The following is a 56,936-nucleotide window of genomic DNA, read 5'->3' as shown; positions in this document are numbered from 1 at the left end:
CCTAAACTGACCGCTCAATTCTGGCAAGAAGATCGTGGCACTCTGCTTTTGTGGGGCGGTGATCTCAATACGCCAGCCGACAATATCTGGTTGACTGCTCTACGCAAACTGCGCCGCCGCCCGGTGGATGGTCTGGTGTGGGTCACCTCGGCTTTCGACCAGTTGTCTGTTCCTGGTCTGGAACAGCCGTTGCCCGTGCCTTCTGAAAGCGCAATGGACTCTCTTTCTCATGCCATAAGCAGCCGCATGGAGGCGCTGGGCTGGAAGATTCCCCTGTATATCTGGTCATTGCATCCGCGAGCGGGTAAGCCTGAAGGACGTGTTGTGCAGGCTGCTGGCTGCCAACTGCCCGCCGGGTGTTGTACCGAAGGGTTAGCTAAACAATTGGCTATCCTGACGCCGGAACTGACTTTACAGGGGCTACAACAGACCTGCGGTGAGGTGAAACATAACTTTTTGCTGAGGCTTGCCGACCAGCTTATCCGTAAACCGGAGAGCGTGACCGCACCGCTGTCGGCGATGCTTAATCCATACCGTCCGCTGCCTCTGGCTGGGCTGGTGTTCAGTCAACCCTCTGCCAGCGGTGAACGTGCCGTGCCGCATCAATGGGGAATGGACAAATGCTGGGATGCTCTGCCTGAATCTGTTCGGATGCTTCCTGCCGCACTGCGTCCCGTCAGGCCGGGCATTCCATGGCAGAAGGTTATAGCGTCTGTTATTGCCCTGGTGATGGTGGGGTGGGGGGGCTGGATGGGCGTCTCCTGGAGGGCTAATCGTGGTCAGATTAATACTGCAAATACCCAGGCAGCGATGGCTTCCCGACAAAACCAGCCACTGGAGCAACGCTTGTACGCACTGTTTGAGCTGCAAAAAACGTTGGCTCGTCTGCAGTATCGCTCTGAACATGGTGTGCCCTGGTATGAAAAGGCGGGATTAAGTCAGAACAATGCGTTGCTGACGACACTCTGGCCTCGTTATCAGGAAAGTGCACTGCCGCTGCTGCGGGATGCGGCTGCAGATCACCTACAAAAGCAGGTCAGTGCCTTTAATGCGCTGCCGCCAGGTAGCCCGCTGAGGGAGCAAAGGGCAAAAAGCACCTGGGAACAGCTCAAACTCTACCTGATGCTGGCGCGTCCTGAGCATATGGACGCCGCCTGGTTCAGATCTGCTTTGCTGAACAACTGGCCGAAACGTCACGGTGTGAAAGACGGTGTCTGGCAAGGAATGGCTCCATCATTGTTGTCGTTCTATGCTGCGCAGTTGATCACGCATCCTGAGTGGAAGATCCATGCTGATGAAAGCATGGTCAGCCAGGCTCGCTCGCTGTTGGTTCGGTTGATGGGGGTACGTAACAGTGAGTCGAGCCTCTATCAGAAGATGCTTTCGCAGGTGGCGCACTTGTATGTCGATATGCGCTTGGAGGATATGACTGGTGATACCGATGCTGCCCGCCTGTTCAGTACTACCGAAATTGTGCCGGGGATGTTCACCCGTCAGGCATGGGAGCAGGCGGTGCAGCCTGCCATCGAGAAAGTAGTGAAGTCGCGGCGGGACGAGCTCGATTGGGTACTCACGGACAGTAAGCGTCAGGCGAATAAATCGGACGGGACCTTCCCTGAGGCGCTGAAAAATCGCCTGACGGATCGCTATTTCGCAGACTTTGGCGGAGCCTGGCTGGAGTTCCTTAATAGCCTGAGCTGGAACCAGGCCGCTACGCTGTCGGACTCCATTGACCAGTTGACCCTGATGGCTGACGTGCGTCAGTCACCTCTGGTGGCGTTGATGAACACCCTGAACGTGCAGGGGCGCACCGGGCAGACTGGTGAAGCAATTTCAGATTCATTGGTGAAATCAGCCAAAAATCTGCTGGGCGATGCCAACAAGGATGCTATTGACCAGAGCGTAGGTGTACATGGACCGCTGGATGCAACATTCGGCCCGGTGCTGGAGTTGATGGACAAGAACCGCACGGGGGCACAGGAGCAGAGTCTGCAGTCGTACCTGACTCGTGTGACGCAGGTGCGCCTGCGCCTGCAACAGGTGACTAATGCCGCCGATCCGCAGGCGATGACCCAAACGATTGCTCAGACGGTATTCCAGGGCAAAGCTGTAGATCTAACTGAAACTCGTGACTACGGCAGCCTGATTGCCGCCGGGCTTGGCCAGGAGTGGAGTGGCTTTGGGCGCGCGGTGTTTGTAAATCCGATGGAGCAGGCCTGGCAGTTGGTTCTGACCCCTGCGGCGGACAGTCTTAATGCCCAGTGGCAGCAAGCGGTGGTTGCCGAGTGGAACTCCGCCTTTGGCGGGCGTTATCCGTTCAACAACGCCAGCAGCGATGTATCTTTGCCGCTGCTTGCCAAATACCTCAATGTCGATTCCGGTCGTATTTCGCAGTTTTTGCAGACACGCCTGAAAGGCGTACTGCACAAGAATGGGAATAACTGGGTGCCGGACAGTATCAATTCGCAAGGGCTGACCTTTAACCCGGCGTTTCTCAACGCTATCAACACATTGAGCTATATCTCGGATGTCGCCTTTACCGAAGGTAATGCCGGGATGAAGTTCGAACTGCGCCCAGGCACTTCTGATGGCGTGATGCAAACCGACATGATTATCGACAGCCAAAAACTGACCTATGTGAATCAGATGCCGGCGTGGAGGAGCTTCACCTGGCCTGCGGACACAGAAGCGCCTGGCGTGAGCCTGAGCTGGATAAGTACCCAGGCTGGCACCCGTCAGTATGCGGATATTCCCGGAACGTGGGGCTGGATACGCCTGCTTGATAAGGCTGAGATCAGTGCTTATCCAGGCGTCGGCAGTAGCTACACACTGAGCTGGAAAGCTCAGGATGGACGCCTGCTCAATTATACCTTGCGTTCCGAGGTGGGAGAGGGGCCGCTGGCACTGTTGAAACTGCGTAATTTCCGTCTGCCGGGAACCATCTTCAACACGGTCAGAGTGGCAGCGTCAAACCAGCTTGCCAGCGCGACCAGTAATGCAGAGGCGGTTTACTGATGAGTACGCTGGATACTTTACTTAGAGCTTGCCAGACAGAGCAGGCGATACTGCTTGGCGCTACCGGTGAGCGCGTGGCGCAGTGGAACAACTGGTTGCTGCCGTTATCAGGGACATCATCTGTAGGGGAAGACCCGGGGTATGACGATGACTTCCAGCAAATGCGCGAGGAGGTCAATAAACTCTCCGGGGCAGATACCGAACTCATTTGCCGAGTGGCGGAGAAGTTGCTCACCACCACCGCCAAAGATATCCGTGTGGCGACGTATTACTGCTGGGCCAGGCTGCATCGTGAAGGCGAGCAGGGGCTGGCAGAAGGTCTTGAGCTGCTGGCCGGTCTGATAGACCGCTTCGGCACGCAGCTGCATCCGCAGCGTGACCGCAGCCGTAAGGCAGCACTGGAGTGGCTGGCTGGTTCACGTATGACTGATTCCCTTTCACTGTATCCGGAAGTGGTCAGGGAAGATGCGTTGCGTACCACCGGCGCGCTGCTTCTGATAGCTCAGCTAACCGAAAACGAATCGGATGAAACCCGTCCTGAACTGAATGCGCTGTACGGCGCACTGGAAAACCGCCTGCAGAAAGCGGGTGGTGTGGATGCGGTTGTACCACAGAATGCCAGCGCCACTGAGATACCGTCCACGGCGAGCCACAGCGATGCTCCGGCTATCGGGCGGATCACTTCTGGTCAGGATTTGCTGGCGCAGGCACGCACACTCAGTGAATACCTGCGAGAACAACCTGACGGTTGGTTGTCAGCGCACCATCTGATGAAAAGTCTGCGTCACGACACCCTGCGGGCTATTCCGGCTCCGGATGCGCAGGGACGCACACGTATCGAGCCTCCCAGGGCTGACCAGCGAGCACTGCTCAAGCGCCTTTACCTGCAACAAAACTGGGCGGAAATGCTGGAAACGGCAGACAGCACTTTTTCCCGAGGTGCCAATCATTTATGGCTGGATCTGCAGTGGTATATCCATCAGGCACTGACGAAGTCCGGTAAAGACACTCTGGCTGCCATCATCGCCGCTGACCTGAAAGGGCTGCTGAAGCGGCTATCCGGGCTGGAGACGCTGGCGTTCAGTGACGGAACGCCGTTTGCCGATGAAGTAACGCTGAACTGGCTCCAACAGAGTGTGCTGGATACGACGAGCGGATGGAGCAATGACACATCATCTGCCCCGCTAATAGCCAGTAACGATGACATTCTTGCGTTGGAGCCTGAAGCTGTGGCACTGGCTGATAATGAAGGCCCGGATGCTGCATTGGGATGGCTACAGACCCAGCCCGGCATAACGACAGTTCGCCAGAAGTGGCTGTTGCGCCTGCTGATGGGGCGCATTGCTGAACAGTACGGTAAAAATGATCTGGCGGCGCACCTGTTTGCCGAGCTGGGTGAGCGTGCCAGAGAAGTGGTTCTTAGCGACTGGGAGCCTGAATTGTTGTTTGAAGTTCAGGCGCGCCATCTGAAACTCCTGCGGCTTAAAGCCGGTCGCAGTGAGGCAGACAAGGTTCGGCTCGGGCCAGCCATGGAAAAATTGCTCGGCGGGCTGATTCAGCTCGATCCGGCGCGGGCCGCAGTGTTGTGTGGTTAGAGAATGTTATTAACTGGATAAAAATTTATTTATCAGGAGGATGAACAGGAATGGCTCATAAAAAATAAGAAACATTAGGGATGTTAATTTTGGGTGAAAATTTCACTGGCCAGTGCAATATTTATGTCAATCACCCCATATAACAAAATATGAGTTCATTGCGGCAGTTGTCTTCCCTTTAATTTACAGGGCGAATAAAAATTTCTGGCTTATACATCTTTTATTGATATCTGTTTATTCATCCTTACGGGGTGTCCTGGTTCTGGAGATGGAATCATGCCAGAAGAGGAGGTTAAGGTTAGTTCATCTGATGGAATTGTCTGTTTTTGTGCTCTCAATACTGAAGGTTATCGATTGTCAGATATCGCTATTTATCCCATGAATATGCCAGGTAGTCGGCGGAAATATATATTTTTATCTGACTTCAAGGTAATGGGGGAATTATGTTCAGAAAAATATCTGCCGGATTTGAAATTTCAAATGAGAAGGTAAAACCCATTTCTCTCACTTCCCTCGACGTAGTGAGATAGTTTTCCCTTTTTAGGAAAAAGAACATTCTTTTCTATATTTTGAGTAATTCTTTTATGAAAGATCTAACACTACGCTATTTCGATGCGGAAATGCGCTACCTTCGTGAGGCGGCGAAAGAGTTCGCCCAAACCCATCCGGATCGTGCCGCGATGTTGGACATGGATAAAGCCGGTACACCAGACCCGTATGTCGAACGCCTGTTTGAAGGCTTTGCATTTTCGATGGGGCGGCTGCGTGAAAAAATTGACGACGACCTGCCGGAGCTTACCGAAGGGCTGGTCAGTATGCTCTGGCCACACTATCTGCGCACTATTCCTTCACTTTCAGTAGTGGCACTTACCCCGGCGCTACACGCCATGAAAATGGCGGAAGTGGTGCCTGCAGGGCTTGAAGTGTATTCCCGACCAATAGGACCGAAGAACACCGTTTGTCGTTACCGTACCACGCAGGATGTGATGCTCAATCCCCTCAGTGTTTCGGGCATCACTATGACCACCGAATCTGACGGTCGCTCGCTGCTACGGATACGCTTTGCCTGTAGCAGTCAGGCGGACTGGTCGAATGCTGATCTTAGTTGCCTGAGCCTGTATCTTGGGGCTGATGCTCCAGTCAGTAGCCAGTTGCATCTGATGCTAACGAAACGCCAGGCGGCGTTGTATATGCGCCTGCCCGGTCAGACTGAGCGCATCCGTCTTGACGGGTATTTCTCGCCGGGCGGGTTTGCCGAAGAAGACCGCCTGTGGCCGAAAGGCGATAGTGCTTTCAGCGGCTATCAGTTGCTACTGGAATACTTTACCTTCCGGGACAAGTTTATGTTCGTCCATCTCAACGGCCTGGAGGGGATCACACCTCCTGCCGGGGCGGAGTATTTCGACATTGAAGTGGTGCTCAGTACACCGTGGCCGCCTGATCTGCCAGTCACCGATGATGCCATTCGCCTCCACTGCGTACCGGTGATTAACCTATTCACCCTGGAGGCTGATCCGCTCATCATCACCGGACTTGAAAGTGAATATCTGCTGCGTCCTAAACGGCTGCAGGACGGGCATACCGAGATTTATGCTGTGGATTCGGTTACCGGTTCAAACCGAACCAATGACGCAGAGTATGTTCCGTTCAGCAGCTTCCGCCATAAAGGGGGGATGATGCGTCGCCATGCACCTCCGCGCTATTACCATACGCGCGTTAAGCGCAGCGTGAGCGGACTGTATGACACCTGGTTAATTCTTGGGGGGCATCAGTGGGAAGATGATCGACTTGTCGAGCGTGAAGTTGTGTCGCTGCAAATCACCGGTACGAACGGTCAACTGCCGCGCCGGGCGCTGCAGAGTACACTGCTTGACCGCTGTGAGCAGGTCGTGGATACGCAGCTTTCAGTGCGCAACCTTTGCAAGCCAACGCTGCCGGTTTACCCGCCTGCTGAAGACCGTTTCCACTGGCGAGTACTGAGCCACCTGGGAGCCGGGTTCCTCAACATGATGAGTACCGCAGAAGTGCTGCGTGGAACGCTTGCGCTGTACAACTGGCAAGACGATGAACTGAACATCCGGCGTCTGGAGGCGATTCAGCATGTGGCTCATCATCGTCTGCAGCGGTTCGAACAGGGCTTCCTGTTACGAGGGCTGGATATTGAAGTGACGCTCGACAACAACGGGTTTACGGGCGAGGGCGACATTCATTTGTTTGGTGAGATGCTTAACCGTTTCTTTGCGCTCTATGCCGATATGAACCAATTTAACCAGCTTACCCTCATTATCCAGCCAGAAGGAAAATGCATCCGGTGGAAAGAGAACCACAGCCCGCGCCTGCCCGGTTAATCGCACAGTGGGGTGACCGGCTGCCGTATATGAATTTTTACCGCTTCTGCCAGTTGCTGGAGCAAAGCCAACCGGATCAACCGGTCACCGGTAGTACCTGGCAGGTACGGCATGAACCGGTGCGCTTTCGCCCGCATCCGGGGATGGGGTTTCCGGCCTCTGAAATCAAAGGCGTGGAATTACCTGAGTATCCGCACTTACCCCCAACGGTACGCATTACATTTATGGGGCTCTACGGCGTGGAATCTCCATTGCCGACGCACTATATCGATGACATCACCCAGCGCCGCGAAGGGTACGAAGCCACCAGCGATTTCCTCGATATCTTCAACCATCGGCTGATTGCCCAATACTACCGCATCTGGCGTAAATACTCGTACCCGGCCACGTTTGAAGAAGGTGGTAAGGACAAAATCTCGCAGTATCTGCTGGGGTTGGCTGGGCTTGGGATTGACGGTTGCACCGACAGTATCGCCGCTCCCGCCTCACGCTTTCTGGCGCTACTGCCAGTCATGTTGCTGCCGGGGCGTACTGCGGAAGGTATGGCCTCTCTGGTGCGTTTGTTGGCACCCAATACACAGGCGAAAATCTGGCATCACGACAAACACTGGGTGCCACTGAAAAAAACGCTGACCATGAGCGTGAGTAATCCCTCCACTCTGATAAATCGCCCAGTGATGGGCAACTATGCCACCGACGTTAACAGCCGGGTGTTGATGCGCCTTACCACGACGGACCCGGCTGAAGTGCAGGGCTGGTTACCCGGTAGTGAGCTTCATACAGATTTAATGGCTCTGCTGCATGTCTATCTTGGCTCACGCCTTGATGTCCGCCTGCAGTTGTGTGTCGACCGTAGCCTGCTACCGGATGCCACAATGAACAGCAAGCCTAAAGTCGGTGCAGTGCAATTAGGGCGTACAGCCGTAATGCGTCCACTGAGTGTGGCGGACACAGCTACATACAGCAAAACAATAACCATCAATCTTGGCCGCTATGAGCGGGTACAGGAAAATATTCACCGCAGGGAGACCGATGAAGATGGCGATTATCGCTGGTAAATTTCCCCTGGTTGCGCTGACTACGGGCATCACACTGATGCTGGCTGGGTGTGGCCTGACCCAGAGCATTACGGACGGCACTGTCGCCGTGACAAAAGCGATTTTTTATAAACAGGTGAAAACCCTGCATCTGGATATTCGGGCACGCGAGGCGCTGAACCTCAATGCCAGTGAAGTGGCGCTGTCTATAGTGGTGCGCATTTACCAGCTCAAGGATCGCAAAACCTTCGATAGCACGGATTATCCTTCGCTGTTTAAGTCTGACAGTCAGGCTGTTAAGGCTGACCTGGTGGCGGAGAAAGATATCCGCCTGCAGCCGGGTGGGGCAGTGATGGTTGATATGCCGATGGAGGAAAGTGCGCAGTATGTGGCGGTGGCGGGCATGTTTATGTCGCCGGATCAGGTGAGTAACACCTGGCGGGTGGTGTTAAGCCGTGACGATCTTGACCCGGATAAAGCCCGAATCATTGAAGCAGGAAGCAACCAACTGACTCTGAAGGCGCTGAAAGATGAATGACACTCCCCATCCGTCATTGTATGAGATCCTGTTTGGGAATTTTACCGGAGGGCTGGATCTGCATCAGGTTAGCGAGCAGAACCAGACGATCCTCTCAGTGCTGGACAATATGCAGCGCATTCTTAACTGTCGTGCCGGTACGCTGGCGCATTTACCTGACTACGGTCTGCCGGATATGACCAAAATCCTTCAGGGGATGCCGGGTATGGCGCATGAACTTATGGGGGCATTATCTGCTGTACTGCTCAAATATGAGCCACGCCTGCAAAAAATAACCGTTGTTCTGCTGGAACAAGAGGTTCCCGGTGAGCTGTGCTATGCCATTGATGCTGAACTTAAAGGTATTGGCCTGGTACGTTATAGCACCGAATTTGTACCCGAAGGTCGGGTTCTGTTGAGGCATTTGAAGCAACAACAGTATCTCGACACGACAACTCGTATGTAATGTTTCTTCCTTAATTCGGCAACGCTCTGAATATGCCGCAGAAACGATAGTCTTCTATAACCGCAAGCACGTCAGATGGACAACAGGTCATGAATGACATAACCCCACGTAAAATCAAAACCGGCGGTGACCCGCGCACGCTACCGGATTATGCCGCCCTGCGCGATGAACTGAATAAGCTTACACATCCGGCGCGTCCGGATGTGAACTGGCATTATGTCGAGAAACTTTGTCTCTCACTGTTTGATCAAAATGGTGTAGAGCTGCAGACGGCAGCCTGGTATACGCTGGCTCGTACGCAACTGGCTGGATTATTCGGTCTTAATGAAGGTCTGGCAATACTGGAGGCTCTGATAAGTCATGAGTGGGGTGTGCTCTGGCCGCAGCCTGTTCACGTTCGAATGGAGATCCTGAGTAATCTGAGTCAGCGTTTGCAGCAACGTATACGCTCGCTGCCGCTGATATACAGCGATCTTGGTCAATTGTATCGGGCAGAACAACTGCTTACCCGTCTGGGGGAAGTATTACAGCGTCTGGAGCTTAGGCATCTCAGCCAACTGGATACTTTGCGTGCCCTGATACACAACAACGCTGTCAGCCTGGAAAGCAGCGATGGTACAACCAGCACAGGGACGACAATTCAGTCTGGTATCGTGTCGCCTGCCACAGTAATAAATAGATCCGATATATCAATAGGTTCCCATGCTGAAAGTCTGTTTGAAGATCCCCGAAGGCCAGGCGGTACGGTGAAATGGGTGTATGTTACACAACCGAACGTAGAGGTGCTTCCGGCAATACCCGCGCCAGTAAAAAGGTGGAAATCTTTTGTTGCTGGGATGTGTTCCATGCTGATGATAAGTGCAGCAATGGTATGGGGCTGGCAATATTTTCACCGGTCAGATCCATTACAAGCCCAGCTTACTGCCTCTTTAACTCCATTACCCGCAATACTCACGCCTGAACAACTGGATATATTGCGGCAGCAATCTCCCTTGCCACAAACTTTAATAACGCAAACACAGCAGCAGCTTGCACTTCTGGACAAGCTACCACCGGACTGGCTCATTACCCGAGAACGGCAGCTTGTCGAACAAGCCCGGGCGATTTGGCCGGAGCGGGCAAAACCTCTGATGCAACAGTGGCAGCAACAACTTAATGTTGCCGCATTGCCGACAGGAAACCTGAATGGCTGGCATCAGGGAATGATGACGCTACAGAAACTGAGTGAACGACTGAACGGGCTGGATGAGCATAAGGGGAAATATATGACGGTCAGTGAACTGAAATCAGTGGTGTATTCCGCTATGCAGCTATTTAACCAATCCATACCGGCTGAAGAACAACTGCGGATACTGGCGCAATCGCCGGTAGGGCAGCCACTCCCTCCTGCCGCAGGGGCTCAGGCAGAGATGCGCCTGAAACAACTTATCGCCAGGTATGCCGACATTAAACAGAATGCTTCGAAGCTAAAAGGTGTGAATGGTTATGAATGATCTGTAACAACGACCAGAAATTTATCGTAGCCAGAAAAAGAAAAAGCCCCGCTTTTCAGCGAGGCCTTATGAATAGTGGTGCCCGGACTCGGAATCGAACCAAGGACACGGGGATTTTCAATCCCCTGCTCTACCGACTGAGCTATCCGGGCAACGGGGCGCATTAAACCTGATTCGCCTCGTCTCGTCAATCAAATTTCTTCAAATTACTGCAGACTGCACAATCTATCATCACTTTGCCGCTATTGCACGCATTGTCAGGCAAACCAGGCGGTCCAGGCGGCGGAAAGCGGCATTGCCAGAAGGAGTGCTGGAAGCATGTTGACCACCGGGAACATTTTAATGCCACAGATGCGTAATCCGGTTGCCAGCAGCAATAAACCGCCTACGGCGCTGAAGTCTGCCATCATCGACGGTGTGGTCAGCGGTAATATCAGCGCGGCAGCCCACGCCAGCGTTAACTGGATGATCAGTAATGGGATACTAATTACCGACACCGCAATACCCAGCGAGCAGGCGAAGATCATCGCCGTAAAGAAATCGAGAAATGACTTGGCGATTAAAATACTCGGATCGCCGGTCATCCCTTCGTTCATCGCCCCGAAGATCCCGGTGCCGCTGGCGCAAAACAAGACAATAATCGCGACATAATTCTGAATAAAAGATTCATGCGCTGGCTTCTTACGTGAGTGGCGAAACAGATTTTGTGCTTTGGTGACCGCGGTATTGACGCCTTTTTCCAGCAGACAAATTTCGCCGATTAATGCACCGAGTAAGGTTGCTAAAACCATCGCCGGAAGGTTGGCGCATTTCACCACCAGTAAAATACCAATCCCCAGCGATGCCAGACCAAAAATCGATGTCATTGAGACGCGGATACGTTCCGGTAAACGTTGGCTAAGCAGTGCGCCGAGAACGCCACCCAGTAATACTGCACTAGCGTTGATAAAAGGGCCGATGACCACGAGAGTTCCTGTTAACTGTATTGTTTGATTTTTTTATTATGAACTTTTTGCCCTGTTTATGGCTTGTCTGGCCGCAAAGTCCTGGCTTGCACGCTTTAGCGAAAGGTGCCATTATTGCGCGAATTTTCTCCTCTCTGTACGGAGTTTGCCTGATGCATGCCATCTCCTTACATTCTCTCGCTTCTCGCCGTTTTGCGCGAAAATCTTCCCTTTCCATGTTACTGCTCATGCGGTGAAGTTAACGCACGCTTACTGCAGGACAACAGTAAAATCAGAGCGTTTCTGCTTTTACTGATGTCTGGCGGTCGGAGCTGGTGACCAGTTTGACCCACATCTCATGGGGCAAGGTTTTTCATCTTGTCCGATATTCTTACCTCCCCGAAACGGGTCTTGCGCTTATGAAATCAATGAGTATTGCCGCCAGTTATGAACTGGTTTCCCGACTTTCTACCCATCGTCGCGTGGTGGCGCTGGAAGATACTGATTTTACGGACGTCGCGGCAGTCGTCATTACCGCTGCGGATAGTCGTAGTGGCATTCTTGCGTTACTTAAGCGAACCGGGTTTCATCTACCGGTGTTTTTGTATTCTGAAGATGCTGTTGAAGTGCCTGCGGGCATTACGGCGATTATCAACGGTAACGAGCAGCAGTGGCTGGAGCTGGAGTCTGCTGCTTGTCAGTATGAAGAGAATTTGCTGCCACCGTTTTATGACACGTTGACGCAGTACGTTGAGATGGGCAACAGCACCTTTGCTTGTCCTGGGCATCAACATGGCGCGTTCTTTAAGAAGCATCCAGCCGGACGCCATTTTTACGATTTCTTCGGTGAGAACGTCTTTCGCGCCGATATGTGTAATGCCGATGTGAAACTGGGCGATCTGCTTATCCATGAAGGCTCGGCGAAAGATGCGCAGAAATTCGCAGCCAAAGTTTTTCATGCCGATAAAACCTATTTTGTTCTTAACGGTACTTCAGCAGCGAATAAGGTCGTGACCAATGCGTTGCTAACACGTGGCGATCTGGTGCTGTTTGACCGCAATAATCATAAGTCGAACCATCACGGCGCGTTGATTCAGGCCGGTGCGACGCCGGTGTATCTGGAGGCCGCGCGTAACCCGTTCGGTTTTATCGGCGGTATTGATGCGCGCTGTTTTAATGAAGATTATTTGCGCGAGCAAATTCGCGACGTTGCGCCAGAAAAAGCTGAGCAATCGCGCCCGTTTCGCCTGGCGATCATTCAGTTAGGAACCTATGACGGCACTGTCTATAACGCCCGTCAGGTGATCGATACCATTGGGCATCTGTGCGATTACATTCTGTTTGATTCCGCATGGGTCGGTTATGAACAGTTTATCCCGATGATGGCGGATAGCTCGCCGCTGCTGTTGGAACTTAACGAAAACGATCCGGGGATCTTTGTTACCCAGTCGGTGCATAAACAGCAGGCGGGATTCTCGCAGACGTCGCAGATCCATAAAAAAGATAACCATATTCGCGGGCAGGCGCGTTTTTGCCCGCATAAGCGGTTGAATAATGCCTTTATGCTCCATGCTTCCACCAGCCCGTTCTATCCGCTATTTGCCGCGCTGGACGTCAATGCCAAAATCCATGAAGGGGAGAGTGGTCGTCGGCTGTGGGCTGAGTGCGTTGAGACGGGAATTGAAGCGCGCAAGGCGATTCTTGCACGCTGTAAGCTGTTCCGTCCGTTTATCCCACCCGTTGTCGATGGCAAATTGTGGCAGGATTATCCGACGTCAGCGTTGGCCAGTGACCGCCGTTTCTTCAGCTTTGAACCAGGAGCAAAGTGGCACGGCTTTGAGGGATATGCCGCAGAGCAGTATTTTGTTGATCCGTGCAAGCTGTTACTGACCACGCCAGGTATCGATGCCGAAACCGGTGAATATAGCGATTTTGGCGTACCGGCGACGATTCTGGCGCATTATCTGCGTGAGAACGGCATCGTACCGGAAAAGTGCGATCTCAACTCCATTTTGTTCTTATTAACACCGGCGGAAAGTCACGAGAAGCTGGCACAACTGGTGTCGATGCTGGCGCAGTTTGAACAGCATATTGAGGATGATTCGCCGCTGGCTGAGGTGCTGCCGAGTGTTTATAACAAATATCCGGTGCGCTACCGCGACTACACTTTGCGCCAGTTGTGTCAGGAGATGCACGATTTGTATGTCAGCTTCGACGTCAAAGACCTGCAAAAAGCGATGTTCCGCCAGCAGAGCTTCCCGTCAGTGGTGATGAATCCACAGGATGCGCATAGCGCTTATATTCGCGGCGAAGTAGAGTTGGTGCGGATACGTGATGCCGAAGGGCGAATTGCGGCTGAAGGGGCGCTGCCGTATCCGCCGGGGGTACTTTGCGTAGTGCCGGGGGAAGTCTGGGGAGGCGCGGTACAGCGTTATTTCCTCGCACTGGAAGAAGGCGTGAATTTGCTGCCGGGGTTTTCGCCGGAGCTACAAGGTGTCTATAGCGAAACTGATGCGGACGGCATGAAACGGTTGTACGGTTATGTATTGAAGTGAGAATAAAAAAACGGGTCACCTTCTGGCGACCCGTTTCTCTTTGCGTAATTAGTGGCTAACAGTCTGTGTGCCCGCAGGGACACGAACGTGTTTGTATTTAAACATCGCCATGAATGCGAAGGCCAGAACCACGGAGTAACCTGCGAAAATCAGCCATACGGTCTGCCAGTCGGTAATGCCGTTTTGGGTGTACATCTCAACCACTTTACCGCTCACAATACCGCCGAGGATACAGCCGAAGCCGTTGGTCATCATCAGGAACATCCCCTGCGCACTGGCGCGAATTGCCGGGCTAACTTCTTTTTCAACAAACACCGAACCAGAGATGTTGAAGAAGTCGAATGCGCAACCGTAGACAATCATTGACAGCACCAGCAGTACAGTACCGAACGGAGTCGGGTCGCCATAAGCAAACAGCGCAAAACGCAGGATCCACGCCACAATACTGATCATCATTACGTTCTTAATACCGTAGCGGCTTAAGAAGAACGGGATGGTCAGAATGAACAGGGTTTCAGAGATCTGCGAAATCGACATGATGATTGACGCATGTTGCACGATGAAGCTGCTGGCAAACATCGGGTCTTTGTCGAAGCTGTGCAGGAAGGTATTACCGAACATGTTGGTAATCTGCAGTTCCGCACCCAGCAACATCGAGAAGATGAAGAAAATCGCCATACGCTTGTTTTTAAACAACGCGAACGCATCAAGCCCCAGCAAAGTCGTCCAGCTCTGATTCGCTTGCTGTTTAGCAACCGGAATATGCGGCAGCGTAAAGGTAAACAGCACCAGAACGGCGGAGAGAGCTGCGCCAATATACAGCTGCATGTGGCTTAATTCGAAGCCAGACAGGCTCACCACCCACATCGCCATAATAAAGCCGATGGTGCCCCAGATACGGATTGGCGGGAAATCCGTCACAATATCCAGCCCGGCATTTTGCAGGCGATAGTAGGAGATTGTGTTGATTAACCCAAGCGTTGGCATATAAGCAAACGAGTTAATCAATATCACAAGGAACATCGCCTCCGGCGTGGTGACTTTCGCCGCCATGAAGAGAGTGATCGCACCAATAGTATGACAAATGGCGTAAACCCATTTTGCACTTAACCATTTGTCGGCCACAATCCCCAGCAACGCAGGCATAAAGACAGCGGCGATACCCAATGAACTATAAACTGCGCCGATAGAGGCACCGTCGAACTTCAGGGTAACAAACATATATGAGCCGAGGGTCGTCAGCCAACTACCCCACAGGCAGAACTGCAGAAAAGAGAGAATTTTCAGCTGCAGCTTAAGATTCATGTTAATTTCCTCACATCATGATGCGGATGAGTGTTTCAAAAAGCACATTTGACCGTGCAAGATGATGCGATTCTATCAACTTCACTGACTGTTTTTTTGTTACCCGTGGCAAATAATTGCAAATAATATCGTTTTGCAAAACATAATTGTGATGTAGATAACACTTTTGCCCCACGACATCGTCAAGGGGCGATAGGTGCAATTATCGGCGGCGATAAGATTTCTGTGCCATGTTCACTTTATAGAGATAGCGGCGAGATTCCGCAGACGGATGACGTGTGGTCAGTGTCTGATAAACATCGCCCGGCGTCATAGTATTAATGATGTTGGCAGCCTTAATTTTATCATTTGAGAAGACGCGTAATACGCTGCCTGCGCCGCCGTTATAGGCGGTGATGACGGCATAACGCCGCGACGTTGGGTTATCAATGCCGCCAAGATAAACATTGTTCAGCATTGCCAGATACGCAGTGCCGGTATCAATATTGCTGGCAGGATCAAACAAGAAACTTCGGCTCGGCGTGCCGGATTTCCCCTGCGAGCGGAATACATCTTTCCCGGCGGTGTGTTGTACCACCTGCATTAATCCCAGCGCGTCGGAACGGCTGACCGCATATGGGTTGAAGGAGGATTCGGTCTGCATAATCGCCAGAATCAGCGACTCATCGACGCCATATTTCCGTGACGCCTGGCGGACCATGCCGAGATACTTATGCGCACGTTTATCAAGGTGATTCGGCACCATATTAATGGTGACGCTGTAGATGATACGTAGCCCGTTGCTGCGGCTTTTCAGACGGTTTTTCAGCAGATAATCCGCGAAGTTGCTCGCACGGCCTTCCCAGCGAATCGGCTGCCCGGTGTTATCCACCACCTGACCGTAAAGGAAAGGTTCTTTCGAAATCGTAATATCATCAACGTCGGAATAGAGATCGACCGAACCTGGATCATCCCCCATCAATAACGTTTTGATTATTGCCCGGCGCAAGTGCGCAGCAGGCTCTGTCCCGGCGATGGTTTCGATAGTGATCGTACCGTCGTCAAAGTTGATGTGGCTGCGGGTTTGATATTGATCGGTGTATTTCACGTAGTCCTTAGGACCGGCGATCACCACCTCTTTGAAGCCCCAGATGTTCTCAATATTGTGGGCAAACTGCCCCATCAGAATATCAAAGCCGTTGGTATCTTTGACCCAGGCTTCATTATAGGTATCGCCTTTTTTGGTCGTCGAACAGGAGATGAGCAACGGCGCAATCAAAGCCAGCGCGAGATATTTTTTCATCATTCCGGGTGCGTGTTGTGTTTGTTTTTATGCAAGTTGCCGGAGGCGTACTCCGGCTCTGTTTTTATTTTTTATCTTCCGGCGTATAGCCCTCGATATGCACTTCTTTACCCTCGAACAGGAAGTTGACCATCTCCTGTTCCAGCAGCTTGCGGTGCTCGGCATTCATCATGTTGAGTTTCTTTTCATTAATCAGCATGGTTTGTTTGTGCTGCCACTGCGCCCAGGCTTCTTTGGAAATCTCGTTGTAGATGCGTTTTCCCAGTTCGCCGGGGTATAGCTGAAAATCCTGACCTTCTGCTTCACGCTGCAGGAAAGTACAAAAAATCGTTCTGCTCATAAATCATCCTCTTTATCGACTCACGCGCTAAACCGGCGCGCCAGTGCGTAACTGCTGTAACAAACGCTCCACGGGAGCCGCCAGACCAACTGACGGCGGTTGCGCTAAGTTATACCAGAGCGCATTGCCTTCATCCATGCAACCGGTGAATGACGACACGGGAAGCCACATAGGCACAATATCTAAATGGAAATGGCTGAAGGTATGCCGAAACGCGGTGAGTTGCGTCAGGTTATCAGTAGCAATCTGCCGTTGCGCCAGCCATTCTCGCAAACTTTCTTCATCGGCAAACTGCGGGAAACAGTATAAGCCACCCCACAATCCGCTTGGCGGACGCTGCGCCAGCAACACTTCATCTTCGTGCTGTAACAGCAGAAAGTAACCTGTGCGTTCCGGCAGTGTTTGTTTTGGTTTTTTGCCCGGATAAAGCGACCAGCTGTTATTGGCGGCAGCAATACAACCGTTTTGTAGCGGGCAGAGCGAACACTTCGGCTTCGAGCGCGTACAAATCATCGCGCCTAAATCCATCATCGCCTGATTAAACCGCTCCACGCCGACAGCGGGCGTAACCTGCTCGCTTAAACTCCACAGTTTATTTTCGACCTCTTTTTTCCCTGGCCAGCCGCTTACAGCATAGCAGCGCGCCAGTACGCGTTTGACATTACCGTCGAGAATCGGAAAGTGCTTACCCAGAGAAAGCGAGAGGATTGCGCCTGCGGTGGAGCGTCCGACGCCCGGCAGCGCGGCGACTTCCTCAAAGGTTTCCGGGAATTTACCGCCGTGTAAGGTGGCAACTTGCTGTGCCGCTTTATGCAGATTGCGCGCGCGGGCGTAATAGCCAAGCCCGGTCCACAAGTGGAGAACTTCGTCCAACGGCGCATTGGCGAGATCGGTCACCGTCGGGAAACGCGCCATAAAGCGTTCAAAATAGGGGATAACGGTCGCAACCTGAGTTTGTTGCAACATCACTTCTGAGAGCCATACTTTGTAGGGCGTCTTGTCAATTTGCCAGGGCAGAGTTTTTCGCCCGTATTTATCGTACCAGTCCAGAACCTGGGCTGAAAATTGCGACGCTTGCATGGTCACCGAATTCATTGTTGTTGGGGGCAAGATTGCAGCACAGCGACGGCAGGGTGTAAACCGGAACTTTCCGCAGCCACGGCCTTATCATGCTTGCATCCGGCAACTAACTTTGGATAATGCCCGTTTTCAGAACACTTTCACAAGCGACTAAATCTTTATGAAAAACGACGTCATCTCACCGGAATTTGATGAAAACGGCCGCCCACTGCGCCGTATCCGTAGTTTTGTGCGCCGCCAGGGGCGACTGACCAAAGGCCAGGAACATGCGCTGGAAAACTACTGGCCGGTGATGGGCGTTGAATTCAGCGAAGATATGCTGGATTTCCCTGCGCTTTTTGGCCGTGAAGCGCCAGTAACGCTTGAGATTGGTTTCGGTATGGGCGCTTCGCTGGTAGCAATGGCTAAAGAGCGCCCGGAGCAGGACTTCCTCGGCATTGAAGTGCATTCGCCGGGCGTTGGCGCTTGTCTGGCTTCTGCGCATGAAGAAGGGTTAGATAACCTGCGTGTGATGTGCCATGACGCAGTCGAAGTGCTGCATAAAATGATTCCTGACAATTCATTGAGCATGGTTCAGCTCTTTTTCCCTGACCCGTGGCACAAAGCGCGCCATAATAAACGCCGTATCGTTCAGGTGCCGTTTGCTGAGCTGGTAAAAAGCAAACTGAAACTGGGGGGCGTATTCCATATGGCGACCGACTGGGAACCTTATGCGGAACATATGCTTGAAGTGATGTCTTCCATTGACGGTTATAAAAACCTGTCAGAGAGCAACGATTACGTACCGCGTCCGGCATCACGTCCGGTGACGAAATTTGAACAACGTGGTCATCGTCTTGGTCACGGAGTATGGGACTTAATGTTCGAGAGGGTGAAATAATGGCAAAGAACCGTAGCCGTCGTCTGCGTAAAAAAATGCACATCGACGAATTCCAGGAATTAGGATTTTCGGTGGCATGGCGATTCCCGGAAGGTACATCGGAAGAACAAATTGATAAAACCGTTGATGACTTTATTAACGAGGTTATCGAACCGAACAAACTGGCCTTTGACGGCAGCGGCTATCTGGCCTGGGAAGGTCTGATCTGTATGCAGGAAATCGGCAAATGCACCGAAGAACATCAGGCGATTGTGCGTAAGTGGCTGGAAGAGCGCAAACTGGATGAGGTACGCACCAGCGAACTTTTCGACGTTTGGTGGGACTAAGAAAACATACGGGCGATGACAAATGCAAAACTGCCTGATGCGCTACGCTTATCAGGTCTACAAAGATGTACGATCGAGTAGGCCGGATAAGGCGTTTACGCCGCATCCGGCATGGACAGCGCGCACTTTGTTATCAATCTGGGCCAGCAAATGCTGGCCTGATTTGTTCTTGAGGGAAGATTATGATGCGCAAAATGCTGCTGGCGGCAGCACTTTCAGTGACGGCAATGACCGCTCACGCCGACTACCAGTGCAGCGTCACGCCGCGTGACGATGTGATTGTCAGCCCGCAAACCGTGCAGGTGAAGGGCGAAAACGGCAATCTGGTGATCACGCCAGACGGCAACGTGATGTACAACGGCAAACAATATTCTCTGAACGCTGCCCAACGCGAGCAGGCGAAGGATTATCAGGCAGAATTGCGCAGTACGTTACCGTGGATTGATGAAGGCGCGAAAAGTCGCGTCGAGAAAGCTCGCGTCGCGCTGGATAAAATTATCGTTCAGGAGATGGGCGAAAGCAGCAAAATGCGCAGCCGTCTGACCAAACTGGATGCGCAGCTGAAAGAACAGATGAACCGCATTATCGAAACGCGCAGCGATGGCCTGACGTTCCACTATAAAGCTATCGATCAGGTTCGCGCCGAAGGCCAGCAGTTAGTGAATCAGGCAATGGGCGGTATTTTGCAGGACAGCATTAATGAAATGGGCGCGAAAGCGGTGCTGAAAAGCGGCGGTAACCCATTACAGAATGTGCTGGGAAGCCTGGGGGGGCTGCAATCCTCAATCCAAACCGAGTGGAAAAAGCAGGAAAAAGATTTCCAGCAGTTTGGCAAAGATGTCTGTAGCCGTGTCGTGACACTGGAAGACAGCCGCAAAGCCCTGGTCGGGAATTTGAAATAATCCTCTATTCTAAGACGGCATAATACTTTTTTATGCCGTTTAATTCTTCGTTTTGTTACCTGCCTCTAACTTTATAGATCTCCAAAATTCATTCACGTTGTAAATTGTTTAACGTCAAATTTCCCATACAAAGCTAAGGGATAATACGTAGCGTTCACGTAACTGGAGGAATGAAATGGAGTTTTTCAAAAAGACGGCACTTGCCGCACTGGTTATGGGTTTTAGTGGTGCAGCATTAGCATTACCGAATATCACCATTCTAGCGACCGGCGGGACGATTGCCGGCGGTGGTGACTCCGCAACCAAATCTAACTACACAGCGGGTAAAGTTGGCGTAGAAAATCTGGTCAATGCGGTGCCGCAACTGAAGGACATTGCGAACGTTAAAGGCGAGCAGGTAGTTAATATCGGCTCCCAGGACATGAATGACAATGTCTGGCTGACGCTGGCGAAAAAAATTAACACCGACTGCGATAAAACTGATGGCTTCGTTATTACCCACGGTACTGACACGATGGAAGAAACCGCTTACTTCCTCGACCTGACCGTGAAATGTGACAAGCCAGTGGTGATGGTAGGCGCAATGCGCCCGTCCACTTCCATGAGCGCAGACGGTCCATTTAATCTGTATAACGCGGTAGTGACCGCAGCCGATAAAGCCTCCGCCAACCGTGGTGTGCTGGTGGTGATGAACGACACCGTGCTTGATGGTCGTGACGTCACCAAAACTAATACCACCGATGTAGCGACCTTCAAGTCTGTTAACTACGGTCCGTTGGGTTACATTCACAACGGTAAGATTGACTACCAGCGTACTCCGGCACGTAAGCACACCAGCGACACGCCGTTCGATGTCTCTAAGCTAAATGAACTGCCGAAAGTCGGCATCGTTTATAACTACGCCAACGCATCCGATCTTCCGGCAAAAGCACTGGTAGATGCAGGCTACGACGGTATCGTTAGCGCCGGTGTGGGTAACGGCAATCTGTATAAAACCGTGTTCGACACCCTGGCGACCGCTGCGAAAAACGGCACTGCGGTAGTTCGTTCTTCCCGCGTACCGACGGGCGCAACCACTCAGGATGCCGAAGTGGATGATGCAAAATACGGTTTCGTCGCTTCTGGCACGCTGAACCCGCAAAAAGCGCGCGTTCTGCTGCAACTGGCACTGACGCAAACTAAAGATCCACAGCAGATCCAGCAGATTTTCAATCAGTACTAATCGCCTCGCCCCGGTATCGTGCCGGGGCTTTTTCACTTCAGACTCACGTCCATTGCCAATTGTTATTACCCTGATGATAATCACTGGAATAAATTATTCCTCGCGAGGGTTTTCTGGTGAAAAAGCAATGGATTGTAGGCACGGCGCTGTTTGTGTTGATGTCTGGTAATGGCTGGGCCGATGGCGAACCGCCAACTGAAAATGTCTTAAAAGAACAATTCAACAAGCAGTATCACGGTATTCTCAAGCTTGATGCCATCAGTTTAAAAAACCTTGATGCGAAAGGTAATCAGGCCACCTGGTCAGCGGAAGGCGATGTTTCTTCCAGTGATGATCTCTATACCTGGGTTGGTCAACTGGCAGACTACCAACTACTGGAACAGACCTGGACGAAAGATAAGCCCGTAAAATTTTCGGCGATGTTAACCAGTAAAGGAACACCTGCGTCTGGCTGGACGGTGAGCTTTTACTCTTTTCAGGCAGCAGCCAGCGATCGTGGGCGGGTGGTCGACGATATCAAAACGAATAATAAGTATCTGATCGTGAATAGCGAAGATTTCAATTATCGCTTTAGTCAGCTTGAGTCAGCGTTGAATACCCAGAAGAGCTCGATTCCTGCGCTGGAAAAGGAAGTGAAAGAGCTTGATAAGCAAATGGCGGCGGCGCAGAAAGCAGCGGATGCATATTGGGGAAAAGATGCAAACGGCAAGCAAATGACCCGCGAAGACGCCTTCAAAAAAATACACCAACAGCGTGATGAGTTTAATAAACAGAATGATAGCGAGGCGTTCGCGGTTAAATATGACAAAGAGGTTTATCAACCGGCGATTGCGGCATGTCATAAACAAAGCGAAGAGTGTTATGAAGTGCCGATTCAGCAGAAACGGGATTTCGATATCAACGAACAGCGGCGACAGACCTTTCTGCAATCACAAAAACTTAGCCGTAAATTGCAGGATGACTGGATAACGCTCGAGAAAGGGCAATATCCGTTAACGATGAAGGTTTCAGAAATAAACAGTAAAAAAGTCGCGATATTAATGAAGATTGACGATATCAACCAGGCGAGCGATTGCTGGAAAAAAGATACCGAAGAATTACGGCGTAATGGGGTGATTAAGTAATTTCTGCGATGACGCATGACTTGTAGCCGGATGCTGCATTCACGCCGCATCCGGCAATACAAGTTTACTCCGCCAGAAAAAGCTCCAGCAGCGAATTTAAAAATAACTTCCCATGTTCCGTTATCTGCCAGTAATCCGCACACTCAGTGAGATAACCCTGAGCGATAGCCTCGTCTAACTGTGGGCGAATAACTTCTTCGCAAATCCCCGTGTACTGGCTAAACTCCACGCGCGGTGCGGCTTCCAGCAAACGGAAGCGATTCATAAAGAACTCGAATGGCTTATCTGCGGTTTCAACATCGCGCTGGCTTTCCAGATATCTTCCCTGCATAAAACCACGCGGATGACGCGTTTTGGTGGTACGCAGAATGCGCCCGTCCGGGAAGGTGACTTTGCCGTGCGCACCGCAGCCGATGCCAATATAGTCACCAAATCGCCAGTAGTTGAGATTGTGCTGGCATTGATAACCCGGTTTGGCGTAAGCGGAGGTTTCATATTGCTGATAACCCGCTGCGGTTAATAACAGATGCCCCTGTTCGAAAATATCCCACAGCGCGTCGTCGTCCGGCAGTACCGGCGGGCGTGAACCAAACAGCGTATTAGGTTCGATGGTCAGTTGATACCAGGAAAGATGCGGCGGATTCAATTCAATAGCCTGGCGCAGATCGTCAAGCGCCTCTTCCAGCGATTGATCCGGCAGCCCATGCATTAAATCAAGGTTAAAGCTACGAAGCCCCAGCTCGCTTGCCAGTTTTGCAGCACGCTTCGCTTCTTGCGGGCCATGAATACGTCCCAGCCGTTTCAGCTTTTCTTCGCTAAAGCTCTGTACACCAATGGAAATGCGGTTCACGCCAGCACGCTGGTAATCGACAAAGCGATCGGCTTCTACCGTGCCGGGGTTCGCTTCCATAGTAATTTCTGCATCCGCTGCCAGCGGCAAACGCGAACGCACGCCGTCCAGCAGCGTTTGCATCGCCGGGCCGGAAAGCAGGCTCGGCGTACCGCCGCCAATAAAGATTGTCTTTACCTCACGAGCCTGGGCGTAAGCGACATCGTTGTCCAGATCGCTAAGCAAATGCTGAACATAATCGTCGTGCGGCACTTCCCCTTTCAACGCGTGAGAGTTGAAATCGCAGTACGGGCATTTCTGCACGCACCACGGGATGTGAATGTAGAGACTCAGCGGCGGTAATTTAACCATTACGTAAAGCGTCCAGCAGCAGTTTCAACGCCTGACCACGATGGGAAATGGCGCTTTTCTCTTCGCGAGTCAGTTCGGCAGCGGTTTTGCCTTCGGAAGGCACGAAGAAAATCGGATCATAACCAAAGCCACCAGTGCCCGCCGGTTCGCGAGTAATCACACCCGGCCAGCTGCCGTGGCACACCAGCGGAGTGGGATCTTCCGCATGACGCAGATACACCAGCACACAGTGGAAGCGAGCCTGACGTTGGTTGTCCGGTACGTCTTTCAGTGTTTCCAGCAGTTTTTGCAGATTCTTTTGATCGGTTGCGTCTTCACCGGAATAACGCGCGGAGTAAATCCCTGGCGCGCCGCCAAGTACATCTACCGCCAGACCGGAGTCGTCGGCAATCGCCGGTAAACCGGTCACTTTTGCCGCGTGGCGCGCTTTCAGAATCGCGTTTTCGATAAAGGTCAGGCCGGTTTCTTCGGCGGAATCAACACCAAGTTCCGTTTGAGCCACAATATCAAGACCGAAGTCGCTAAGCAGCGACGCCAGCTCACGCACTTTACCGGCATTGCCGGTTGCGAGGACAACTTTTTGCATAGGATACCTAATTAATTAACGCCGCGATTTCTGGCGGGATTTGTTGCGGATTAATGATTTTAATTTGTTTGTGGCGGCCAAGTTCGCCTTTTTCAATCACCACCTGGCTTTTGGCTACCCGGAATTGCTTACCGAGAAACTTCACCAGATGGCTGTTGGCCTGACCGTCAACCGGCGGCGCGGTAATGGCGACTTTTACCTCGTCGCCATGTAAACCGACAATAGAATCACGGCTGGCTTTCGGCTGAATATAGAGCCGCAAAACCAGGCCGTCATCGTTAACTGTTACGGCACTCATAACGCCATCCACAGCCCCGGTAGCAGCATGTTTCCGGTCGCCTGCAATACTTCTGCGACACCCATATTGATGACATACAGCAGCAGAACGAGGATCATCGGCGAGAAATCAATCCCACCCATTGCCGGCAGCAGGCGGCGAATCGGGCGCAGCAGCGGATCGGCAAGCTGAATCAGCACGTATTCAATCGGGCTACGACCCTGGCTTACCCAGCTCATAATCGCCATTACCAGCAGTACCCAGAAAATCAGCAGGCCGATGGTCTTCAGCAGAATTAATAAACCAGCAATCCAGATGATTGGCAGAAAGGTCACCACTTTAAACAGCACAATGGCTTTGATGAAACTGAGAATATAGGCAACCAGAAGCGAGGCGCTGTCAATTGGCCCCATTGCCGGAATAACGCGGCGCAGTGGCCCGATAATTGGCTGTGTCACTTTCACCACAAACTGTGAGAAAGGGTTGTAAAAATCACAATGAGCCCACTGCATCCAGATGCGTAATAACAGCACCATGGTATACAGCTCAATGACCGTTGAAAGCAGGAAAGTCAACGTATTCATGGCGTTCCTTTAATTCCTTATTTTTTAGAGTAATCACGCGCACCAAAGATGGCTGTGCCGATGCGAACCATTGTGCTACCTGCCGCAATGGCGGCTTCCATATCGTCCGACATCCCCAGAGAGAGCGTATCGACATGCGGGTAGCGCGTTTTCAGTCCGGCAAATGCTACAGCCATTTGGCGTGCAACTTCAAACTGCCTTACATATTCTGACTCAGGCGCCGGGATAGCCATCAGCCCGCGCAGGCGTAGACGCGGTAGTTCAGCGACCGCAGCCGCCAGTTCGTCCAGTTCTGCCAGTTGAATCCCGGACTTACTGTTTTCATCACTAATATTAATTTGAATCAGTACGTTAAGAGGTGGAAGTTCTGCCGGTCGCTGGTCGTTCAGGCGGGTAGCGATACGTAAACGGTCGATGGTATGACACCAGTCGAAATGCTCTGCCACCAGGCGACTTTTGTTGGACTGTAGCGGACCAATAAAATGCCATTCTAATCCTGTTACGCCCAGTTCCTGAAAGTGGCAAATTTTATCTACCCCTTCCTGAACGTAGTTTTCACCAAATTGACGCTGCCCGGCGTCGATGGCTTCTGCGATGGCGCTCGCAGGTTTTGTTTTACTGACTGCAAGCAGCGTAATTTCTTCTGGAGAACGGCCGCAACGCGTTGCAGCCGCTGAGATTTTGTCCCGAACCTGTGCCAGGTTATGCGCAATATCGTTCATTTTCCGAGGATCTTAGTATGAATATGGAAGAAATTGTGGCCCTTAGTGTAAAGCATAACGTCTCGGATCTACACCTGTGCAGCGCCTGGCCCGCACGATGGCGCATTCGCGGCAGAATGGAAGCTGCACCGTTTGACGCGCCGGACGTGGAAGAGCTACTGCGGGAGTGGCTGGATGACGAGCAGAGGGCGATATTGCTTGAAAATGGTCAGCTTGATTTTGCCGTATCGCTGGCGGAAAACCAGCGGTTGCGCGGCAGTGCGTTCGCGCAACGGCAAGGCATTTCTCTGGCGTTACGGTTGTTACCTTCGTACTGCCCGCAGCTCGAACAGCTTGGTGCGCCACCGGTATTGCCGGAATTACTCAAGAGCGAGAATGGCCTGATTCTGGTGACGGGGGCGACGGGGAGTGGCAAATCTACCACGCTGGCGGCGATGGTTGGCTATCTTAATCAACATGCCGATGCGCATATTCTGACGCTGGAAGATCCTGTTGAATATCTCTATGCCAGCCAGCGATGTTTGATCCAGCAACGAGAAATCGGTTTGCACTGTATGACGTTCGCATCGGGATTGCGTGCCGCATTGCGGGAAGATCCCGATGTGATATTGCTCGGAGAGCTGCGTGACAGCGAGACAATACGTCTGGCGCTGACGGCGGCAGAAACCGGACATCTGGTGCTGGCGACCTTACATACGCGCGGTGCGGCGCAGGCCGTTGAGCGGCTGGTGGATTCATTTCCGGCGCAGGAAAAAGATCCCGTGCGTAATCAACTGGCGGGGAGTTTACGGGCGGTGTTGTCACAAAAGCTGGAAGTGGATAAGCAGGAAGGGCGCGTGGCGCTGTTTGAATTATTGATTAACACGCCTGCGGTGGGGAATTTGATTCGCGAAGGGAAAACCCACCAGTTGCCACATGTTATTCAAACCGGGCAGCAGGTGGGGATGATAACGTTTCAGCAGAGTTATCAGCAGCGGGTGGGGGAAGGGCGTTTGTGAGGCGAAATTGGTTGATTAGCTTCGTAAATATGCCTGATTTGCTACGCTTATCAGGCATACAAACGCAGCATCCGGCAATAAACGTCTGATGCGACGCTAACGCGTCTTATCAGACCTACGGCCGTTGCCACATGTAGGCGGATAAGGCGTTTAAGCCGCATCCGGCAAGATGACGGTAATGACAATTCGCCAGGCTTATAAATCGCCTTAATAACCCTGCTCGAAATAACTTTCGAGAATGATAACCGCAGAGGCAGAGTCGACTTTACCTTTGTTGAGCGCCCGGTAACCACCTTGTTCAAAAAGCCCGGAACGCGCTTCTACGGTGCTAAGACGCTCGTCATGTAGCTTTACTTCAACACCGAAACGACCATGAATACGGTTGGCAAATTTACGCGCTCTGGCAGTCAACGGTTGCTCGGTGCCGTCCATATTCAGCGGCAAACCGACGATGATTTCGTCCGGCTGCCACTCTTTCAGTAAACGTTCAATAAGGTTCCAGTCCGGCGTACCGTCCTGCGCTTTAATTGCAGGCAAAGGGCGAGCGGTGCCGGTAATACGTTGACCTACCGCCACGCCAATGCTTTTAGTGCCGAAATCAAAGGCGAGTAAGGTTCCGCTCATCAGGCGTGCCCCGCCACACCAGGCATAGTGAGAATATCAACACCAATCAGTCTTGCCGCATCGCGCCAGCGGTCGGCAATCGGCGTTTTGAACAGAATATTCAGATCTGCCGGGGCGGTTAGCCAGGCGTTGTCGAGAATCTCTTGTTCCAGCTGGCCTTTATCCCAGGAGGCGTAACCCAGCGCCACCAATACGTCAGACGGTTGTTTATCGGTGCCGAGCGTTTCAAGTACATCACGGGAGGTGGTCATCACCGTGTTGTCTGAAATGCGAATACTGGAAGCAAAATTTGATGGTGGAGTATGCAAAATAAACCCGCGATCTTCAGCCAGCGGGCCGCCAAGCATAACCGGTTTGTCCAGACGGATTGATTCATCACGCGGCTCCGGCGTGATCTTCAGCTTTTCCAGAATCCCTTCAATTTTGAGATTTTCCAGTGGCTTGTTGACGATGATCCCCATTGCGCCATTGGTATTATGTTCGCAAATGTAGACCACGGAACGACGAAAAATCGGATCCTGGAGAGCAGGCATGGCAATAAGAAAGTGATGCTGTAAATTCATTGTCAGAGGTTCTGTTTCCTGGTTCAAAAAAGCAACAGCGCCCAGTATGCGTGGAAAGAAGGGCGCTGTCACTCAGAGTCTCAACGAGTTCCCTCTCGTTAAGCGGGGTTATTGCTGCTGTAAACGTGCTTCGATGGCATCCATTAACATTCCGGTGATCGAGACCGGAAACTCTGCTTCAATCTCACGAATACAGGTTGGGCTGGTGACGTTAATTTCAGTCAGACGGTCGCCAATAATATCCAGGCCAACAAAGATAAGCCCTTTTTCTTTCAGCGTCGGCCCGACCTGGCGTGCGATTTTCCAGTCACTTTCAGTTAGCGGACGAGGTTCGCCACGACCACCGGCAGCCAGATTGCCACGGGTTTCGCCACCTTGTGGAATACGTGCCAGACAGTACGGCACTGGCTCGCCATCGACGACCAGCACGCGCTTGTCGCCATCTTTAATGGCAGGCAGATAATTCTGCGCCATGCAGTAGCGCGTGCCGTGTTCAGTCAGGGTTTCGGCTATTACGCCGAGGTTCGGATCGCCCTCTTTCACCCGGAAAATAGACGCACCGCCCATACCGTCCAGCGGCTTAAGGATGATGTCGGTATGTTTTTCCCAGAACGCTTTCAACTGTGCTTTATTGCGCGTGACCAGCGTTTCCGGTGTTAAGTCAGAGAACCAGGCGGTAAACAGTTTTTCGTTACAGTCGCGCAGGCTCTGCGGCTTGTTAACGATCAGCGTACCTTTCTCTTCGGCACGTTCCAGAATATAGGTTGCGTAGATAAACTCGGTATCAAACGGCGGATCTTTACGCATCAGGATCACGTCGAGATCGGCCAGTGGCAGATCCTGCTCTCCCGTAAACTCGTACCATTTATCGTAGTTTTGTTCAACGCTCAGAGTACGCGTATGAGCACGGGCTTCACCGTTAATCAAATAGAGATCGGCCATCTCCATATAGTGAAGTTCGTAACCACGACGTTGTGCTTCCAGCAACATAGCGAAGCTGGAATCTTTCTTGATGTTGATGCTTGCGATGGGGTCCATCACGATGCCGAGCTTGATCATTATTCTTCTCCGTTAGCCCAGATCGCCAAAACGTACTTGTAGCGCAGTTATGGCGGTGAGCGCAGTTGTCTCTGTACGCAAAACGCGAGGTCCCAACAGGATATCAGTAAATTGATAGCGGGCAGTCATGGCAATTTCATCTGCCGACAAACCGCCTTCCGGGCCAATCAGCAGGCGGACGCGTTCGACCGGCAACGGCAACGTGTTGATACTGTTACTGGCGCGCGGGTGAAGATTCAGTTTCAGCCCTTCATCCTGCTCTGCACACCAGGCTTCCAGATCCATCGCCGGACGGATTTCCGGCACCCGATTACGACCACACTGCTCGCAGGCGGCAATTGCAATTTTCTGCCACTGCTGGAGCTTCTTGTTCAGACGTTCGCTATCCAGTTTAACGCCGCAGCGTTCAGAAAAAAGTGGCGTAATGAGGCTTACTCCAAGTTCGATCGATTTCTGGATAGTAAATTCCATTTTTTCACCGCGCGACATCACCTGACCGAGATGAATATGCAACGGGGATTCACGATCGTCGAGCTGACCTTCCAGCACTTTTACTTCGACACTTTTTTTGCTGGCGCTGGTAATTTCTGCGTCAAAGACTTGGTTGCTGCCGTCAAACAATTGCAACGCCTGTCCAGGTCCCATACGCAGCACACGTCCGATATGGTTGGCTGCATCTTCGCAAAGCGCAATGTGAGAGTTGCTGATAAGTGGTTCTGGATGATAAATGCGGGGGATACGCATGGTTAAAAATCCGCGTCGTCTCCCCACGCGGTTGTCCGCGTGGGGTAGGGGTTAACAAAAAGAATCCCGCTAGTGTAGGTTAGCTCTTTCGCGCCTGGCAAGCGCGTTGCACATACGGGTTATGATTGCCTTGCATCTTCGCAATACGTTCGTCGCGCTCGCACTCCCAATCGGTCACCGGATACATCTTGTTCCAGGCGTTAAAAAGCTGCGTTTGTTGGCGTGAGAGTGTCAGGTTGTACTGGTCGCGCATGTAGAAGTAAATCCGCGCAATGGAGCCACGGGCATGAGCTGGCGGTTCAGCCACTTTTTCTTTGAAATCCACCTTCATGGCGCACTGCCCGTACTGCCCTTCGCCGCCGTTCCACTGACTATACATAAAATTGCCGCGATCGCCGTTCACTTCGCCTATTGCGGGCTGAAGGTTATGCATATCGCTTTCCATTTGGCGATAAACCGGATCTTTGGCGCAGTTTTTACGACCGCCTTCCTGCCAGCACTGACGCTGGTGGCCGAACTGCCAGGCAGGAACCACATGTTCCCACTCTACGCGGCTAGCGCGGTTTTCATTTTTGCGCACCTGGTATCCGCACGACTCCAGATCCACGATGCCTTTTTTACCCTGCCAGTTGATTTTACATCCGCAGTAAAATGTTCCCGGCACGTCAGCATAGACTTTTACCGCCGCATTTTTCGCCTGGGAAAAACTATTGATGCCTTCGGCCAATGCAGGGCCGGAAAATGCTGCGCTCAGTACCACCGCAGCCACAGACAAATTACGGTACATCACTTACTCCGTGTTAAAACGAGCGAGCAACGTAGCGAAAGTTGTTTTGGTATGCAATCAGCCAGATCAGTAAAATTCCTGATAGTTCTACTGGTTATTGGGCAACCAGTTGTTCACCGCAGTGAACGCAGCGATAGACGGCCTCTCCACGCACCACGCGATTATGGCGGCGTACGGTAAGCTGATGCTCCTGGCATTTACAGCGGTAAGGGAAGGTGTTGCGGCGCACGGATTGTAGCTCAAACTGATGCGTGCGGCGGGCGGGAACGCCCAGCACGTTTTCCATCATCCACTTCCACTCTTTTCCATGCGGCGCCACGCGACCGAAGTGTTTCCAGACCAGTAAATGCGCCAGTTCGTGCGGCACCACTTCTTCTATAAAAGCCTCGCTGTTTTCCATCAGCAAAACCGGATTGAGGCGAATTTCATAGCTGTCCAGCCATGCCGTTCCGGCGGATGTACCACGCTGGGTGTACGAAATTTTTGGCTCCGGGTAATTACGCCCTAGCTTCAGGTTGGCCTGGGCGAGTTTTTCCCGCAGGCGACGCATAACGGCCTGTTGGATGGCGATAGGGAGACGGGAAGTTTTCATAGCGGCTGAGGATAAAGCGAAGAAAAGATGACTGCAAGAGGCGGCTTCCTCCGCGACGGGAGGAAGCCTGAGGAGATTAATCGTGAGCGCCGATTTCGCGCAGTTTACGACCTTTCATCAGATTACGTTCAATATGTTCCAGCGAAACGTGTTTGGTTTCCGGCACCAGCCACAGCGTCAGCAGGATAAACAGCACGTTCAGAGCCGCATACACCCAGAAGGTGTTGGCGTTGCCTAGCGTGTTGAGCATGGTCAGGAACGTTGCGCCGACGATCATGTTGGCAATCCAGTTGGTGGCGGTGGAGCAGGTGATGCCAAAATCGCGGCCTTTCAGCGGCTGAATTTCGGAGCACAGTACCCAAATCAGCGGACCGGCGCTCATCGCAAAACCGACAATAAACATCAGCAACATGGCGATAGCGAAATACTGCGCCGACGGTGAGTGAATACCGATATGCATCATTGTGCCGAGTACGCCCATGCCCGCAGCCATGACGAGGAAACCCAGCGTCAGCGTTGGTTTACGTCCCCAGCGGTCAACAAGGCCGATAGCGATAAAGGTGGCGAGTACGTTGGTCAGGCCGACGATCACCGTCCCCCACATTTGCTCGGTGGTGTTGGTATAACCTGCCAGTTCGAAGATTTTCGGCGCGTAATACATGATGACGTTCATCCCGGTGAATTGCTGCATCACCTGCAACAGTACGCCAAGGAACACCGCGCGACGGAAGTTGCTGTTCTCTTTAAACAGCGCCCAACCACTCTGTTTAACCTGCAAACTTTCACGGATTTCATCCAGTTCGCGTTTCGCTTCCGCGCTGGTGTCGCGCAGGCGCAGCAGCACGCGTTCGGCATCAACAAAGCGACGTTTGGCGGCAAACCAACGTGGGCTGTCTGGCAGGAAGAAGACACCAATCAGCAGCAGAATTGCCGGGATGATAATCACACCCAGCATCCAGCGCCATGCGCCAGTGTAGCTGAAGGCGGTATCAGAAAGATAAGCACCGAGGATGCCGATGGTAATCATCAGCTGATACATCGAGATCATACTGCCGCGAATTTTTTCCGGTGCAATTTCAGAGAGGTAAAGCGGCGCGGTATAAGAGGCAACACCCACCGCCAGCCCCAGCAGAACGCGGGAAAGAATCAATACTTCAACGTTCGGCGCAGCCGCAGAAAACAGCGAACCGGCAACAAACAGGATTGCGCCGATCATCAGACTCTTTTTGCGCCCGAGTTTAAAAGAGAGCCAGCCACTGCCTACCGCACCGACTGCCGCCCCAAACATCATGGAGCTTACGACCCATTCTTGCGTGTGCGAGGTAATCTGGAATTCATCTGCAATAAACGGCAGTGCGCCAGCAATTACACCGATATCCAGGCCAAAGAGTAATCCTGCCAGAGCGGCAAGGAAGCAGACGAAAAACGTCATTGCCTTGTTTGACCGCCCCTGTTTTTTAGCGTCAGGCATGATGCCCTCCAATATGTTATTTTTTATTGTGAATTAAGATAGGTGAGTACGACGTAAAAAGATGTGAAGCAAATCACATCGGTGTAATCGATTACACTGGCATTTATAGTAGTTATAATTTAAGTGTATGAAAACAATTGATTTATATCATCATAGATTAAACATAGTTATCTGCAATTAAGACTTTGCTGAAAAGAAATGTAACAGTTATGAAAAATGAATCACAAGATGAAAATACTGTGAATGTTTGCTCTTCGTGGTTGGTGTAATCGGTTTCAGTAATGGTGATAATTTGCGGGTAAACGTGTTCAGCAATGGAAAGTTGCTATCGTGTGGGCGGCTTTTTGCCGGATGCGGCGTGAATAACTACGTTTGGAGTTTGTAGGACTGATAAGCGTAGTGCATCGGGCATTTTTTTAGAAAAGAAAAAGGCCAGCACGAGGCTGGCCTTTGAAAGCAGGGATAAAAGATTATTTCAGACCGGCTGCATCGCGCAGCAGTTGCGCTTTGTCGGTTTTTTCCCATGGGAAATGTTCGCGACCAAAGTGACCGTATGCTGCGGTTTCTTTGTAGATCGGGTGCAGCAGATCCAGCATCTGAATCAGACCGTATGGGCGCAGGTCGAAGAACTCACGTACCAGCAAGGTCAGCTGTTCAGAAGGTACTTTCTCAGTACCGAAAGTTTCGACCATGATGGAGGTCGGTTCTGCCACGCCGATCGCGTAGGAAACCTGAATTTCACAACGATCGGCCAGACCTGCAGCAACGATGTTTTTCGCTACATAACGTGCCGCGTAGGCTGCGGAGCGGTCCACTTTTGATGGATCTTTACCAGAGAATGCGCCGCCACCGTGACGTGCCATGCCGCCGTAAGTATCGACGATGATTTTGCGACCAGTCAGACCGCAGTCACCCATCGGGCCGCCGATAACAAAACGTCCGGTCGGGTTGATGAAGAATTTGGTTGCGGAAGTCAGCCATTCAGCGGGCAGAATCGGCTTGATGATCTCTTCCATCACCGCTTCTTGCAGGGATTTCTGGTCGATCTCTTCAGAATGCTGGGTGGAAAGCACTACAGCATCGATGCCGACGATTTTGCCGTCGTCATACTGGAAAGTAACCTGGCTTTTCGCGTCCGGGCGCAGCCACGGCAGAGTGCCGTTTTTACGCACTTCAGCCTGACGCTGTACCAGACGGTGTGCATAGGTGATTGGTGCTGGCATCAGCACGTCGGTTTCATTGGTTGCGTAACCAAACATCAGACCCTGGTCGCCCGCGCCCTGTTCCAGCGGATCGGCACGGTCAACACCCTGGTTGATGTCAGGAGACTGTTTGCCGATGGCGCTCAGAACCGCACAGGAGTTAGCGTCAAAGCCCATGTCGGAATGCACATAGCCAATTTCGCGAACGGTGTTACGGGTGATCTCTTCGATGTCTACCCAGGCGCTGGTGGTGATTTCACCGCCAACTAAGACCATGCCGGTTTTTACGTAGGTTTCGCAAGCAACGCGTGCTTTCGGATCCTGTTCGAGAATCGCATCTAAAACAGCATCAGAGATTTGGTCAGCAATTTTGTCAGGATGCCCTTCAGAGACGGACTCGGACGTAAAAAGGTGTTTTGCCATATTTAATATCACCAAAAGAGAATTTAGTTAGCTCAAACTGTTGTGTGGATTTTCTGTGGTAGCGGATCCTACCACGACTCTGCAGATTAAAAACACTGGCAGTCTGAGTGTTAATCAGTATGGATGGATTAACATCTGGACGGCTATTTTAGGTCACTTCTTCACCCAATTTCCACTTTTTTTTGAATCGTGTCTCATTCTGCTAAAAACGTAGCTGGAAATTTTTCCTGACAATGCTGGCATTCTGCGCATTTATCTTTTGCAATTTTCTGCCATTGTGGGGTATAAAACGCGGCGCGCGGCTTAAATAAAAAGCACACGACGTTTCTTTCGTGTTGCCACTTCCAGCCGGGTTGAAATCAGTGTTTTAGCTTGTTGGTTCGTCTTCGCAGGCGGCCGTGGAGGTGATACGAAATAATGAATCGTTGTCTGCTGCTTAATCTGTCGCACCGTTCTGGTGTAGATTCGTTCCCCGCATTCTGCATCTCTGCATTGCATACCTGCCGATGTTATACCCATCTCGGCGCTTCTCAGGATTCAAGAGCTGGCAACAGTTACTGAAGACTGAACAAGGGCGCTCTTGTAAAAAACAAGAGTTTTCTCGTGGTTTCGCCGAACTGTCACACTTACGTTCGGTTATGTGTTTAATAATGTTATGAAAAAGAAACCGGTTGCGCAGTCGGAGCGTCAGCATACGCTGCTGGAAAATCCGTGTGCTTATGGGTTGTTATCGCAGTTTCAGGCTGCGATAGTGGTTAACTGTTTTACACTTAATAAAATAATTTGAGGTTCGCTATGTCTGACGACATGTCTATGAGTTTGCCTTCGTCAGCGGGCGAACACGGTGTACTACGCTCCATGCAGGAGGTTGCAATGAGCTCCCAGGAAGCCAGCAAGATGCTGCGTACTTACAATATTGCCTGGTGGGGCAATAACTACTATGACGTTAACGAGCTGGGTCACATCAGCGTGTGCCCGGACCCGGACGTCCCGGAAGCTCGCGTCGATCTCGCGCAGTTGGTGAAAACCCGCGAAGCGCAGGGGCAGCGCCTGCCAGCACTGTTCTGCTTCCCGCAGATCCTCCAGCACCGTTTGCGTTCCATTAATGCTGCGTTTAAACGTGCGCGGGAATCCTACGGTTATAACGGTGACTACTTCCTCGTTTATCCGATTAAAGTTAACCAGCATCGCCGCGTGATTGAATCTCTGATTCATTCTGGTGAGCCGCTGGGACTGGAAGCAGGTTCCAAAGCCGAGTTGATGGCGGTGCTGGCTCATGCGGGCATGACCCGTAGCGTCATCGTCTGTAACGGTTATAAAGACCGCGAATATATCCGCCTGGCGCTGATTGGCGAGAAGATGGGCCATAAGGTCTATCTGGTTATTGAGAAGATGTCGGAAATCGCCATTGTGCTGGATGAAGCTGAACGCCTGAACGTTGTTCCGCGTCTGGGTGTGCGTGCGCGTCTGGCCTCACAAGGTTCTGGCAAATGGCAGTCTTCTGGCGGGGAAAAATCGAAGTTCGGTCTGGCTGCAACCCAGGTACTGCAACTGGTTGAAACGCTGCGTGAAGCCGGACGTCTCGACAGCCTGCAACTGCTGCACTTCCACCTCGGTTCGCAGATGGCGAATATTCGCGATATCGCCACCGGCGTTCGGGAATCCGCGCGTTTCTACGTTGAGTTGCACAAGCTGGGCGTCAATATTCAGTGCTTTGACGTCGGCGGCGGCCTGGGCGTGGACTATGAAGGCACCCGTTCACAGTCCGATTGTTCGGTGAACTATGGCCTCAATGAATACGCCAACAACATCATTTGGGCGATTGGCGATGCTTGTGAGGAAAACGGCCTGCCGCATCCGACGGTGATCACCGAATCGGGTCGTGCGGTGACTGCGCATCACACCGTGCTGGTGTCTAATATCATCGGCGTGGAACGTAATGAATACACGGTGCCGACCGCGCCCGCAGAAGATGCGCCGCGCGCACTGCAAAGCATGTGGGAAACCTGGCAGGAAATGCACGAACCGGGGACTCGCCGTTCTCTGCGTGAGTGGCTGCATGACAGTCAGATGGACTTGCACGATATTCATATCGGATACTCTTCCGGCACTTTTAGCCTGCAAGAACGTGCATGGGCGGAACAGCTCTATCTGAGCATGTGCCATGAAGTGCAGAAGCAGCTGGATCCGCAAAACCGTGCTCATCGTCCGATTATCGACGAATTGCAGGAACGTATGGCGGACAAAATGTACGTCAACTTCTCGCTGTTCCAGTCAATGCCGGACGCATGGGGGATCGACCAGTTGTTCCCGGTTCTGCCGCTTGAAGGGTTGGATCAAGTGCCGGAACGTCGCGCTGTGCTGCTGGATATCACCTGTGACTCTGACGGTGCTATCGACCACTATATCGATGGTGACGGTATTGCCACGACAATGCCTATGCCGGAGTACGATCCGGAGAATCCACCGATGCTCGGTTTCTTTATGGTCGGTGCCTATCAGGAGATCCTCGGCAACATGCACAACCTGTTCGGTGATACCGAAGCGGTTGATGTGTTCGTCTTCCCTGACGGCAGCGTAGAAGTGGAGCTGTCTGATGAAGGCGATACCGTTGCGGACATGTTGCAATATGTACAGCTCGATCCGAAAACGCTGTTAACTCAGTTCCGCGATCAAGTGAAGAAAACCGATCTTGATGCTGAGCTGCAACAACAGTTCCTGGAAGAGTTCGAGGCGGGGTTGTACGGTTATACCTATCTTGAAGATGAATAATTAAGATTATTCCGCTGGCGGGTCGATTTATTTACGTAAATCGGCTCGCTTTCTTTTTATATATTCTTAAAAATAATTTGGCTGCTTTTCTTATTAAATAATCCCCCTACAATCGCTGTATTAATTAAATAGAGGGAACGGTTATGAAAAAATGGAAAGTACGTAGCGCGTTGGTGGCATTAGTCGTGCTGCTGGCAGGTTGCGCAAGTAATGCGCAGTATAATAGCAGTGCATCGGGCAATGTCGGCACTGCCTGGGGGGGAGATGTGCACTCAACGGTTCATGGTGTATCTGCTGAACGCGCCTGGCGCGATCCGGCAGAGATGATCGTTATTAATTATTCGACAAATATTCCTTCCGGCTACGACCGTGTTTATAGCATTCGGATTAACGAGCTGGAATATGCTATTCGTGATGCGAATTTTAATTCTCTACCTATTACGCGAGTTTATGATTCATCAAATAATGAACCGCGATATATTGTTCATGCCAGAGTGGGGATGAATTATCAATTATATGTCCGTAACTACAGCCGGAACACTAACTACGAGATCGTTGCTACGGTTGATGGCCTGGATGTTCTGAATGGTAAACAAGGTTCGTTGAATAACAATGGCTATATTGTGAACGCTGGTGATTCGTTAGCGATTAAAGGATTCCGTAAAGATAAACATACCGAAGCGGCTTTTCAGTTCGCCAATGTTGCAGATTCCTACGCCGCCAATTCGGCGCAAGGCGATGTGCGTAATACCGGGGTGATCGGCTTTGCCGCCTTTGAATTGCAAGGCTCGGCGAAAAGCGCGCTGCCGCCGTGCTCTGGACAAGCCTTTCCGGCTGACAACAATGGCTATGCGCCGCCACCGTGTCGTAAATAGCAACCTCGCTTGATGCCTCGCCCATTTAAGGCGATAATTAGCGCAAACTTGTGTTTCGCAAATCCAACCCTTCCTCGTCGGGCCTAACGACGCGGAAGGGTTTTTTTATATCGACTTTGTAAGAGGAGTCCATCCATGAGCACCTTAGGGCATCAATACGATAACTCACTGGTTTCCAACGCCTTTGGTTTTTTACGCCTGCCGATGAACTTCCAGCCGTATGACAGCGATGCTGACTGGGTGATTACCGGCGTACCGTTCGATATGGCCACTTCTGGTCGTGCGGGTGGTCGTCACGGTCCGGCGGCTATCCGTCAGGTATCAACTAACCTGGCCTGGGAACACAACCGTTTCCCGTGGAATTTCGACATGCGCGAGCGCCTGAACGTCGTGGACTGCGGCGATCTGGTATATGCCTTCGGCGATGCCCGTGAGATGAGCGAGAAATTGCAGGCGCACGCAGAGAAACTGCTGGCTGCCGGTAAACGTATGCTCTCCTTCGGTGGTGACCACTTTGTCACGCTGCCGCTGCTGCGCGCTCATGCGAAACATTTCGGCAAAATGGCGCTGGTACACTTTGACGCCCACACCGATACCTACGCTAACGGTTGTGAATTTGACCACGGCACGATGTTCTATACCGCGCCGAAAGAAGGTCTGATTGACCCGAATCATTCCGTGCAAATTGGTATTCGTACCGAGTTTGATAAAGACAACGGCTTTACCGTGCTGGACGCCTGCCAGGTGAACGATCGCAGCGTGGATGATGTTATCGCCCAGGTGAAACAGATTGTGGGTGATATGCCGGTTTATCTGACTTTTGATATCGACTGTCTTGATCCAGCATTCGCGCCAGGAACCGGTACGCCAGTGATTGGCGGCCTGACCTCCGATCGCGCCATTAAACTGGTACGCGGCCTGAAAGATCTCAACATTGTTGGGATGGACGTTGTGGAAGTGGCTCCGGCATACGATCAGTCGGAAATCACCGCGCTGGCTGCGGCAACGCTGGCGCTGGAGATGCTCTATATTCAGGCGGCGAAAAAGGGCGAGTAAGCTGCTTACGCTCATCACCCGTAGGCCGATGTGATGGACACCTCCCGCCTTACGGCATCAATGTGCCAGACTGAGGTGTACTCAGTTCCCAGGTGGAGGTGTCCGTCATGAATATTAAGCGTATTGGTCTCGACCTTGCAAAAAATGTTTTTCAGATCCACGGCGTCGATCACCATGAAAAAGTGGTACTGCGAAAAACCCTGCGCCGTGCCCACATGATGACGTTTTTCTCCGGCCTTTCTCCCTGTCTTATTGGTATTGAGGCCTGTGGCTCTTCCCATTACTGGACCCGCGAGCTCACCCGCATGGGCCATACCGTGCGTATTATTCCGCCGAAACTCGTCAAACCTTATCTCAAAGGCAACAAAAACGACGCCAATGATGCAGCAGCCATCTGCGAGGCCATCAGCAGGCCTGGTATGCGTTTTGTCGCTCTCAAATCGGAAGCACAGCAGACGTTACAGGCAGAGCACCGGGTCCGGGCCAGGATCATCCGCGAGCGGACTGCACTGTGCAATGAAATCCGGGGGCTGTTGAGTGAATTTGGTCTGGTGCTGCCAGTGGGGATAAATCACGTGCGTAAAGCCCTGCCGGAAATCCTGTCGCAGCAGGAGCAGTGGAATGACCGCTTCATCCGTCTGTTGTGCGAGCTGTCAGAGGAAATGCAGATGCTGGATGAGCGCATATCGCGTCATGACCGGCGTCTTCAGCAGGCGGCACGGGACGATATCCGCATAAAACGGCTGATGGAAATAGAGGGTTTTGGCCCGATAGTGGCGAGTGCACTGGTGGCTGCCGTGGGCGATGCGAAGCAATTTAAAAACGGTCGGGAAATGTCGGCCTTTATTGGACTGGTTCCGCGACAGCATTCAAGCGGCGGAAAAGAGCGGCTGGGCCATATCAGCAAACGGGGTGACAGTTACCTGAGAACGCTGCTGATCCATGGTGCCCGTGCAGTACTGAGGTTCAGCGCCGGAAAAACAGACAGACGCAGCCTCTGGCTACAGTCGGTGGCAGAAAGACGTAATAACAATATCGCCGTGGTGGCGCTGGCAAATAAAAACATCCGGATAGCGTGGGCGATATTAAATCGTGGTGAAGAATACCATGGGGTGAAGAATGCAGCGTAAGCAGCACTGACGTCCCTGTAAGTAAACGAGCAACAAACCTGCCGTAAGTGTGCAAAGTTATAAAGAACTGATGTGTAACAGGTAAGACCGACATCTGGCAAATCCGACCTTATCCATGGCTCCCTGCAAAGCAAAGCCGGCAGGCCGAAAGGAAACAGATGTGCAGATAACATCATGGCCGGGTACGACGGTACCGTAAGAGAGGCCGGATATACGAATGCAACTTACTCCCGTCACACAGATGAAAAATAACTTGCACAACGGGAGGTGTCCATATACGGATAAGATGCGTCAGCATCGCATCCGGCAATGCGCACGGTGTAACGCATGTGCCATTCATGTCAGATGCGGCGTGAACGCCTTATCTGACCTACGTTAGGCACCCCCGGACCTTACTTAACCCCATCCGCGCTCATACGATCGCGAATATGCTGGGCGCGTTCGGCGGATGCCGGATGGTCGTCAAACATTGAGCTTTGGCGGCCTTCTTCCAGTTTCGCCAGTTTTTCAAAGCTGGTGGCGAGACCTGCCGGGCTGATGCCGCGTTGGCGCAACAAATCGTAGGAATAATCATCGGCTTCTGCTTCCTGACGTTGGGAGAATTGCGAATTGACTAGCTTTTCGCCCAGATCGCCGAGTTGTGATTGCGATAAACTGCCGACAATCCCGCCCGCAGATGCTGCTGCGACACGCACCGCGTTAGTGCCCAGTGCTACCTGCATCCCTTTCTTCACATGGCCTAACGCCACGTGCCCCATTTCGTGACCGATCACCGCTTCGACTTCGTTATCCGTCATCATATCCATCAGCCCGCTATAGACGCGGATACAGCCGTTAGCCATTGCAAAGGCGTTCACATCCTTCGCCATATACACTTTGTAATTAACCGGCTGACCGTTGATATTGTTGCCTAACGCATTGGCAATAGTTGTCAGACGTTTAGCGTATTCGCTATTGGCTGGCGCAATCGTCGCCTTGCTGTCCATCTCCTGACATGCCTGATCGCTCAGGGTTTTCACCTGCGCATCACTCAAACTGTAAGCCTGAAAAGCTTCCGCTCCTGATGAGAGCAGTCCACTGGAGTCCATATTCTGGCAACCGGTCAGTACCGTTGCCACGCTCATTGCTACCAATAAGGCGCGAATTTTCATGTTTTCTCTTCCGCACAAGGTCAGGATTATTCTAAAAATGCGCCGTTTGCAGGTGAATCGACGCTCAGTCTCAGTATAAGGAAAAGCGCAGCGGACGGGCGAGCAGATTGCGCAACATGCGAGCATGATCCAGAGATTTCTGAAGCGGCAAAAGGATGTTCCATGTACATGACGCGCGGCTTGCGGTAAATTGTTGGCAAATTTTCCGGCGTAGCCCAAAACGCGCTGTCGTCAAGTCGTTAAGGGCGTGCCCTTCATCATCCGATCTGGAGTCAAAATGTCCTCACGTAAAGAGCTTGCCAATGCTATTCGTGCGCTGAGCATGGACGCAGTACAGAAAGCCAAATCCGGTCACCCGGGCGCCCCGATGGGTATGGCTGACATTGCCGAAGTCCTGTGGCGTGATTTCCTGAAACACAACCCGCAGAATCCGTCCTGGGCTGACCGTGACCGCTTCGTGCTGTCCAACGGCCACGGCTCCATGCTGATTTACAGCCTGCTGCACCTCACTGGTTACGATCTGCCGATGGAAGAACTGAAAAACTTCCGTCAGCTGCACTCTAAAACTCCGGGCCACCCGGAAGTGGGCTACACCGCAGGTGTAGAAACCACCACTGGCCCGCTGGGGCAGGGTATTGCCAACGCAGTCGGTATGGCGATTGCCGAAAAAACGCTGGCGGCGCAGTTTAACCGTCCGGGTCACGACATTGTCGACCACTACACCTACGCCTTCATGGGCGACGGCTGCATGATGGAAGGCATCTCCCACGAAGTTTGCTCTCTGGCGGGTACGCTGAAGCTGGGTAAACTGATTGCGTTCTACGATGACAACGGTATTTCTATCGATGGTCACGTTGAAGGCTGGTTCACCGACGACACCGCAATGCGTTTCGAAGCCTATGGCTGGCACGTCATTCGCGACATCGATGGTCATGACGCAGCATCCATCAAACGCGCAGTAGAAGAAGCGCGCGCAGTGACTGACAAACCGTCCCTGCTGATGTGCAAAACCATCATCGGTTTCGGTTCGCCGAACAAAGCTGGTACGCACGATTCCCACGGTGCGCCGCTGGGCGACGCTGAAATCGCGTTGACCCGCGAACAGCTGGGCTGGAAATACGCACCGTTCGAAATCCCGTCTGAAATCTATGCTCAGTGGGATGCGAAAGAAGCAGGCCAGGCGAAAGAATCCGCATGGAACGAGAAATTCGCTGCTTATGCGAAAGCTTATCCGCAGGAAGCCGCTGAATTTACCCGTCGTATGAAAGGCGAAATGCCGTCTGACTTCGACGCGAAAGCGAAAGAGTTCATCGCGAAGTTGCAGGCTAATCCGGCGAAAATCGCCAGCCGTAAAGCGTCTCAGAATGCCATCGAAGCGTTCGGTCCGCTGTTGCCGGAATTCCTCGGCGGCTCCGCTGACCTGGCTCCGTCTAACCTGACCCTGTGGTCTGGTTCTAAAGCAATCAACGAAGATGCTGCCGGTAACTACATCCACTACGGTGTTCGCGAGTTCGGTATGACCGCGATTGCTAACGGTATCTCTCTGCATGGTGGCTTCCTGCCGTACACCTCCACCTTCCTGATGTTCGTAGAATACGCACGTAATGCGGTACGTATGGCTGCGCTGATGAAACAGCGTCAGGTGATGGTTTACACTCACGACTCCATCGGTCTGGGCGAAGATGGCCCGACTCACCAGCCGGTTGAGCAGGTGGCTTCTCTGCGCGTGACCCCGAACATGTCTACATGGCGTCCGTGTGACCAGGTTGAATCCGCTGTAGCGTGGAAATACGGTGTTGAGCGTCAGGACGGCCCGACCGCGCTGATTCTCTCCCGTCAGAACCTGGCGCAGCAGGAACGTACTGAAGAGCAGCTGGCAAACATCGCGCGCGGTGGTTATGTGCTGAAAGACTGTGCCGGTCAGCCGGAACTGATCTTCATCGCTACTGGTTCTGAAGTTGAGCTGGCTGTTGCCGCTTACGAAAAACTGACGGCCGAAGGCGTGAAAGCGCGCGTGGTTTCCATGCCGTCTACCGACGCATTCGACAAGCAGGACGCTGCTTACCGTGAATCCGTACTGCCGAAAGCGGTTACTGCACGCGTAGCTGTGGAAGCGGGCATTGCTGACTACTGGTACAAGTATGTTGGCCTGAACGGTGCTATCGTCGGTATGACCACCTTCGGTGAGTCTGCACCGGCAGAGCAACTGTTTGAAGAGTTCGGCTTCACCGTTGAAAACGTTGTTGCGAAAGCAAAAGCGTTGCTGTAATCGGTAAGATGCTTTGTGAGAAGGGCCGCGAAAGCGGCCCTTCATATTGTTGGCAAAGTGCGCGTTGTTCATGCCGGATGCGGCGTGAACGCCTTATTCGGCCTACAAAATCATGCAAATTCAATAAATTGCAGGGACTGTGTAGGCCTGATAAGCGTAGCGCATCAGGCAGTTTAGCCTTTGCCATCAGTCTCAAGAGCCGCAAACGCGGCTCTTTTTACTTGGTTGAGATAAACGGAACAGTACTACCGGGGATCATGGTATCGGGTAATTTGCCATCCCAACGCTCAGCAGTGGTAAGGGCAACAAGACCCGGATTGTCCCGCAGAGCCTCACCGCGCAGGCGGATAGCTTCACCTTTAGCCGCACCTCTTACGCAATAGTCTCCGCTTTAGCTGCTGTCTGCTTCTGCCTGAGCCTGAGTTACCGCAATTTGCGCCTGGATTTTCTCCGTTTCCAGATTTTGCTTACGTGTGGCAATGGCGACTTCCGCTTTCATTCGATCTTCAATCGACTTCTCATAAGCGTCAGAAATTGAGCAAAGCAAGGAATATGCCCCCTCTGATGTGAGGATAACAGTCAACCCCGAATATTAAGAATCTATAAAGAAGGGGCTGTAAGATTTAATTTTATCTGTTTTCGTACTTTCAAGCTATAAATGGTGAGCATGATCACAAACACAATAATCATAAATTTGTCTTATTTGCAATTCAACTCACAAACAGAAAGTTGACTTTATAATTACTAATCTCAACCTGTTGTTTTTTATGGCTTGTTTGTTTTCCCTCTTCTGGTGTTTCGCCTTTTTAGCCCAATTGCTTTCAATTTTTTGCGCGCGTATTTTATTTTCACCGACAGTCGGTACTCTAAAAATAGGGATAATTTATGCGGCTTATTGATTATTTTCCAGAATCATCAATCTCAGTGATACATGCAGCTAAAGACTGGAAGGAGGCTATTGATTTTTCGATGGCATCATTATTAACAAAAGACTATATCAGCGAGAATTACATTCAGGCTATTAAAGATTCCACCATTAGCAATGGCCCTTATTATATTCTCGCACCAGGCGTGGCAATGCCTCATGCGCGACCGGAATGTGGGGCGCTCAAAACCGGGATGTCTTTGACGTTACTTAAACAAGGTGTTTATTTTTCCGGGAATGACGAACCGATTAAATTACTCATCGGGCTTTCTGCTGCCGATGCCGATTCGCACATTGGCGCTATTCAGGCGTTAAGTGAATTACTGTGCGAAGAAGAAATACTTGAACAACTCTTAACAGCATCATCAGAAAAACAATTAGCGGACATTATCAGCCGCGAATAATAACTTTCTCCTCTACAGGATAATATTATGGAAAACAAGTCTGCTCGTGCAAAGGTTCAGGCTTTTGGGGGCTTTTTGACCGCTATGGTCATTCCCAATATCGGAGCTTTTATTGCCTGGGGTTTTATTACTGCATTATTTATTCCTACCGGCTGGCTGCCGAATGAACATTTCGCCAAAATTGTCGGCCCAATGATTACCTATTTATTACCGGTGATGATTGGTTCTACCGGTGGTCACCTGGTCGGCGGTAAACGCGGTGCGGTGATGGGGGGCATAGGGACGATTGGCGTAATTGTTGGTGCTGAGATCCCCATGTTCCTGGGTTCGATGATTATGGGACCGCTTGGCGGCCTGATGATTAAATATGTCGATAAGGCACTGGAAAAACGCATCCCCGCTGGTTTTGAGATGGTTATCAATAACTTCTCATTAGGTATCGCCGGCATGGCTCTCTGCCTGTTAGGTTTTGAAGTTATCGGTCCAGCGGTGTTAATAGCCAATACTTTCGTCAAAGAGTGTATTGAGGCGCTGGTACATGCGGGCTATCTGCCTCTGCTGTCTGTTATCAATGAACCTGCGAAAGTGCTTTTCCTCAATAACGCGATCGATCAGGGTGTTTATTACCCGTTGGGTATGCAACAGGCTTCGGTTAACGGCAAATCCATCTTCTTTATGGTGGCGTCGAATCCGGGGCCTGGGTTGGGGTTGCTGCTGGCGTTTAGTCTGTTTGGTAAAGGAATGAGTAAACGTTCTGCGCCGGGTGCGATGATTATTCACTTTCTTGGCGGCATCCACGAACTGTATTTCCCGTATGTGCTGATGAAGCCACTGACCATTATCGCCATGATTGCGGGCGGTATGTCTGGCACCTGGATGTTTAACTTACTGGATGGCGGTTTGGTTGCAGACCCAAGTCCGGCGTCTATCTTTGCGTACCTGGCACTGACGCCGAAAGGCTCGTTCCTTGCGACAATTGCCGGTGTTACGGTCGGCACCCTGGTCTCCTTTGTCATCACTTCTCTGATTCTGAAGATGGAAAAAACGGTGGAGACTGAGAGTGAAGATGAGTTCACCGAGTCAGCCAATGCGGTTAAAGCAATGAAGCAGGAAGGCGCATTTTCGTTAAGCCGTGTGAAACGCATTGCCTTTGTTTGCGATGCGGGGATGGGCTCCAGCGCGATGGGCGCAACCACCTTCCGTAAGCGCCTGGAAAAAGCGGGGCTGGCAATAGAAGTAAAACATTACGCGATAGAAAACGTGCCTGCGGATGCCGATATTGTGGTCACACACGCCAGTCTGGAAGGACGCGTGAAACGTGTGACGGATAAACCGCTGATATTGATTAATAACTATATTGGTGATCCAAAGCTCGACACTTTATTTAATCAATTAACCGCCGAACATAAACACTGATTACAGAGGTAAAAATGAAAACCAAAGTTGCTGCTATTTATGGCAAGCGGGATGTCCGTCTGCGCGAATTTGAACTGCCAGAAATTACCGATAATGAACTGTTGGTGAGTGTAATTTCTGACAGCGTTTGTTTATCGACCTGGAAAGCGGCGTTACTCGGTAGCGAACATAAACGGGTGCCTGACGATTTAGAAAATCATCCGGTAATTACCGGGCATGAATGTGCCGGGGTTATTGTCGAAGTGGGTAAAAATCTCACCGACAAATATAAAAAAGGCCAACGTTTTGTACTGCAACCGGCAATGGGATTACCCACTGGATATTCAGCCGGATACAGCTACGAATATTTCGGCGGTAATGCCACCTATATGATTATTCCCGAAATCGCCATTAACCTGGGCTGTGTATTACCGTATCACGGTTCTTATTTTGCAGCGGCGTCGCTGGCGGAGCCGATGTGCTGCATTATTGGCGCTTATCATGCCAATTATCACACCACACAATATGTTTATGAGCATCGCATGGGCGTCAAACCTGGTGGCAATATTGCGCTGCTGGCGTGTGCTGGCCCGATGGGAATTGGCGCTATCGATTACGCCATTAACGGCGGCGTACAACCGTCGCGGGTGGTGGTGGTCGATATCGACGAAAAACGCCTGGCGCAGGTGCAGAAGTTGTTGCCGGTGAAACTGGCTGCAAGCAAGGGCATTGAGCTGGTGTATGTAAATACCAAAGGGATGAGCGATCCAGTCCAGACGCTACGGACGCTGACAGGAGATGCCGGGTTCGATGACGTGTTTGTCTATGCGGCGGTGCCTGCTGTCGTTGAGATGGCTGACGAATTACTGGCGGAAGATGGCTGCCTGAACTTCTTTGCCGGGCCAACGGATAAAAACTTCAAAGTGCCATTTAATTTCTACAACGTCCATTACAACAGTACCCACGTCGTCGGTACATCCGGCGGTTCAACGGACGATATGAAAGAGGCGATAGCCCTTAGCGCCACGGGGCAGTTGCAGCCGTCGTTTATGGTTACCCATATCGGTGGGCTGGATGCGGTGCCAGAAACCGTGCTCAATTTGCCGGATATCCCCGGCGGTAAAAAACTCATCTACAACGGCGTCACCATGCCGCTCACCGCCATTAGCGATTTTGCCGAAAAAGGCAAAACAGATCCGCTGTTTAAAGAGCTGGCGCGGCTGGTTGAGGAAACGCACGGTATCTGGAATGAGCAGGCCGAGAAATATCTGCTGGCGCAATTTGGCGTTGATATCGGGGAGGCCGCGCAATGATGTCCCTGGCGTGGCCATTATTTCGCGTTACGGAGCAGGCAGCGTTGGCTGCCTGGCCGCAAACCGGATGTGGCGACAAAAATAAAATTGATGGCCTGGCGGTCACCGCGATGCGCCAGGCATTAAACGACGTCGCTTTTCGTGGGCGAGTGGTTATCGGCGAGGGAGAAATTGACCACGCGCCGATGCTGTGGATTGGCGAAGATGTGGGCAAAGGCGATGGGCCAGAAGTCGATATCGCGGTTGACCCGATTGAAGGCACCCGGATGGTGGCGATGGGGCAGAGCAATGCGCTGGCGGTCATGGCTTTCGCCCCACGAGACAGCCTGTTACACGCGCCCGATATGTATATGAAAAAACTGGTCGTTAATCGACTGGCTGCCGGGGCAATCGATCTGTCTTTGCCCCTTACAGAAAACTTGCGAAACGTAGCGAAAGCGTTAGGTAAACCACTGGATCGGTTACGTATGGTTACGCTGGATAAACCGCGCCTGAGTGCCGCGATAGAGGAAGCGACGCAGCTTGGCGTGAAGGTTTTTGCTCTGCCGGATGGCGATGTCGCCGCCAGCGTGCTGACCTGCTGGCAGGATAATCCTTACGACGTGATGTACACCATCGGCGGTGCGCCAGAGGGCGTTATTTCTGCCTGCGCTGTTAAAGCATTGGGCGGGGATATGCAGGCCGAGCTGATTGATTTTTGTCAGGCCAAAGGTGACTACACCGAAAATCGGCAAATTGCAGAGCAGGAGCGCAAGCGGTGTAAGGAAATGGGGGTTGACGTTAACCGTGTGTACTCACTCGACGAACTGGTGAGGGGAAAAGATATCCTCTTTAGTGCCACGGGCGTCACGGGCGGAGAGCTGGTGAACGGTATCCAACAGACGGCGAATGGGGTGCGGACGCAGACATTACTGATCGGCGGCGCGGACCAAACGTGTAATATAATAGATTCCCTGCATTGATGGTGATCTATCGGAAGACGAATGGCGACGCTGACAGAAGATGATGTGCTTGAGCAACTGGACGCACAGGACAATTTATTTTCATTTATGAAAACTGCGCATACCATTTTGCTCCAGGGAATACGCCAGTTTCTGCCGTCGCTGTTTGTCGATAACGATGAAGAGATCGTGGAATATGCAGTGAAACCGTTACTCGCCCAAAGCGGCCCGCTTGACGATATTGATGTTGCGCTGCGTTTGATTTATGCGCTGGGGAAAATGGATAAATGGCTGTACGCCGATATCACGCACTTTTCCCAGTTCTGGCATTACCTGAACGAACAGGATTCCCCCCCAGGATTTGCCGATGACATAACCTGGGATTTTATCAGCAACGTCAATAGTATAACCCGCAATGCGACTCTCTATGATGCGTTAAAGGCGATGAAGTTCGCCGATTTCGCCGTCTGGTCAGAGGGGCGTTTTACCGGGATGGTCAAAACGGCGTTGACGCTGGCAGTAACGACAACCTTAAAGGAATTAACGCCGTGAAAATTGAATTAACGGTGAATGGGCTGAACGTGCAAGCGCAGTACCATGATGAAGAGATAAAACACGTGCATAAACCATTGCTGCGCATGTTGGCCGCCTTGCAGGCGGTAAATCCGCAGCGGCGCACGGTGGTATTTCTTTGCGCTCCACCGGGGACGGGCAAATCTACGCTAACGACCTTCTGGGAATATCTTGCACAACAAGATCCCGAATTACCCGCTATTCAGACGCTCCCGATGGATGGTTTTCACCATTACAATAGCTGGCTGGATGAGCATCAGCTTCGCCCTTATAAAGGCGCACCGCAGACGTTTGACGTGGCGAAACTGGCGGAAAATCTGCGCCGGGCAGTGGAAGGGGATTGTACGTGGCCGCAGTACGATCGACAAAAGCATGATCCCGTAGAAGATGCGTTACACGTTACTGCACCGATCATTATCGTAGAAGGAAACTGGCTGTTGTTGGATGACGAGAAGTGGCGCACGCTTGCGCAATTTTGTGATTTCTCGATCTTTATCAACGCGCCTGCAGCTGCGTTACGGGAACGGCTGGTGGGGCGCAAGCTGGCGGGAGGGTTATCGCTGGCAGACGCTGAAGCCTTTTATGAACGTACCGACGGCCCAAATGTTCGCCGGGTGCTGGAACAGAGTCTGCCGGCAAATTTGACCTTAATGATGACGGCTAGCGGTGAATATCGTCTGGCGGATTGACGTCTCTCACTACACCGCCTTCCAGTCTCACAACGCGAGAAAAATGATGCCGGGTAAACGCGGCGTCATGGCTGATTGCCACCACGCTTGCACCACGCTGGCGGCACTTTTCCAGCCAGCTTTCAAATACCGCCAGCCATTGGGCATCAAAATCCCGGCTCGGTTCGTCAAGTAATAACAGCGGCGGGGCGAGAGCTTCCAGACTGGCGACGGCGACCATCCTTCGCTGTGCGCTATGCAGATCCAATGGATGCGCGCTGGCAACGTCTGCTAACTGACAACATTGCAGGGCGTATTCGGTGCGTTTCGCGATGTCTGCGGGTGAGTATTTTTGTAATTTCAGGCCAAACGCGACCTCTTCAGCGACGGTGCTATGAAACAGCTGGTTTTCCACTTCCTGAAACAGCACGCCAATCTTTGCCGCGCGTTGGCGGTTCTTAAGCGTATGTAATGCCTGTTGTTGCAATATTACTGTACCGGAAGATGGGGGAAGAAGACCCGCCATGATGCGTAACAGTGTCGATTTACCCGCGCCGTTGTCGCCGGTCAGCGCCAGCCATTCACCTTGTTTGAGTTGCAGAGAAATGTCGCAAAGACAATCCGTTGCCGCACCTGGCCAGCGATAAGTCACCTGATTTAACGTTAACATAATGACCGGAGCACTCCGTTTTGCAGTTGCCACGCTTGCTGGCAATAGTTCAGGAAAGGTGTGCGATGACGTTCAAAAAGAATAATCAGCGAATCACATTCCAGCGCCCAGTGTTGTAAACGCTGCAACAGCATTTCGCTGGCTTGCGACGTCAGTCGGCTAAAGGCTTCATCAAGAATTAATAGTTTTGGTTGCATGGCGATAGCGCAGGCGATGACCACGCGTTGGGTCTCTCCGCCGGAGAGCGTTGCTGGATGACGATGGCGCAACGGCTGGCACTCGGTCAGGGTCAGGGCGGCGTCAATGCGCGCCATAACCTCGGCTTCTTCCAGACACAGATTTTCTGGTCCAAACGCAATTTCCTCTTCCACGCTGAAGGTACAGCCAGAAAGCTGCAAATAGGGAGATTGCTGGACGAGTTGAATGGTAGCGGCTTGTTCGTTTAGTGAGAGTTGCCCAATAGGCGTATTGAGGAGCATTCCCATGCCAGCGATATCACCCGGCAGGAAGTCCGGATACCAACCCGCCATCAGCTGCGCCAGCGTGCTTTTGCCGCTGCCGTTGTCCCCAAAGATGGCGACCATCCCCGGTTTGTCATAGTGAAAGTCATAACAGAACGGAGAGTGCGTTGAGTGCGTCGGGCAATAGCGAAACTGTTCTAACGTAACCATAGCCACACTCCGGGTTCTGCCAGTATCAGCAATATCATGGTGTAACGAGACACTTTTTGTAATTTACTGTCAGGTGGTGCCCATAGCGTAGTGCGCCGGTTATGTAAGCGAAATGCCCGCATATCCAGCGCCGCACCACGGATTGCCAGATCGTTAAGCGCATTGTGTGTTAGCGGAATAATTAACGCCGGCATCGCACGTAAACGCTGATACCAGCCTTCATCCAGCGGCACGCCACGCGCACGCTGTGCTTCATGAATAATTGCTAATTGTCGTTTTAACTGCTCAACGACCAGCAGCGGTCCGGCAAACAGATAAGCGACGCCCGGCGGCAGGCGAGAAGCAAACAAAGCGCGGATAAAACATTGCACGGGTACGTACTGCATCCACAACTGCGAAGTGGAAACAATAGCCAGAATGCGCAGCCAGAGCGTAATAGCAAATGCCCAACGTTCAGGATTGCGCGGCATTCCGCTTATCCATTCTGTCAGCCAGCCACCGTGCACCAGCCACAGCCCGACCCCCAGCGAAAACATCAGCCAGGCGACATATTTTGCCCGTCGCCGCGTGGCTTTTAACGCAATGAGGCAGAGAAAGGTCGCCGCGCTATAGACCGGCAAAATGGTCTGCGCGGGCAGGATTAGCGTGGTGCAGGCCGCCAGCGCCCACAGCGTTAATGAGGTAAACGGATGCATTTAGCGCACGGCTGCCATCGTTGGAAAATGGCGCGTAGTGCGAATCGGCAGTTGTCGCAGTAAAAGCCAGACAATCACCGCCGTGAGAATTTTATCGACCAGGTTCGCGCCTATCACCGTAATCGCCACCGATTCCACCAGGTTTTGCCCCATAGAGTGCATCCAGGCAACGAACAAATCGGCTCCGCTACCGGTTACGCCGCCGAACAGCGCAGTACGTAACGGTACAGCAACGACTGTGACCGCCAGGGTAATAATCACGCCGCTGACAACGACTTTCGGCAGGGTGCGAAACCAACCCATCCGCGCCAGCCAACCCGCGACCAGACCAATGATCATCGCTACGGGAGCAAAAGCGGCGGCGATCGGGTCGGTCAATAATCCCCAAAGTAAATTGGTCAGTAAGCCGGTCAACATACCGACCACCGGCCCAAGCAGTACCGCGCTAATAAGCGAGCCGATGGAGTCGAGAAAAATAGGTAGTTTGACCATGCTGGCCAGTTGCCCGCCGATCATATTGATGGCGATAGAGATAACGATCAGCACCAGAGCCTGACTGGAAAAGTGGCGACGCGCCATAAGAAAACCTCTCTGAAAATAGTTAGTTAACGGGGGAAATATGCAACTCGTCGTAACCAGAAAGTGCACAAGGTTGGCGACTGAATGCCAGTTCTTCCAGGCAGCCGATCACCAGTTCAAGCGTGGTGCGCACGGTACAGCCTGGCATCATATGACCGCCAAGCATCGCGCCGTGTTGGTCGGAAACGCAGAGATGAAGATGTTCGCCCGTCTGTTCCAGCGTGCCGTTCAGTGCGATCACTTCAAACTTACCGCTTAGAAGGGTGGTGTTTTCTTGTCCGGCATAGCGCAAAGCAACATCAGTCAGACTGCCGGTACAACCAGCAATCCACGCAGCGTGAAGCTGTTGCTGCTGTGCGAAGGCGCGTAATTGAGAGAAAACTTCCTGATCGGGAAGCAGGCGCAGCGCGTAAAAGCGTGCAGTTGAAGAATAAGGGTGAGGCAATGTCATCATTGAAGTACTCCGAAACTCGGACGTATTGCGGATGATATCGACGCTGCATCAGTCATATTCTGATATAAGTCAGGGTTTATGACGGCACAACGAAAAGATTTTGCTACGCTTATTCGTGATTCTGCCAGGTGGAATAATTCCTGGCGAACCAGGGCGAAAAACGTGACGTAAGTCAGATAATTGTCTTCTTTGACTGGACAATCATTCCTTTTATTCCGCGTTTCGCTTATCCTAGCTGAAGCGTTTCAGTCGATTAAATGTTCGACAATTAACCAATCAGTCGCGATTTGCGACAGGTAAGGTTTTCCCGAACGATTTGCTGGACTACTCTGTCTGGCAAATTTGCTTAGAGAAAGCCTTGCAGGAGACCTATGACCGTACGCGTAGCGATAAATGGCTTCGGTCGCATCGGGCGTAATGTGGTTCGTGCTGTGTATGAATCCGGACGCCGGGCGGAAATCACCGTGGTGGCAATCAACGAATTGGCGGATGCTGCGGGCATGGCGCATTTGTTGAAATATGACACCAGCCATGGCCGTTTTGCATGGGAAGTACGTCAGGAACGCGATCAACTCTTTGTTGGTGATGACGCCATCCGCGTATTGCATGAACGTTCACTGCAATCGCTTCCCTGGCGTGAACTTGGCGTCGATGTGGTTCTCGACTGCACTGGCGTATATGGCTCCCGCGAGCATGGCGAAGCGCATATTGCCGCCGGGGCCAAAAAAGTGCTCTTTTCACATCCTGGCAGTAACGATCTCGACGCGACCGTTGTTTACGGCGTCAATCAGGATCAACTTCGTGCGGAACACCGCATCGTTTCTAACGCTTCCTGTACCACGAATTGCATAATTCCCGTCATCAAATTGTTAGATGATGCGTACGGTATTGAGTCCGGCACTGTGACCACAATTCACTCCGCCATGCACGATCAACAGGTTATTGATGCATACCATCCTGACCTGCGTCGCACCCGGGCAGCCAGTCAGTCGATTATTCCGGTCGATACAAAACTGGCCGCTGGTATCACGCGTTTTTTCCCGCAGTTTAATGATCGTTTTGAAGCGATTGCGGTACGTGTGCCAACCATAAATGTGACGGCAATTGATTTAAGCGTGACGGTGAAGAAACCTGTAAAAGCCAATGAAGTCAACCAGTTGCTGCAAAAGGCGGCACAAGGTGCATTTCATGGTATAGTTGACTATACGGAATTACCGTTGGTCTCTGTAGATTTTAACCACGATCCGCACAGTGCCATTGTCGATGGCACCCAAACCCGGGTCAGTGGCGCACACCTGATCAAAACGTTGGTCTGGTGCGATAACGAATGGGGCTTTGCTAACCGAATGCTCGACACGACGTTAGCCATGGCCGCTGTTGCTTTCAGGTAAGACGCAAGCAGCGTCTGCAAAACTTTTAGAATCAACGAGAGGATTCACCATGTCTGTAATTAAGATGACCGATCTGGATCTTGCTGGGAAACGTGTATTTATCCGTGCGGATCTGAACGTACCAGTAAAAGACGGGAAAGTAACCAGCGACGCACGCATCCGTGCTTCTCTGCCGACCATCGAACTGGCTCTGAAACAAGGCGCTAAAGTGATGGTAACTTCCCACCTGGGTCGTCCTACCGAAGGCGAGTACAATGAAGAATTCTCTCTGCTGCCGGTTGTTAACTACCTGAAAGACAAACTGTCTAACCCGGTTCGCCTGGTTAAAGATTACCTCGACGGCGTTGACGTTGCTGAAGGTGAACTGGTTGTTCTGGAAAACGTTCGCTTCAACAAAGGCGAGAAGAAAGACGACGAAACTCTGTCCAAGAAATACGCTGCACTGTGCGACGTGTTCGTAATGGATGCATTCGGTACTGCTCACCGCGCGCAGGCTTCTACTCACGGTATCGGTAAATTCGCTGACGTTGCGTGCGCAGGCCCGCTGCTGGCGGCTGAACTGGACGCGCTGGGTAAAGCACTGAAAGAACCAGCTCGTCCGATGGTGGCTATCGTTGGTGGTTCTAAAGTTTCTACCAAACTGACCGTTCTGGACTCCCTGTCTAAAATCGCTGACCAGCTGATCGTTGGTGGTGGTATTGCTAACACCTTTATCGCGGCACAAGGCCACGATGTGGGTAAATCTCTGTACGAAGCAGACCTGGTTGACGAAGCAAAACGTCTGCTGACCACCTGCAACATCCCGGTTCCGTCTGATGTTCGCGTAGCAACTGAGTTCTCTGAAACTGCTCCGGCTACTCTGAAATCTGTTAACGACGTGAAAGCTGACGAGCAGATCCTGGATATCGGCGACGCTTCTGCGCAAGAACTGGCTGAAATCCTGAAGAATGCGAAAACCATTCTGTGGAACGGCCCGGTTGGTGTATTCGAATTCCCGAACTTCCGTAAAGGTACTGAAATCGTGGCTAACGCTATCGCAGACAGCGAAGCGTTCTCCATCGCTGGTGGCGGCGACACTCTGGCAGCAATCGACCTGTTCGGTATTGCTGACAAAATCTCCTACATCTCCACTGGCGGCGGCGCATTCCTCGAATTCGTGGAAGGTAAAGTACTGCCTGCAGTAGCGATGCTCGAAGAGCGCGCTAAGAAGTAAAAAAATCACAGGGCAGGGAAACCTGCCCTTGTTTCAGCGCGCTTTTAAAGCACGCACTTTTTCTACAGCCCGACGATACAGGACAAAGAAACATGTCTAAGATTTTTGATTTCGTAAAACCTGGCGTAATCACTGGTGATGACGTACAGAAAGTTTTCCAGGTAGCAAAAGAAAACAACTTCGCACTGCCAGCAGTAAACTGTGTCGGTACTGACTCCATCAACGCCGTACTGGAAACCGCTGCTAAAGTTAAAGCGCCGGTTATCGTTCAGTTCTCCAACGGTGGTGCTTCTTTTATCGCTGGTAAAGGCGTGAAATCTGACGTTCCGCAGGGTGCTGCTATCCTGGGCGCGATCTCTGGTGCACATCACGTACACCAGATGGCTGAACACTACGGTGTTCCGGTTATCCTGCACACTGACCACTGCGCGAAGAAATTGCTGCCGTGGATCGACGGTCTGCTGGACGCAGGTGAAAAACACTTCGCTGCTACCGGTAAGCCGCTGTTCTCTTCTCACATGATCGACCTGTCTGAAGAATCTCTGCAAGAGAACATTGAAATCTGCTCTAAATACCTGGAGCGCATGTCCAAAATCGGCATGACTCTGGAAATCGAACTGGGTTGCACCGGTGGTGAAGAAGACGGCGTGGACAACAGCCACATGGACGCTTCTGCACTGTACACCCAGCCGGAAGACGTTGATTACGCTTACACCGAGCTGAGCAAAATCAGCCCGCGTTTCACCATCGCTGCTTCTTTCGGTAACGTACACGGCGTTTACAAGCCGGGTAACGTGGTTCTGACCCCGACTATCCTGCGCGATTCTCAGGAATATGTTTCTAAGAAACACAACCTGCCGCACAACAGCCTGAACTTCGTATTCCACGGAGGTTCCGGTTCTACAGCTCAGGAAATCAAAGACTCCGTAAGCTACGGTGTAGTGAAAATGAACATCGATACCGATACCCAATGGGCAACCTGGGAAGGTGTTCTGAACTACTACAAAGAAAATGAAGCTTACCTGCAGGGTCAGCTGGGCAACCCGAAAGGCGAAGATCAGCCGAACAAGAAATACTACGATCCGCGCGTATGGCTGCGTGCCGGTCAGACTTCGATGATCGCTCGTCTGGAAAAAGCATTCAAGGAACTGAACGCGATCGACGTTCTGTAAGATATTCCTTTTTGCTTATCTCAAGACCCGCTTTGCGGGTCTTTTTTTTCGCCAAAAGAAAAATTGCCTGATGCGCTACGCTTATCAGGCCTACGTGAACTTAAATGCTTTCGTAGGACGGATAAGGCGTTTACGCCGCATCCGGCATGAACAAAGCGCACCTTGTCAACAATCTGAGGAGGCCAGCATAGCGGGCTTTTTTTCGCCAAAAGCAAGGTGATGCAGATGAGAATTTTGTGATCTATTTGGCAAAATTATACTTTATTGTTTACCCTTGTCAGACCGCCCGTCATAAGGCGGCGGAGTGTATTTCTCCATTTTGAGTCAGTTAAAAAGGAATATTGAATGGAAGATT

Annotated in this window: 57 protein-coding genes, 1 tRNA gene and 2 pseudogenes (2 of these 60 running past the window's edge); 34 read left to right on the top strand and 26 right to left on the bottom strand. The window is 51.8% G+C overall.

The genetic code is table 11. The features are described 5' to 3' along the window. The 8 genes from WES_RS03940 to WES_RS03970 all read left to right on the top strand — a co-directional run. Positions 1–3,015: the 3' portion of an ImcF-related family protein gene (locus tag WES_RS03940; RefSeq protein ID WP_016158927.1), read on the top strand. 399 nt of this gene lie to the left of the window's left edge; 3,015 of the gene's 3,414 nt are visible here — the last part of the coding sequence; its start codon lies beyond the left edge, outside the window; its stop codon occupies positions 3,013–3,015. Further along, on the top strand, positions 3,015–4,610 hold the full coding sequence (tssA, locus tag WES_RS03945) for a type VI secretion system protein TssA (RefSeq protein ID WP_016158928.1): 1,596 nt from the start codon (positions 3,015–3,017) through the stop codon (positions 4,608–4,610). The genes WES_RS03940 and tssA overlap by 1 nt, the downstream gene beginning before the upstream one ends. 276 nt (positions 4,611–4,886) lie before the next feature. Then, a complete protein-coding gene (locus WES_RS23100; protein ID WP_016158929.1) occupies positions 4,887–5,102 on the top strand; it encodes a hypothetical protein in 216 nt (71 codons plus the stop codon). Positions 5,103–5,194: 92 nt separating this feature from the next. Continuing rightward, the gene (tssF, locus tag WES_RS03950; protein ID WP_016158930.1) at positions 5,195–6,958 is read left to right on the top strand and encodes a type VI secretion system baseplate subunit TssF; all 1,764 of its coding nucleotides are present in this window, start codon (positions 5,195–5,197) and stop codon (positions 6,956–6,958) included. Continuing rightward, entirely contained in the window at positions 6,913–8,016 is a 1,104-nt protein-coding gene (gene tssG, locus WES_RS03955; protein ID WP_032147927.1) for a type VI secretion system baseplate subunit TssG, read from the top strand. The genes tssF and tssG overlap by 46 nt, the downstream gene beginning before the upstream one ends. Then, the gene (gene tssJ / locus WES_RS03960) at positions 7,997–8,533 is read left to right on the top strand and encodes a type VI secretion system lipoprotein TssJ (protein WP_016158932.1); all 537 of its coding nucleotides are present in this window, start codon (positions 7,997–7,999) and stop codon (positions 8,531–8,533) included. Before tssG ends, tssJ begins: the two co-directional genes overlap by 20 nt. Further along, positions 8,526–8,978, top strand: coding sequence for a type VI secretion system baseplate subunit TssE (gene tssE / locus WES_RS03965; protein WP_016158933.1), 453 nt, complete (start codon positions 8,526–8,528; stop codon positions 8,976–8,978). The genes tssJ and tssE overlap by 8 nt, the downstream gene beginning before the upstream one ends. 89 nt (positions 8,979–9,067) lie before the next feature. Beyond that, complete coding sequence (locus WES_RS03970) at positions 9,068–10,471, top strand: VasL domain-containing protein (protein WP_016158934.1); 1,404 nt, start codon at positions 9,068–9,070, stop codon at positions 10,469–10,471. A 76-nt stretch (positions 10,472–10,547) separates the two neighbouring features. Here the strand turns inward: WES_RS03970 and WES_RS03975 are convergent. After that, a tRNA-Phe gene (locus WES_RS03975) sits at positions 10,548–10,623 on the bottom strand. Positions 10,624–10,728: 105 nt separating this feature from the next. Beyond that, positions 10,729–11,436: a DUF554 domain-containing protein gene (locus tag WES_RS03980; RefSeq protein WP_000234526.1), complete on the bottom strand. Its 708-nt coding sequence runs from the start codon at positions 11,434–11,436 to the stop codon at positions 10,729–10,731. Between the two features lie 152 nt (positions 11,437–11,588). Between WES_RS03980 and WES_RS24425 the strand changes: the two genes are divergently transcribed. Next, on the top strand, positions 11,589–11,672 hold the full coding sequence (locus tag WES_RS24425) for a hypothetical protein (RefSeq protein ID WP_222688077.1): 84 nt from the start codon (positions 11,589–11,591) through the stop codon (positions 11,670–11,672). 162 nt (positions 11,673–11,834) lie between these two features. Continuing rightward, a complete protein-coding gene (speC, locus tag WES_RS03985) occupies positions 11,835–13,970 on the top strand; it encodes an ornithine decarboxylase (protein ID WP_016159708.1) in 2,136 nt (711 codons plus the stop codon). A 48-nt stretch (positions 13,971–14,018) separates the two neighbouring features. Here speC and nupG read toward each other — a convergent pair whose 3' ends face one another. The 4 genes from nupG to mutY all read right to left on the bottom strand — a co-directional run bounded on the left by nupG (position 14,019) and on the right by mutY (position 17,977). Further along, positions 14,019–15,275, bottom strand: coding sequence for a nucleoside permease NupG (nupG, locus tag WES_RS03990; protein ID WP_001049785.1), 1,257 nt, complete (start codon positions 15,273–15,275; stop codon positions 14,019–14,021). A 202-nt stretch (positions 15,276–15,477) separates the two neighbouring features. After that, positions 15,478–16,557: a membrane-bound lytic murein transglycosylase MltC gene (gene mltC / locus WES_RS03995; protein WP_010352541.1), complete on the bottom strand. Its 1,080-nt coding sequence runs from the start codon at positions 16,555–16,557 to the stop codon at positions 15,478–15,480. Positions 16,558–16,621: 64 nt separating this feature from the next. After that, positions 16,622–16,897 carry an oxidative damage protection protein gene (locus WES_RS04000; RefSeq protein ID WP_000091700.1) on the bottom strand — a complete coding sequence of 92 codons (276 nt, stop codon included), beginning with the start codon at positions 16,895–16,897 and terminating at the stop codon, positions 16,622–16,624. Positions 16,898–16,924: 27 nt separating this feature from the next. After that, entirely contained in the window at positions 16,925–17,977 is a 1,053-nt protein-coding gene (gene mutY, locus WES_RS04005) for an A/G-specific adenine glycosylase (RefSeq protein ID WP_024195151.1), read from the bottom strand. A gap of 160 nt (positions 17,978–18,137) precedes the next feature. Between mutY and trmB the strand changes: the two genes are divergently transcribed. The 5 genes from trmB to WES_RS04030 all read left to right on the top strand — a co-directional run bounded on the left by trmB (position 18,138) and on the right by WES_RS04030 (position 22,431). Beyond that, the gene (gene trmB, locus WES_RS04010) at positions 18,138–18,857 is read left to right on the top strand and encodes a tRNA (guanosine(46)-N7)-methyltransferase TrmB (protein WP_000786919.1); all 720 of its coding nucleotides are present in this window, start codon (positions 18,138–18,140) and stop codon (positions 18,855–18,857) included. Continuing rightward, complete coding sequence (locus WES_RS04015; RefSeq protein ID WP_001107564.1) at positions 18,857–19,183, top strand: YggL family protein; 327 nt, start codon at positions 18,857–18,859, stop codon at positions 19,181–19,183. Before trmB ends, WES_RS04015 begins: the two co-directional genes overlap by 1 nt. A 182-nt stretch (positions 19,184–19,365) precedes the next feature. Continuing rightward, positions 19,366–20,085: a YggN family protein gene (locus WES_RS04020; RefSeq protein ID WP_000984799.1), complete on the top strand. Its 720-nt coding sequence runs from the start codon at positions 19,366–19,368 to the stop codon at positions 20,083–20,085. A 175-nt stretch (positions 20,086–20,260) separates the two neighbouring features. After that, the gene (gene ansB, locus WES_RS04025) at positions 20,261–21,307 is read left to right on the top strand and encodes an L-asparaginase 2 (RefSeq protein ID WP_000394132.1); all 1,047 of its coding nucleotides are present in this window, start codon (positions 20,261–20,263) and stop codon (positions 21,305–21,307) included. Positions 21,308–21,423: 116 nt separating this feature from the next. Next, a complete protein-coding gene (locus tag WES_RS04030; RefSeq protein WP_000745198.1) occupies positions 21,424–22,431 on the top strand; it encodes a DUF1202 family protein in 1,008 nt (335 codons plus the stop codon). A gap of 64 nt (positions 22,432–22,495) precedes the next feature. Here WES_RS04030 and hemW read toward each other — a convergent pair whose 3' ends face one another. The 5 genes from hemW to yggS are packed head-to-tail and all read right to left on the bottom strand — an operon-like array spanning position 22,496 to position 25,801. Then, the gene (gene hemW, locus WES_RS04035; RefSeq protein WP_016159706.1) at positions 22,496–23,632 is read right to left on the bottom strand and encodes a radical SAM family heme chaperone HemW; all 1,137 of its coding nucleotides are present in this window, start codon (positions 23,630–23,632) and stop codon (positions 22,496–22,498) included. Further along, a complete protein-coding gene (locus tag WES_RS04040; protein WP_016159705.1) occupies positions 23,625–24,218 on the bottom strand; it encodes an XTP/dITP diphosphatase in 594 nt (197 codons plus the stop codon). The genes hemW and WES_RS04040 overlap by 8 nt, the downstream gene beginning before the upstream one ends. 7 nt (positions 24,219–24,225) lie before the next feature. After that, a complete protein-coding gene (gene yggU / locus WES_RS04045) occupies positions 24,226–24,516 on the bottom strand; it encodes a DUF167 family protein YggU (RefSeq protein ID WP_001277222.1) in 291 nt (96 codons plus the stop codon). Next, entirely contained in the window at positions 24,513–25,079 is a 567-nt protein-coding gene (yggT, locus tag WES_RS04050; protein WP_001094831.1) for an osmotic shock tolerance protein YggT, read from the bottom strand. Before yggT ends, yggU begins: the two co-directional genes overlap by 4 nt. Before the next feature lie 17 nt (positions 25,080–25,096). Continuing rightward, on the bottom strand, positions 25,097–25,801 hold the full coding sequence (gene yggS, locus WES_RS04055; protein WP_010354533.1) for a pyridoxal phosphate homeostasis protein: 705 nt from the start codon (positions 25,799–25,801) through the stop codon (positions 25,097–25,099). A 17-nt stretch (positions 25,802–25,818) separates the two neighbouring features. Between yggS and WES_RS04060 the strand changes: the two genes are divergently transcribed. After that, the gene (locus tag WES_RS04060) at positions 25,819–26,799 is read left to right on the top strand and encodes a PilT/PilU family type 4a pilus ATPase (protein ID WP_010354531.1); all 981 of its coding nucleotides are present in this window, start codon (positions 25,819–25,821) and stop codon (positions 26,797–26,799) included. 207 nt (positions 26,800–27,006) lie between these two features. Here the strand turns inward: WES_RS04060 and ruvX are convergent, their stop codons facing one another. The 8 genes from ruvX to metK form a co-directional block, all read right to left on the bottom strand. Beyond that, on the bottom strand, positions 27,007–27,423 hold the full coding sequence (gene ruvX / locus WES_RS04065) for a Holliday junction resolvase RuvX (protein ID WP_000017111.1): 417 nt from the start codon (positions 27,421–27,423) through the stop codon (positions 27,007–27,009). Next, complete coding sequence (locus WES_RS04070) at positions 27,423–27,986, bottom strand: YqgE/AlgH family protein (protein WP_010354528.1); 564 nt, start codon at positions 27,984–27,986, stop codon at positions 27,423–27,425. The genes ruvX and WES_RS04070 overlap by 1 nt, the downstream gene beginning before the upstream one ends. A 108-nt stretch (positions 27,987–28,094) precedes the next feature. Continuing rightward, on the bottom strand, positions 28,095–29,045 hold the full coding sequence (gene gshB, locus WES_RS04075) for a glutathione synthase (RefSeq protein WP_000593295.1): 951 nt from the start codon (positions 29,043–29,045) through the stop codon (positions 28,095–28,097). Between the two features lie 12 nt (positions 29,046–29,057). After that, positions 29,058–29,789 (bottom strand): 16S rRNA (uracil(1498)-N(3))-methyltransferase, encoded by a 732-nt coding sequence (gene rsmE, locus WES_RS04080; protein ID WP_010350368.1) that lies wholly within the window; start codon positions 29,787–29,789, stop codon positions 29,058–29,060. A gap of 79 nt (positions 29,790–29,868) precedes the next feature. Continuing rightward, positions 29,869–30,576 carry a deoxyribonuclease I gene (endA, locus tag WES_RS04085; RefSeq protein ID WP_000286194.1) on the bottom strand — a complete coding sequence of 236 codons (708 nt, stop codon included), beginning with the start codon at positions 30,574–30,576 and terminating at the stop codon, positions 29,869–29,871. A gap of 94 nt (positions 30,577–30,670) precedes the next feature. Then, on the bottom strand, positions 30,671–31,168 hold the full coding sequence (locus WES_RS04090; protein WP_000858392.1) for a SprT family zinc-dependent metalloprotease: 498 nt from the start codon (positions 31,166–31,168) through the stop codon (positions 30,671–30,673). A gap of 76 nt (positions 31,169–31,244) precedes the next feature. Beyond that, the gene (gene galP / locus WES_RS04095) at positions 31,245–32,639 is read right to left on the bottom strand and encodes a galactose/proton symporter (protein ID WP_001112301.1); all 1,395 of its coding nucleotides are present in this window, start codon (positions 32,637–32,639) and stop codon (positions 31,245–31,247) included. Positions 32,640–33,109: 470 nt separating this feature from the next. Beyond that, positions 33,110–34,264 (bottom strand): methionine adenosyltransferase, encoded by a 1,155-nt coding sequence (metK, locus tag WES_RS04100; RefSeq protein ID WP_001062128.1) that lies wholly within the window; start codon positions 34,262–34,264, stop codon positions 33,110–33,112. A gap of 55 nt (positions 34,265–34,319) precedes the next feature. Here metK and WES_RS24695 point away from each other — a divergent pair. The 7 genes and pseudogenes from WES_RS24695 to WES_RS04120 all read left to right on the top strand — a co-directional run bounded on the left by WES_RS24695 (position 34,320) and on the right by WES_RS04120 (position 40,097). Next, positions 34,320–34,571: pseudogene (locus WES_RS24695) on the top strand (hypothetical protein). A gap of 110 nt (positions 34,572–34,681) precedes the next feature. Further along, the gene (locus tag WES_RS24690) at positions 34,682–34,825 is read left to right on the top strand and encodes a hypothetical protein (protein ID WP_272941840.1); all 144 of its coding nucleotides are present in this window, start codon (positions 34,682–34,684) and stop codon (positions 34,823–34,825) included. A 94-nt stretch (positions 34,826–34,919) separates the two neighbouring features. Beyond that, positions 34,920–35,051: an acid stress response protein YqgB gene (gene yqgB / locus WES_RS0121750; protein ID WP_001338822.1), complete on the top strand. Its 132-nt coding sequence runs from the start codon at positions 34,920–34,922 to the stop codon at positions 35,049–35,051. Positions 35,052–35,059: 8 nt separating this feature from the next. Continuing rightward, complete coding sequence (gene speA, locus WES_RS04105) at positions 35,060–37,036, top strand: biosynthetic arginine decarboxylase (RefSeq protein ID WP_010347927.1); 1,977 nt, start codon at positions 35,060–35,062, stop codon at positions 37,034–37,036. Between the two features lie 143 nt (positions 37,037–37,179). After that, the gene (locus WES_RS04110) at positions 37,180–37,911 is read left to right on the top strand and encodes a hypothetical protein (RefSeq protein ID WP_016159703.1); all 732 of its coding nucleotides are present in this window, start codon (positions 37,180–37,182) and stop codon (positions 37,909–37,911) included. Positions 37,912–38,046: 135 nt separating this feature from the next. Continuing rightward, positions 38,047–38,967, top strand: a complete 921-nt coding sequence (gene speB, locus WES_RS04115) for an agmatinase (protein WP_000105566.1) — start codon at positions 38,047–38,049, stop codon at positions 38,965–38,967. Between the two features lie 107 nt (positions 38,968–39,074). Further along, a complete protein-coding gene (locus tag WES_RS04120) occupies positions 39,075–40,097 on the top strand; it encodes an IS110 family RNA-guided transposase (protein ID WP_016159702.1) in 1,023 nt (340 codons plus the stop codon). 392 nt (positions 40,098–40,489) lie between these two features. Here WES_RS04120 and loiP read toward each other — a convergent pair whose 3' ends face one another. After that, positions 40,490–41,248: a metalloprotease LoiP gene (gene loiP / locus WES_RS04125; RefSeq protein ID WP_016159701.1), complete on the bottom strand. Its 759-nt coding sequence runs from the start codon at positions 41,246–41,248 to the stop codon at positions 40,490–40,492. 277 nt (positions 41,249–41,525) lie between these two features. Between loiP and tkt the strand changes: the two genes are divergently transcribed. Continuing rightward, entirely contained in the window at positions 41,526–43,517 is a 1,992-nt protein-coding gene (tkt, locus tag WES_RS04130; protein ID WP_000098617.1) for a transketolase, read from the top strand. A 217-nt stretch (positions 43,518–43,734) separates the two neighbouring features. On the opposite strand, the pseudogene WES_RS0121745 reads toward tkt, so the two are convergent. Further along, positions 43,735–44,049, bottom strand: a pseudogene (locus tag WES_RS0121745) (prohibitin family protein); the annotation flags it as partial. A 353-nt stretch (positions 44,050–44,402) separates the two neighbouring features. Here WES_RS0121745 and cmtB point away from each other — a divergent pair. From cmtB to WES_RS04160, 6 genes are read left to right on the top strand one after another with little or no spacing between them, the layout of a single operon-like run. Then, positions 44,403–44,846 (top strand): PTS mannitol transporter subunit IIA, encoded by a 444-nt coding sequence (gene cmtB, locus WES_RS04135; RefSeq protein ID WP_016159700.1) that lies wholly within the window; start codon positions 44,403–44,405, stop codon positions 44,844–44,846. A gap of 27 nt (positions 44,847–44,873) precedes the next feature. Beyond that, entirely contained in the window at positions 44,874–46,262 is a 1,389-nt protein-coding gene (cmtA, locus tag WES_RS04140) for a PTS mannitol transporter subunit IICB (protein ID WP_016159699.1), read from the top strand. Between the two features lie 14 nt (positions 46,263–46,276). Beyond that, positions 46,277–47,554, top strand: coding sequence for a zinc-binding dehydrogenase (locus tag WES_RS04145; protein WP_016159698.1), 1,278 nt, complete (start codon positions 46,277–46,279; stop codon positions 47,552–47,554). After that, a complete protein-coding gene (glpX, locus tag WES_RS04150; RefSeq protein WP_016159697.1) occupies positions 47,551–48,516 on the top strand; it encodes a class II fructose-bisphosphatase in 966 nt (321 codons plus the stop codon). The genes WES_RS04145 and glpX overlap by 4 nt, the downstream gene beginning before the upstream one ends. Before the next feature lie 21 nt (positions 48,517–48,537). Continuing rightward, a complete protein-coding gene (gene fumE, locus WES_RS04155; protein WP_016159696.1) occupies positions 48,538–49,047 on the top strand; it encodes a fumarase E in 510 nt (169 codons plus the stop codon). Then, the gene (locus tag WES_RS04160; protein ID WP_000687771.1) at positions 49,044–49,757 is read left to right on the top strand and encodes a nucleoside/nucleotide kinase family protein; all 714 of its coding nucleotides are present in this window, start codon (positions 49,044–49,046) and stop codon (positions 49,755–49,757) included. The genes fumE and WES_RS04160 overlap by 4 nt, the downstream gene beginning before the upstream one ends. Here the strand turns inward: WES_RS04160 and WES_RS04165 are convergent. The 5 genes from WES_RS04165 to WES_RS04185 are packed head-to-tail and all read right to left on the bottom strand — an operon-like array spanning position 49,729 to position 52,805. After that, on the bottom strand, positions 49,729–50,406 hold the full coding sequence (locus WES_RS04165; protein WP_016159695.1) for an ABC transporter ATP-binding protein: 678 nt from the start codon (positions 50,404–50,406) through the stop codon (positions 49,729–49,731). The genes WES_RS04160 and WES_RS04165 overlap by 29 nt on opposite strands. Continuing rightward, on the bottom strand, positions 50,400–51,077 hold the full coding sequence (locus tag WES_RS04170) for an ABC transporter ATP-binding protein (RefSeq protein WP_000256983.1): 678 nt from the start codon (positions 51,075–51,077) through the stop codon (positions 50,400–50,402). The genes WES_RS04165 and WES_RS04170 overlap by 7 nt, the downstream gene beginning before the upstream one ends. Next, positions 51,065–51,772 (bottom strand): energy-coupling factor transporter transmembrane component T, encoded by a 708-nt coding sequence (locus WES_RS04175; protein ID WP_016159694.1) that lies wholly within the window; start codon positions 51,770–51,772, stop codon positions 51,065–51,067. The genes WES_RS04170 and WES_RS04175 overlap by 13 nt, the downstream gene beginning before the upstream one ends. Further along, positions 51,773–52,351, bottom strand: coding sequence for an ECF transporter S component (locus WES_RS04180; RefSeq protein WP_016159693.1), 579 nt, complete (start codon positions 52,349–52,351; stop codon positions 51,773–51,775). Positions 52,352–52,373: 22 nt separating this feature from the next. Then, on the bottom strand, positions 52,374–52,805 hold the full coding sequence (locus tag WES_RS04185; protein ID WP_016159692.1) for a PPC domain-containing DNA-binding protein: 432 nt from the start codon (positions 52,803–52,805) through the stop codon (positions 52,374–52,376). Positions 52,806–53,176: 371 nt separating this feature from the next. Between WES_RS04185 and epd the strand changes: the two genes are divergently transcribed. The 4 genes from epd to mscS form a co-directional block, all read left to right on the top strand. Next, on the top strand, positions 53,177–54,196 hold the full coding sequence (gene epd / locus WES_RS04190) for an erythrose-4-phosphate dehydrogenase (protein ID WP_000218493.1): 1,020 nt from the start codon (positions 53,177–53,179) through the stop codon (positions 54,194–54,196). A gap of 49 nt (positions 54,197–54,245) precedes the next feature. Then, positions 54,246–55,409 carry a phosphoglycerate kinase gene (pgk, locus tag WES_RS04195; protein WP_000111269.1) on the top strand — a complete coding sequence of 388 codons (1,164 nt, stop codon included), beginning with the start codon at positions 54,246–54,248 and terminating at the stop codon, positions 55,407–55,409. Positions 55,410–55,501: 92 nt separating this feature from the next. Next, positions 55,502–56,581 (top strand): class II fructose-bisphosphate aldolase, encoded by a 1,080-nt coding sequence (fbaA, locus tag WES_RS04200; RefSeq protein ID WP_000034374.1) that lies wholly within the window; start codon positions 55,502–55,504, stop codon positions 56,579–56,581. Between the two features lie 345 nt (positions 56,582–56,926). After that, a protein-coding gene (gene mscS, locus WES_RS04205; protein ID WP_016159691.1) for a small-conductance mechanosensitive channel MscS crosses the window boundary here: on the top strand, positions 56,927–56,936 show its start. It continues 851 nt past the right edge of the window; 10 of the gene's 861 nt are visible here — the first part of the coding sequence; its start codon is at positions 56,927–56,929; the stop codon falls past the right edge of the window.

It is taken from the genome of Escherichia sp. KTE31, assembly GCF_000407925.1.
In the GTDB taxonomy this organism is placed as follows: Bacteria; Pseudomonadota; Gammaproteobacteria; order Enterobacterales; family Enterobacteriaceae; genus Escherichia; species Escherichia ruysiae.
This window is presented reverse-complemented; position numbering and strand designations above follow the sequence as displayed.

Excerpts from the sequence above, each read along its gene's own strand:
- tssA (WP_016158928.1), top strand. The coding sequence starts at position 3,015 with ATGAGTACGCTGGATACTTTACTTAGAGCTTGCCAGACAGAGCAGGCG.
- WES_RS23100 (WP_016158929.1), top strand. The coding sequence starts at position 4,887 with ATGCCAGAAGAGGAGGTTAAGGTTAGTTCATCTGATGGAATTGTCTGT.
- tssF (WP_016158930.1), top strand. The coding sequence starts at position 5,195 with ATGAAAGATCTAACACTACGCTATTTCGATGCGGAAATGCGCTACCTT.
- tssG (WP_032147927.1), top strand. The coding sequence starts at position 6,913 with ATGCATCCGGTGGAAAGAGAACCACAGCCCGCGCCTGCCCGGTTAATC.
- tssJ (WP_016158932.1), top strand. The coding sequence starts at position 7,997 with ATGGCGATTATCGCTGGTAAATTTCCCCTGGTTGCGCTGACTACGGGC.
- tssE (WP_016158933.1), top strand. The coding sequence starts at position 8,526 with ATGAATGACACTCCCCATCCGTCATTGTATGAGATCCTGTTTGGGAAT.
- WES_RS03970 (WP_016158934.1), top strand. The coding sequence starts at position 9,068 with ATGAATGACATAACCCCACGTAAAATCAAAACCGGCGGTGACCCGCGC.
- WES_RS24425 (WP_222688077.1), top strand. The coding sequence starts at position 11,589 with ATGCATGCCATCTCCTTACATTCTCTCGCTTCTCGCCGTTTTGCGCGA.
- speC (WP_016159708.1), top strand. The coding sequence starts at position 11,835 with ATGAAATCAATGAGTATTGCCGCCAGTTATGAACTGGTTTCCCGACTT.
- nupG (WP_001049785.1), bottom strand. The coding sequence starts at position 15,275 with ATGAATCTTAAGCTGCAGCTGAAAATTCTCTCTTTTCTGCAGTTCTGC.
- mltC (WP_010352541.1), bottom strand. The coding sequence starts at position 16,557 with ATGAAAAAATATCTCGCGCTGGCTTTGATTGCGCCGTTGCTCATCTCC.
- WES_RS04000 (WP_000091700.1), bottom strand. The coding sequence starts at position 16,897 with ATGAGCAGAACGATTTTTTGTACTTTCCTGCAGCGTGAAGCAGAAGGT.
- mutY (WP_024195151.1), bottom strand. The coding sequence starts at position 17,977 with ATGCAAGCGTCGCAATTTTCAGCCCAGGTTCTGGACTGGTACGATAAA.
- trmB (WP_000786919.1), top strand. The coding sequence starts at position 18,138 with ATGAAAAACGACGTCATCTCACCGGAATTTGATGAAAACGGCCGCCCA.
- WES_RS04015 (WP_001107564.1), top strand. The coding sequence starts at position 18,857 with ATGGCAAAGAACCGTAGCCGTCGTCTGCGTAAAAAAATGCACATCGAC.
- WES_RS04020 (WP_000984799.1), top strand. The coding sequence starts at position 19,366 with ATGATGCGCAAAATGCTGCTGGCGGCAGCACTTTCAGTGACGGCAATG.
- ansB (WP_000394132.1), top strand. The coding sequence starts at position 20,261 with ATGGAGTTTTTCAAAAAGACGGCACTTGCCGCACTGGTTATGGGTTTT.
- hemW (WP_016159706.1), bottom strand. The coding sequence starts at position 23,632 with ATGGTTAAATTACCGCCGCTGAGTCTCTACATTCACATCCCGTGGTGC.
- WES_RS04040 (WP_016159705.1), bottom strand. The coding sequence starts at position 24,218 with ATGCAAAAAGTTGTCCTCGCAACCGGCAATGCCGGTAAAGTGCGTGAG.
- yggU (WP_001277222.1), bottom strand. The coding sequence starts at position 24,516 with ATGAGTGCCGTAACAGTTAACGATGACGGCCTGGTTTTGCGGCTCTAT.
- yggT (WP_001094831.1), bottom strand. The coding sequence starts at position 25,079 with ATGAATACGTTGACTTTCCTGCTTTCAACGGTCATTGAGCTGTATACC.
- yggS (WP_010354533.1), bottom strand. The coding sequence starts at position 25,801 with ATGAACGATATTGCGCATAACCTGGCACAGGTTCGGGACAAAATCTCA.
- WES_RS04060 (WP_010354531.1), top strand. The coding sequence starts at position 25,819 with ATGAATATGGAAGAAATTGTGGCCCTTAGTGTAAAGCATAACGTCTCG.
- ruvX (WP_000017111.1), bottom strand. The coding sequence starts at position 27,423 with ATGAGCGGAACCTTACTCGCCTTTGATTTCGGCACTAAAAGCATTGGC.
- WES_RS04070 (WP_010354528.1), bottom strand. The coding sequence starts at position 27,986 with ATGAATTTACAGCATCACTTTCTTATTGCCATGCCTGCTCTCCAGGAT.
- gshB (WP_000593295.1), bottom strand. The coding sequence starts at position 29,045 with ATGATCAAGCTCGGCATCGTGATGGACCCCATCGCAAGCATCAACATC.
- rsmE (WP_010350368.1), bottom strand. The coding sequence starts at position 29,789 with ATGCGTATCCCCCGCATTTATCATCCAGAACCACTTATCAGCAACTCT.
- endA (WP_000286194.1), bottom strand. The coding sequence starts at position 30,576 with ATGTACCGTAATTTGTCTGTGGCTGCGGTGGTACTGAGCGCAGCATTT.
- WES_RS04090 (WP_000858392.1), bottom strand. The coding sequence starts at position 31,168 with ATGAAAACTTCCCGTCTCCCTATCGCCATCCAACAGGCCGTTATGCGT.
- galP (WP_001112301.1), bottom strand. The coding sequence starts at position 32,639 with ATGCCTGACGCTAAAAAACAGGGGCGGTCAAACAAGGCAATGACGTTT.
- metK (WP_001062128.1), bottom strand. The coding sequence starts at position 34,264 with ATGGCAAAACACCTTTTTACGTCCGAGTCCGTCTCTGAAGGGCATCCT.
- WES_RS24690 (WP_272941840.1), top strand. The coding sequence starts at position 34,682 with ATGAATCGTTGTCTGCTGCTTAATCTGTCGCACCGTTCTGGTGTAGAT.
- yqgB (WP_001338822.1), top strand. The coding sequence starts at position 34,920 with ATGAAAAAGAAACCGGTTGCGCAGTCGGAGCGTCAGCATACGCTGCTG.
- speA (WP_010347927.1), top strand. The coding sequence starts at position 35,060 with ATGTCTGACGACATGTCTATGAGTTTGCCTTCGTCAGCGGGCGAACAC.
- WES_RS04110 (WP_016159703.1), top strand. The coding sequence starts at position 37,180 with ATGAAAAAATGGAAAGTACGTAGCGCGTTGGTGGCATTAGTCGTGCTG.
- speB (WP_000105566.1), top strand. The coding sequence starts at position 38,047 with ATGAGCACCTTAGGGCATCAATACGATAACTCACTGGTTTCCAACGCC.
- WES_RS04120 (WP_016159702.1), top strand. The coding sequence starts at position 39,075 with ATGAATATTAAGCGTATTGGTCTCGACCTTGCAAAAAATGTTTTTCAG.
- loiP (WP_016159701.1), bottom strand. The coding sequence starts at position 41,248 with ATGAAAATTCGCGCCTTATTGGTAGCAATGAGCGTGGCAACGGTACTG.
- tkt (WP_000098617.1), top strand. The coding sequence starts at position 41,526 with ATGTCCTCACGTAAAGAGCTTGCCAATGCTATTCGTGCGCTGAGCATG.
- cmtB (WP_016159700.1), top strand. The coding sequence starts at position 44,403 with ATGCGGCTTATTGATTATTTTCCAGAATCATCAATCTCAGTGATACAT.
- cmtA (WP_016159699.1), top strand. The coding sequence starts at position 44,874 with ATGGAAAACAAGTCTGCTCGTGCAAAGGTTCAGGCTTTTGGGGGCTTT.
- WES_RS04145 (WP_016159698.1), top strand. The coding sequence starts at position 46,277 with ATGAAAACCAAAGTTGCTGCTATTTATGGCAAGCGGGATGTCCGTCTG.
- glpX (WP_016159697.1), top strand. The coding sequence starts at position 47,551 with ATGATGTCCCTGGCGTGGCCATTATTTCGCGTTACGGAGCAGGCAGCG.
- fumE (WP_016159696.1), top strand. The coding sequence starts at position 48,538 with ATGGCGACGCTGACAGAAGATGATGTGCTTGAGCAACTGGACGCACAG.
- WES_RS04165 (WP_016159695.1), bottom strand. The coding sequence starts at position 50,406 with ATGTTAACGTTAAATCAGGTGACTTATCGCTGGCCAGGTGCGGCAACG.
- WES_RS04170 (WP_000256983.1), bottom strand. The coding sequence starts at position 51,077 with ATGGTTACGTTAGAACAGTTTCGCTATTGCCCGACGCACTCAACGCAC.
- WES_RS04175 (WP_016159694.1), bottom strand. The coding sequence starts at position 51,772 with ATGCATCCGTTTACCTCATTAACGCTGTGGGCGCTGGCGGCCTGCACC.
- WES_RS04180 (WP_016159693.1), bottom strand. The coding sequence starts at position 52,351 with ATGGCGCGTCGCCACTTTTCCAGTCAGGCTCTGGTGCTGATCGTTATC.
- WES_RS04185 (WP_016159692.1), bottom strand. The coding sequence starts at position 52,805 with ATGATGACATTGCCTCACCCTTATTCTTCAACTGCACGCTTTTACGCG.
- epd (WP_000218493.1), top strand. The coding sequence starts at position 53,177 with ATGACCGTACGCGTAGCGATAAATGGCTTCGGTCGCATCGGGCGTAAT.
- pgk (WP_000111269.1), top strand. The coding sequence starts at position 54,246 with ATGTCTGTAATTAAGATGACCGATCTGGATCTTGCTGGGAAACGTGTA.
- fbaA (WP_000034374.1), top strand. The coding sequence starts at position 55,502 with ATGTCTAAGATTTTTGATTTCGTAAAACCTGGCGTAATCACTGGTGAT.